This window comes from Streptomyces sp. NPDC002835, assembly GCF_053591995.1.
This window is the reverse complement of record NZ_JBSFUW010000031.1, coordinates 57,672-98,355: the sequence shown is the minus strand read 5'-3', so window position 1 is coordinate 98,355 and position 40,684 is coordinate 57,672. Positions and strand designations below refer to the sequence as shown.

Genomic DNA, 40,684 nt, shown 5'->3' with positions numbered 1-40,684 from the left:
ACTGGCTGTACCTCTTCGGCTCGCTGATCGCGGTGGCCGGCTTCCTCACCCCGCAGGGCGCCGCCGACTTCGGCTGGTTCGCCTACTCCCCGCTGAACGACGCCGCCCACTCACCGGGTGTCGGCGCCGACATGTGGATCATGGGGCTGGCCTTCTCCGGCTTCGGCACGATCCTCGGCTCGGTCAACTTCATCACCACGATCATCTGCATGCGCGCTCCCGGCATGACGATGTTCCGGATGCCGATCTTCACCTGGAACGTCCTGCTGACCGGTGTGCTGGTCCTGCTGGCCTTCCCGGTCCTGGCCGCCGCATTGCTCGCCCTGGAGGCGGACCGCAAGTTCGGCGCCCACGTCTTCGACCCTGCAAACGGCGGGCCGATCCTGTGGCAGCACCTCTTCTGGTTCTTCGGCCACCCGGAGGTCTACATCATCGCCCTGCCGTTCTTCGGCATCGTCACCGAGATCCTGCCGGTCTTCTCCCGCAAGCCCATCTTCGGTTACATCGGTCTGGTCGGTGCGACGATCGCGATCGCCGGTCTGTCCGTGACGGTGTGGGCGCACCACATGTTCGTCACGGGAGCGGTGCTGCTGCCGTTCTTCTCCTTCATGACGTTCCTCATCGCCGTGCCGACCGGCGTGAAGTTCTTCAACTGGATCGGCACGATGTGGAAGGGCTCCTTGTCCTTCGAGACGCCGATGCTCTGGTCCATCGGCTTCCTGGTGACGTTCCTGTTCGGCGGTCTGACCGGCATCATCCTGGCGTCGCCGCCGCTGGACTTCCACGTCTCGGACTCGTACTTCGTCGTCGCGCACTTCCACTACGTCGTCTTCGGCACCGTGGTGTTCGCGATGTTCGCCGGATTCCACTTCTGGTGGCCGAAGTTCACCGGCAAGATGCTGGACGAGCGGCTGGGCAAGATCACCTTCTGGACGCTGTTCGTCGGTTTCCACGGCACGTTCCTGGTGCAGCACTGGCTCGGTGCGGAAGGCATGCCGCGGCGGTACGCGGACTACCTCGCCGCCGACGGCTTCACCGCGCTGAACACCATCTCGACCATCAGCTCCTTCGTGCTGGGTCTGTCGATGCTGCCGTTCGTCTACAACGTGTGGAAGACGGCGAAGTACGGCAGGAAGCTCCTGACCGACGACCCGTGGGGCTACGGCCGTTCGCTCGAGTGGGCCACCTCCTGCCCGCCGCCGCGGCACAACTTCACGACACTGCCGCGCATCCGCAGCGAGTCGCCGTCGTTCGACCTGCACCACCCGGCCATCGCCACCCTGGACGAGGTCACGGACGCGGGACGGCGCGACGTCTACGAGCCGGGGCAGGGAGTCGCCCCGCCGCTCGGCGAGGACAGGGACGGCAGGTGAGGGGCCGGGTGCGGCAGCCGGAGGCGGAGGTCGCGGCGGGGATCGCCAAGCTGGAGGGCTACCTCCTCGCGCAGAGCCGGGTGCGGGAGGCGGCGCGGGAGGCCGAGGAGTTCGCCGCCCGGATGCCGTGGCTGACGGGCGCGCAGCGCGAGGAGGTCGTCCGCATCTACACCGAGGACCGCATCGCCCTGTCACGGCGTGTGCTGAAGGCCCTGGTCTCCCGGGCCAACGAGCTGCGGGCCGAGTACACCGCGCGCTACGAGGAGCTCCGGCGCCGGCTGCTGTGTGCGAGCGTCGCGGCGCTGCTCGGCGCGACGGCCCTGTGCGTGCTCGCGGGGCTGCTGGCCACCCACCGCTGACGCCGGGACCGGGACCTGGGCCGGGACCGGCGGGGTTCGCCGCGACGGGCGCGATACTTGAGGAATGAACAGCTCGGCGCACTCGATCCCCAGTGTGCGACGGCAGCTGGGCAGCAGGCTCTTCACCCGTGTCGCAGGCCCCTCGGGACCGGAGAACCGTGCCCGTATCCATGGCACCCCGGGCCCGCGCTGGTTCGGGCCCGACCGGCCGATCCGCACCGTGCACGGCGACGCCTCCATGTTCATCGGCGGGCTGAGCGCCCTGCTGCTGCAGTCGCTCCATCCGCTGGCCATGGCCGCCGTCGCCGCGCACTCCGGCTACCGGGGCGACCCGTGGGGGCGGCTCCAGCGCACCAGCACGTTCCTCGCGGTGACGACGTACGGGACGGCGGACGACGCCCGGGACGCGGTGGAGACGGTGCGCGCCGTGCACGCGCGCGTGACGGGCACGACGGAGTCGGGAGAGCCGTACCGCGCCTCTGACCCGCATCTGCTGGGCTGGGTGCACGTCGCGGAGGTCCACAGCTTCCTGTGCGCGCATCAGCGCTACGGGAAGCATCCGCTGGACGCGGCGGGCTGCGACGGGTACGTCGCCGACACGGCACGGGTCGCCGAGGCCCTCGGGGTGGCCGATCCGCCGCGCGACCGGGCCGGGCTGGCGGAGCGGCTGGACGCCTACCGTCCCGAGCTCCGCGCCTCGCGGGAGGCCCGGGAGGCCGCCCGCTTCATGCTCCGCCACCCGCCTCTGCCGTGGGCGGCCAGAGCGCCGTACGCGGTCCTGGCCGCGAACGCCGTCGCTCTGCTGCCGCCGTGGGCCAGGAAGCCGCTCGGACTGCCGTACGCGCCGGGGGTCGAGCGGCGCTGCGTGCAGCCGACCGGGACGGCGCTGACCGGTGCGATCCGGTGGGCGATGGTTCCCCCTCCCCCGCCCTCCGGGCAGTGCTGACGGCGGCCCGCGGTCACCTCGGGCAGCCCTCGTCCGGCGGAAATAGAATGGACGCGGGCTGCAGGGCCCAGCCGGGCCGGTCCGCCGTACGCCGCACGGGCACCGGGCCGGTCGACCTTCGGACGCGGTGCGGAGACGTCCATGAGCCGGCATCGCCCCGCCCGATCGGCGACCGCGGAGGAGATGCTGGCCACGCTCGGACGGCTCACCGACCGGGCGCGGCAGGGCGCCGAGCAGCACAAGGCCCGGGTCGAGCTGGCCGAGGCGCTGCAGCGTTCGATGCTGCCGGCGGAGCTGCCCACCGTGCCGGGCCTGCGGGTCGCCGCACGGTACGCCCCCGCCCGGAACGGTCTTGACATAGGCGGCGACTGGTACGACGCCTTCTTCCTCCCCGACGGCTCGCTGGCCCTGTCCATCGGTGACGTGCAGGGCCACGACGTGGAGGCCGCCGCCTTCATGGGGCAGGTCCGCATCGGGCTGCGCGCCGTCGCGATGGCCACCACCGACCCGGGCGAGGTGCTGCGCCGCGCCAACGAGCTGCTGCTCTCCGTCGACCACGGGCTCTTCGCGACATGCAGCTTCCTGCGCTACGACCCGGCGCTGCGCGAGCTGCGGAGCGCCCGCGCCGGTCATGTGCCGGCCGTGTGGGCGACGCCCGGCGGGGAGGGCGGGGTCGTCGAGGACGAGGCGGGCGTACCGCTCGGCATCCTGCCCGGCGAGGTGTATCCGGTGGCGACCCGGCGCCTGTCCGCGGGCGGCGCGTTCGTCCTGTTGACGGACGGCGTCGTGGAGGGGCCGTCGTATCCGATCGAGGCGGGGCTGGCTGCGGTGACCGGCATGGTCCGGTGCGCGGCCCGTGACGGCACGGCGGCACAGGAGCTGGCGGCGCGGGTGATGGGCACGGCGGCGCTGACCGATCACACCGATGACGCGGCGGTTCTCGTCCTGCTCCAGGACGCCGCGTAGCCGCCGGGGAAGTTCGCGGCCACCGGCCGCGCGTGTCACACGGGCGGGGCGGCGGGAACGCTGTGTGATGACATGCGTGGTCCGCAGCGAACGAGTCCGACGCCCCGCCGCAGCGCTGCTGCGTGTCCTCGCCGTCGCAGGCGCCTACTGGGTGGGCGGCCGGATCGGCCTCCTCCAGCAGGTGGTCGTGGACGGGGCGGTCGTCACACCGCTGTGGCCGCCCACGGGCATCTCCCTGGCCTGTCTGCTGTGGGCCGGGGCCGGGGTGTGGCCCGGGATCTCCCTGGGCGCGCTCCTCACCATGGCCACGATCGACACCCTCGACGCGGGCGCGCTCGGCATCCTGGCCGGCAACACGCTCGCCCCGCTGTCCGCGTATCTGCTGCTGCGGCGGATCGGCTTCCACACCGGTCTCGACCGGCTCAGGGACGGGCTGGCGCTGGTGTTCCTCGGCGCGCTGGCCGGGATGCTCGTGAGCGCGACGTTCGGCGCGGGGACCCTGGTGCTGAGCGGGTCGCTGCCGCCCGGCGAGTTCTGGGCGGTGTGGTCCGCGTGGTGGACCGGTGACGCGATGGGCGTTCTGGTGATCACGCCGCTGCTGCTGGTGCTGCGCCGCGCCCGGCTGCCGCGCGACACCCGGGCGTGGTGGTGGACGGAGGCGGTGGCGCTCTGCGTGGCCTCGGTGGCCGTGACGCTGGTGGCCACGCGGGCCGACCTGTCACTGCTCTTCCTGGTGTTCCCGGTGCTGATCTGGGCGGCTCTGCGGTTCCAGCTGCCCGGCACCGCGCCGTGCGCGCTGCTGATCTCGGTGATGGCGATCTCGGCGGCGACCGGCGGCTCCGGCGTGTTCGGCGACCGGACCATGCTGGAGGTCATGGTGATCCTCCAGGCGCTCAACGGGTGTGCGGCGCTGACCGGGCTGCTGCTGGCGGCGATCGTCGCGGAGCAGATCGCCGTCCGCCGCAAGATCGAGCTGGCCTGCTCGGCGCTCGCCGAGGTCGTGGACCAGCTCGCGCCGGGCGAGACGGCGCACCTGTGGCCGCCGGCGAGGGATCAGTAGGCGGAGTCGACGTTGTCGATGGAGCCGTACTTGTCGGCGGCGTAGTTCGCGGCCGCGGTGATGTTGGCGACCGGGTCGGTCAGGTCACGCGGGGTGCCCTCGACGTGGTAGGCGTCGAAGGTCGGCTGGATGACCTGGAGCAGCCCCTTGGACGGGGTGCCGTTCTGCGCGTTGACGTCCCAGTTGTTCTGGGCGTTCGGGTTGCCGCTGGACTCGCGCATGATGTTGCGGTGCAGGCCCTCGTAGCTGCCGGGGATGCCCTCGTCCTTCATGATCGCGAGTGCTTCCTTGATCCAGCCGTCGAGGTTGTCGGCGTAGACCTTCTTGCCCTTCTTCGGCTTGTCGGCCTTCTTCTCCGCCGCCACCTCGACCGCCGCGGCGGGGGCGGCGTGGGCGGGAGAGGGAGCGAGGGTCAGCGCCACTGCCGCGGCGCCCGCGGTGGCCAGGCCGGTGAGGGAGAGCTTGCGGAGGCGAGCGGTGCGGGCGGTGCGGGCGGTGCGAGTGAAGGCGGTCATACGGGGGAACTCCCAGGGGACGTCGGGGGCCGACCGGATGAGGTGCGGCGGCGGAGGGGGATGCCCCTCCTGACGTCAGCCATGGTTAAAGGCGGCGGGAGCACGGCGCAAGAATGTGACCTACTACCCGAATACCAAGAAATGCTCGAATGACTCCTCGATGGGCCCATCGTTCCGGTTCAGCAGGGCGCCGGCGTCCACTACCGGGCTTAGGACGTGACGTGGCCCCTATGCCCGGTGTCACAGCGAAGGGCCCGCCGGGCGGCGTCGTCGCACCGGCGGGACCGGGCGGCTTCCCGGCCCGGACCCGCCGCCCGGCGCGCCGCTGTCACTCGAAGCGCGAGGGGTCGCCCGCTCCGCGGCGCACGATCTCCGGTTCGCCGCCGGAGAAGTCGATGACCGTGGTCGGCTCGGTGCCGCAGTCGCCGGAGTCGACCACCGCGTCCACCACGTGGTCGAGCCGTTCCTTGATCTCCCAGCCCTGGGTCATCGGCTCCTCCTCGTCCGGCAGGAGCAGCGTGCTGGAGAGCAGCGGCTCGCCGAGCTCGGCGACCAGGGCCTGGGCGACGACGTGGTCGGGGATCCGGACGCCGACGGTCTTCTTCTTCGGGTGCAGCAGCTGGCGCGGCACCTCCTTCGTCGCGGGAAGGATGAAGGTGTAGCTGCCGGGCGTCGTCGCCTTGATCGCCCGGAACACGTCGTTGTCGATCTGCACGAACTGGCCCAGCTGTGCGAAGTTCTGACACACCAGCGTGAAGTGGTGGCGTTCGTCGAGATTGCGGATCGACCGGATCCGGGTGATGCCGTCACGGCTGCCCAGCCGGCATCCCAGCGCGAAGCAGGAGTCCGTCGGATAGGCCACGAGCGCGCCGGCTCTGATGCTTTCGGCCACACTGCTGATGGTGCGTCGCTGGGGGTTCTCGGGGTGCACATCGAAGTACTTCGCCATCCGCAGAGTCTAGGGCGTACGGGGCGCGCCGGAGCCGCGTGGGACGGCCGCCGGGGCCGCGGGGGCCGGGTCAGGGGTGGCGACTGCTGACGGAGACGACCTCGCCGGTCATGTACGAGGCGTAGTCGCTGGCCAGGAAGACCATGACGTTGGCGACCTCCCAGGGCTGCGCGGCGCGGCCGAACGCCTCGCGGGAGCTGAGCTCGGACAGCAGCTCGTCGCTGGTGACCTTGGCCAGGTGCGGGTGCACCGCGATGCTCGGGGCGACGGCGTTGACGCGGATGCCGTGCCGGGCGACGTCCAGGGCGCTGCACCGGGTCAGCGCCATCACACCGGCCTTGGCGGCGGCGTAGTGGGCCTGGCCGCGCTGCGCGCGCCAGCCGATCACCGAGGCGTTGTTGACGATCGCGCCGCGCCCGGCGGGGATCATGTGGCGCAGGGCCGCGCGGGTGGCCTTGAAAGTGCTGGTGAGGGTGACGGCCAGGACGCTGTCCCACTGATGGTCCGTCATGTCGACGACGCTGGCCGTGCCGCCGAGGCCCGCGTTGTTCACCAGGACGTCGATGCCTCCGTACTCCGCGGCCGCCGCGTCCATCAGGCGGTCGATCTGCGCGCCGTCGGTGACGTCGCAGGGGACGGCCAGCGGGCGGTCTCCGGTCAGCTCCTCGAGCCGGTCGGCGGCTTCTTTCAGCCGCTGTTCGTGCCGGTCGCTGACGGTCACGCGGGCGCCCTCCTCGGCGCAGCGGCGGGCGGCGGCGAAGCCGATGCCTGTGCCGGCGGCGGCTGTGACGACGACCGTGCGGCCGGCGAGCAGCCCATGGCTTACCGGGTAAGCGGCGGGCGCGGTGGGGTCGGTCGGTGCGGACATCCGTACTCCTCAGCTCGCAGGGAGGCGGTCGTCCGGCGTACGGCCCAGCCGCGTCAGGATCTCGTCCGCCGATGTCATGATCCGGGTGATCAGCTCCGCACAGCTCGGCAGGTCGTCGATGAGGCCGACCACCTGGCCGGTGGCCATGACCCCGATGTCGGCGCGGCCTTCGAGCAGGGCGGTGCGGTAGAGCATCGGCGCGTTGGCCGCCATCACGACCTGGCTCCAGGTCAGTTCGTGTTCCCGCCGCATGGCCAGCCCCTCCCGCACCAGTTCGGACCACCGCGCCCCCGACATCCGGCGGAAGGCGACGGCGTTGCGCACGGCGCGCAGGGTGCGGACGGGGCCCGAGCTGCTTTCGAGCCGGTCGACCGGGCCGGCCCGCAGGACCCGTTGGGGTATGCCGTCGATCTGCCGGGTCAGCACGGTGTCGGTGACGGACTTGGCGAGATAGACCTCTTTGACCTGCCGTGCGACGGGCGAGTCGCTGGTCAGTAGGAAGCGGGTGCCCATGGCGATCCCGTCGGCGCCGTAGGCCAGGGCGGCGACCAGGCCGCGGCCGTCGAAGTAGCCGCCCGCGGCGATGACGGGGATGTCCACGGCGTCGCGGACCTGCGGCAGCAGCAGGCTGGTCGGCACCTGGCCGGTGTGGCCGCCGCCCTCCCCGCCCTGGACGACGACCGCGTCGACGCCCCAGCCGGCCACCTTCTCGGCGTGGCGCCGCGCGCCGACGGAGGGGACGACGATCAGGCCGCCCTCCTTGCAGCGGGCGATGAGCTCGGGCCGTGGGGCGAGGGCGAAGGAGACCACCCGTACGCCGCCGCGGATCAGCAGGTCGATGCGCCGGCCGATGTCGGGCTGGTCGGCGCGCACATTGACGCCGAACGGCCTGTCGGTCGCCGACCGGACTGCGGCGACGGCCCGTTCGAGCTCGGCGAGGCCGAGGAGGCCGGCGGAGAGGATGCCCAGGCCGCCCGCCTCGGCGGTCGCCGCGGTCAGCGCCGCGTCCGAGACGTGGCCCATGCCGGTCTGGACGATGGGGTGTTCGACGCCGAACAGCTCGCAGGCCCGGGTGCGCAGCGCCGGGTGCGGGGGTGGGCGGTTCATGCCGCGACCTCGGCGTCACGCAGCCGCCTCGGGTCGATGACCTCCCGTACGAGCCGGAGTTCGTCGTCCGTGGGCAGCCGGGTGCGCGCCGGTTCGCCGCCGTGGGTGAGCAGCGGGAAGCCGGTGCGTTCGCGGACCTCTTCGACGCCGACCCCGGGGTGCACGGACACCAGGCGCAGGGCGCCGGACCGTGACTCGAAGTCCAGTACGGCGAGTTCGGTGACGACTCTGCGCAGGTCGTGGTAGCGGCGGGCGGCGGGGCCCGCCGCGGCCGCCGAGTCGGTGCCGACGCCCGCCACCATGTCGACGCGGGGCACCAGGGCCCGGGTGGTGTGCCGGGGAATCCAGTAACTGACCGGGTGGCAGACGGTGTTGCCGGGGGCGCCCCGGACTCCGACCAGTTGGACCTCCGGCCGGGCGTGTGGGCCGATGGCGGAGATGTTGACGTTGCCGTGGGCGTCGATCTGGGTGGGGATCATCATGGCGTGCCGCTTGCCGCTCCAGACGAGGTCGAAGACGGTCCGGAACGGCGCCCAGCCCTCGATCACGCCGTCGGCCGGTGCGCCGACCGGCCAGGTGCCCTGCATCAGACGGGCCTCGCCGTCGGTGAGCAGCAGGTCGGGCGAGAAAGTGTGCCGGGCCAGCCGGACGCCGATCGCCGGGATCGTGCCGAAGGCGCTGGCGAGGATCTCGCCGTTGCCGCGGAAGGCCTCGGCGCAGGCGACCGCGCAGACCTCGGCCCTGGTCACGTCGCTCATACCGGCCTCCCCCCGGCGGCCGGGCGCCGTTCGCAGGGCTCCTCCCCGGCGAGGTAGCGCCGGTGGAAGCCGGCCCATGCCTCGGGGTCGCCGGCCGCGGTGACGTACGCGCGCTGGTACGCCTCGTCCCGCTCGTAGTCGGGGACGCACGAGGTGAAGTGCGCACCGCCCGGGGCCTCCACGACGCCTGTCACGGCGAGGCGCCGGACGACGACGGTCGACGGGTGGGCGGTGCGGGTGAGTTCGGCGGTCGGCACGATCCGTTCGCAGGAGACGAAGGCGTGTTCTGCGGCGCCGCAGAAGAGGTCGTCGAAGTACGGGTCGGGGCCCAGGCACTGGGCGTTGCCCGCGGCGTCGGCGCGGTTCAGGTGCACCAGGGCGGCGTCGAGCGGGAGGGCCGGCATGGCGACCAGTTCCTCGCCGCTGCCGTACGGGTCGGGCACGGTGCGCAGGCCCGGGTTCACCGTCATGACGTCAGAGCCGAGGCCCGCGCGGGTCGGCAGGAAGGGCAGCCGCAGGGCCGCCGCGTACAGGCCCCACTGGAGCATCCCCTCGTCGTACTCGGCGACCTCGAACCGGCCCGCCTGGCGGGCGGCGCGGAAGTGCGGGTCGAGCGCGACGGTGTCCAGCGAGACGAACCCGAAGACGAGCCTGCGGACCCTGCCCGCGGCGCAGAGCAGGCCGACGTCGGGGCCGCCGTAGGAGACGACGGTCAGATCCGTGACGTCGGAGCGCAGGATCTCGCGCACCAGCGCCATGGGTTTGCGCCGCGAGCCCCATCCGCCGATGCCGATGGTCATGCCGGAACGCAGCCGGCCGGCCACCTGCTCCCCGGTCATCCTCTTGTCGCGCATCCGCGGCTCCTGACGGCCCGTCATTCGAACCTAGCAAACGTTTGGTAGAAACATTAGGCTGGGCGTCCGGCCGCCCGTCAAGGGAACGGTCGCGCACCGAGCGATGTGGGGAGCCGATGGACTTCGCGGGCAGAGCGGTGATCGTCACCGGCGGCACCAGGGGCATCGGCCGGTCGATCGCGGAGGCGTTCCTGGCCGTCGGCGCCGACGTCGTCGTCTGCGGGCGCGGTGAACCGCCCTCGCTGCCCGAGACGGGCGGACGGAGCGCGCTGTTCCGCCGCACCGATGTACGCGACCCCGCGGCGGCGGAGGATCTCGTCGACCACGCCGTGAGCCGCTTCGGACGGCTGGACGTCCTCGTCAACAACGCCGGGGGCTCCCCTGACTGCGACGCGGCGACGGCCTCGCCACGGTTCGTCGAGAGGGTCGTGGCGCTCAATCTGCTGGCCCCGTTCCACATGGCCCAGGCCGCGAACCGGGTGATGCAGCGGCAGAACGGCGGCTGCGTCGTCAACATCGGCAGCGTCTCCGCGCACACCCCGCAGCCCGGCACGGCCGCGTACTCGGCCGCCAAGGCGGGGCTGCTCGCGCTGACCAGGGCGCTGGCCCTGGAGTGGGGGCCGCGGGTGCGCGTCAACCACATCACGGTCGGCCCGGTACGGACCGAGGACGCCACCGCCGGTGAAGGGGACGCTCTCGGCCGGGTCGTCCCCCTGCGGCGGACGGCCGTCCCCGAGGACGTCGCCGGGGCCTGTCTGTACCTGGCCGGGCCGTCGGCCGGCTACGTCAACGGCGCGGACCTGGCCGTCCACGGCGGCGGTGAGCTGCCCGCCCGGTATCTGGCCGCGCGGGGGCGACTGGGCTACCGCGCCCCGTAGACGGGCCCGGGAGGCTCGGCCGCCGCCAGCAGTTCGCGGGCCGCCGCGCCCGCCTCCTCGGGCGTCCGGCGCCCCGCCGCGTCGGCGGCCGGCCCCGGCCGCCAGCCCTCCATGACCGTGATCCGGCCGCCCTCGGCCTCGAAGACCCGGCCGGTCACCCCAGAGGAGGCGGCGGAGCCGAGCCACACCACCAGCGGGGACACGTTCGCCGGCGCCATCGCGTCGAACCGCCCCGCGGCCGGCGCCGCCATCGCGCCGGCGAACGTCCGCTCCGTCATCCGCGTACGGGCGGCCGGCGCGATCGCGTTGACCTGCACGCCGTAGCGGGCCAGCTCCGCGGCCGCGACGAGGGTCAGGCCCACGATGCCGGCCTTCGCGGCCGCGTAGTTGGCCTGCCCGACGCTGCCCAGCAGGCCCGCGCCCGACGTGGTGTTGACCACCCGGGCCCGCGGCACGCGGCCCGCCTTCGCCTCCGCGCGCCAGTGCGCGGCAGCGTGCTTGAGCGGCAGGAAGTGGCCCTTGAGATGGGCCCTCATGACGGCGTCCCAGTCGTCCTCGGTCAGGTTGACCAGCATCCGGTCGCGCAGAAAGCCCGCGTTGTTGACGAGGGTGTCGAGGCGGCCGAAGGCGTCGAGCGCGGCGGCGACGAGGGAGGCGGCGCCCTCGGTGGTCGCGATGTCGCCGTCGTGGGCCACCGCTCGGCCGCCGAGCGACCGGATCTCTTCGGCGACCTGGCGGGCGGGGCCGGTGCTTGCGTCTGCGCCCGTGCCGTCGAGTGCGACGCCGAGGTCGTTGACTACCACCCGCGCGCCCTCGGCGGCGAAGGCGAGCGCGTGCGCGCGCCCCAGGCCGCGCCCGGCTCCGGTGACGACGACGACACGTCCTGCGCAGAGTCCGGTCACGGTCCGCGTCCTTCCGGTGTACGGCAGCGTCCGGCGGTTGACCCCGGCCGGTGGTCCCGAGGCCTGCTAACGTCTACCTAACAAACGTTTGGTAAGGGCCACTTGAAGGGTAGCTGATCTGCTCATGGGTGTCTCCACCTCCACCGCGGAACCGGGCGTCGCCGTCGTCACCGTGGACTTCCCTCCGGTCAACGCCCTGCCGGTACAGGGCTGGTACGACCTGGCCGGCGCGGTGCGCGCCGCGGGCGCCGATCCCGGCGTGCGCTGTGTGGTGCTCACCGCCGAGGGCCGGGGCTTCAACGCGGGCGTCGACATCAAGGAGATCCAGCGCACGCCCGGCCACGACGCGCTCGTCGGCGCCAACCGCGGCTGCTACGAGGCGTTCGCCGCCGTCTACGACTGCGAGGTGCCCGTCGTCGCCGCCGTGCAGGGCTTCTGCCTCGGCGGCGGCATCGGGCTGGCCGGGAACGCCGACGCGATCGTCGCGAGCGACGACGCGACGTTCGGGCTCCCGGAGCTGGAGCGCGGGGCGCTCGGGGCCGCGACGCATCTGTCCCGGCTGGTGCCGCCGCATCTGATGCGCACCCTGTACTACACCTCACGGACCGTCACCGCCGCGGAGCTGCACGGGCACGGCTCCGTGTGGCGGATGGTGCCGCGCGGGGAACTGCGCGCGGCCGCGCTGGAACTGGCGCGGGAGATCGCGGCGAAGGACGGCGGCCTGCTGCGGCTGGCGAAGGCGGCGATCAACGGCATCGACCCGGTCGACGTCCACCGGAGCTACCGGTTCGAGCAGGGCTTCACCTTCGAGGCGAACCTCAGCGGAATCGCGGACCGGCACCGGGACGCGTTCGTGTCCGCGAAGCGCCCGGCACCCGGGGACGCCGGGCGTTGAGCCGGCGGCGACCGCGGGGCCCGGCGCGGGGTCAGAGCCGTTCGATGATCGTGACGTTGGCCTGGCCGCCGCCCTCGCACATGGTCTGGAGTCCGTAGCGGCCGCCGGTGCGCTCGAGTTCGTGCAGCAGCGTGGTCATCAGCCTGGTGCCGGTGGCGCCGAGGGGGTGGCCGAGCGCGATGCCGCCGCCGTTGACGTTGACCTTCGCCGGGTCCGCTCCGGTCTCCTTCAGCCACGCCAGGACGACGGAGGCGAACGCCTCGTTGATCTCGACCAGGTCGATGTCGTCCATCGACAGGCCGGTCCTCTTCAGCGCGTACGCGGTGGCCGGGATCGGCGCGGACAGCATCCGGACGGGGTCCTCGCCGCGGACGGAGAGGTGGTGGACGCGGGCGCGGGGCGTCAGGCCGTGTTCGCGTACGGCCCGTTCCGAGGCGATCAGCATCGCCGAGGCCCCGTCGGAGATCTGGGAGGAGACGGCGGCGGTCAGCCGACCGCCCTCGGTCAGGGGTGGCAGAGCGGCCATCTTCTCCGGGCCGGTGTCCCGGCGCGGCCCTTCGTCGGTGCGCACGTCCTCCCAGGGGACCGTCTCTCGTGCGAAGCGGCCCTCGTCGACGGCCCGTACGGCCCGCCGGTGTGACCGGAGCGCGTACTCCTCCATGGCCTCGCGGCTGATGCCCCACTTCTCCGCGATGAGCTCCGCGCCGTGGAACTGGTCGACCGGCCGGTCCCCGTAGCGGGCGCGCCAGCCCTTCGAGCCGGCGTAGGGGCCCTCGGTGAGACCGAGGGGTTCGGTCGCCCGGCGGCTCGCGTACGCGATGGGGATCTGCGACATGCTCTGCGTGCCGCCCGCGACAACGAGGTCCTGGGTGCCGGAGAGCACTCCCTGCGCGGCGAAGTGCACGGCCTGCTGGGAGGAGCCGCACTGGCGGTCGACGGTCACTCCCGGCACCTCCTCCGGCAGCCCGGCGGCGAGCCAGCAGGTGCGGGCGATGTCACCGGCCTGCGGGCCGACCGTGTCGACGCAGCCGAGGACGACGTCCTCCACGGCGGCCGGGTCGGCGCCGGAGCGCTCCATCAGGGCGCGCAGCACATGTGCGCCGAGGTCGGCCGGGTGGACGGCGGACAGGCCGCCGCCGCGCTTGCCGACCGGGGTGCGGACCGCTTCGACGATGTATGCCTCGGGCATGGCTTCGGCTCCTTCTCCGAGGGCTCCGGGCTCCGGGGCTTCCGGGGCTCGGGCTCCGGTGGCTGTTACGTGGGCGCGCTCCCGAGGGCGATGCCGTCGAGGACCATGGACAGGTACTGCCGGGCGATCTCGTCGGGGCTGTGCAGACCGCCCGGCCGGTACCAGGACGCGGCGACCCACACGGTGTCGCGCACGAAGCGATAGGTGAGCCGGACGTCCAGGTCGGCGCGGAAGACCCGGTCGGCGACCCCGCGCTCCAGGGTGCCCAGCCAGGCCTTCTCGAACTTCTGCTGCGAGTCCGTGAGGTACGCGAAGCGGGGCTGGGCCGCGAGGTACCGGGACTCCTTCTGGTAGATCGCCACGGCCGCGCGGTGGCGGTCGATCTCGCGGAAGGACTCCACGACGAGCGCCTCGATGGTCTCCCTCGGGCCGAGGTCGGCGGCCAGTACGGCGTCGTAGCCGGCCCACAGTTCGTCCAGGAAGGTGGAGAGGATCTCGTCGAGCATCGACTCCTTGGAGTCGAAGTGGTAATAGAGGCTCCCCGCCAGCATTCCGGCCGCGTCGGCGATCTTGCGGACGGTGGTGGCGTTGTAGCCCTGCTCGGCAAAGACCTCGGCGGCGGTGCCGAGCAGTTCACGGCGGCGTTCTGGCGGGGCGCTCACGGCCTTCCTCCGGCCGGCGGCCGGCGTCGCCTTCTTCTCTGCCGGCGCGTCGCTGACCGGCGCCTTCTTGTCGTCCGGCGCGTTGCCGCTGGGCGCGTTCATGCGGGGCACATTACTTTTCGGCACGCTGCCATTGTCGTCCCCCGCCCACCGGCGGATGCCCCGGGCCGTCGCCCGGCGCAGGAGTTCCCACGGCGTGGGCGCGGCAGCGTTCATCCACGCGCCTCCCTGGGCAGGCCGAGCACCCGCTCGGCGATGATGTCGCGCTGGATCTCGTTCGATCCGGCGTAGATCGTGTCGGCGCGGGAGAAGAGGAACAGCCGCTGCCACGCGTCGAGCTCGTACGGCTCCCCCGCGGCCAGCATGCCCCCGGCCCCGCGGACGTCCATGGCGAGTTCGCCGAGGCCGCGGTGCCAGGTGGCCCAGAAGATCTTGCCGATCGACGCCTCCGGGCCCGGCGCGCCGGCCGCGACCGCGTCGAGCATGCGCAGGGCGTTGCAGCGGACGGCTTCCAGACCGATCCAGGCGTGTGCGAGCCGGTCGCGGATCAGCGGGTCGCCGGCCGCGCCGTTGCGCCGGGCCAGGTCGATCAGCGCCTCCAGCTCCCGCCGGAAGCCGACCTGCTGGCCGAGGGTGGAGACGCCACGTTCGAAGCCGAGGGTGGCCATGGCCACCGTCCAGCCCTCCCCCGGCGCCCCGACGATGTTCGACGCCGGGGTGCGCGCACGGTCGAAGAACACCTCGTTGAACTCCGAGGTGCCGGTGAGCTGGGTGATCGGCCGGACCTCGACGGCGGGCTGGTCCATGGGCACCAGCAGATACGAGAGACCGTCGTGGCGCACGGAGCCCGGCTCGGTGCGGGCGAGGACGAAGCACCAGTGGGACGCGTGGGCGAGCGAGGTCCAGGTCTTCTGGCCGGTGACGACCCACGCGTCGCCGTCCCGTTCGGCCCTGGTGCGCACCGCGGCCAGGTCGGAGCCGGCGTCCGGCTCGCTGTAGCCCTGGCACCACAGCTCGTCGGCGGCGGCGATCGGCGGGAGGAAGCGGGCGCGCTGCTCCGGTGTGCCGAAGGCCATCAGCGTGGGGCCGACGAGCTGTTCGCCGATGTGGTTGACGCGAGCGGGCGCGCCGGACTCGGCGTACTCCTCGTGGAAGGCCACCTGCTGTTCGAGGGTGGCGCCGCGGCCCCCATACTCCTCGGGCCAGCCGACGCAGGTCCAGCCGGCGGCGGCCATGTGCCGCTCCCAGGCGAGGCGTTCGGCGAAGGCCTCGTGCTCCCGGCCCGGGCCGCCGCAACCGCGCAGGCCGGCGAAGTCGCCGGTGAGGTTGGCGGCCAGCCAGCTCCTCACCTCGGCCCTGAACTCCTCCACGGCGTCCATGCACCGGCTCCCTGCGGATCTCGACGGCCCACGGCCCGTACGTTAACCTACCAAACACTTGTTAGGGAAGGAGGGCGGATGTCCGCTGTCCCGACGGAACCGGTCCGCTACGAGGTACGGGGCCCGGTCGCCCTGGTCACCATGGACCGGCCCGAGTACCGCAACGCCCAGAACTCCGCGATGACCTACGCCCTGGACCGGGCCTTCTACCGCGCCGCCGACGACGACGCCGTGAAGGTCGTCGTGCTGGCCGGAGCGGGCGGGCACTTCTCCGCCGGCCACGACATCGGCACCCCGGAGCGCGACGCCCATCTGCCGTTCGACCGCACGGCCGGACTGTGGTGGGACCACTCGGACAAGCCGGGCGCCGAGAGCCGCTTCGCCCGCGAGTCCGAGGTGTATCTGGGGATGTGCCGGCGGTGGCGGGAGCTGCCCAAACCGGTGATCGCCTGTGTACAGGGCGCGTGTGTGGCGGGCGGGCTGATGCTCGCCTGGGTCTGCGACCTGATCGTCGCCTCCGAGGACGCGTTCTTCGCCGACCCGGTGGTCCGGATGGGCATCCCCGGTGTCGAGTACTTCGCCCATCCCTGGGTGATGCCGCCGCGGATCGCCAAGGAGTTCCTCTACACCGGCGACCGGATGAGCGCACGGCGCGCGTACGAGGTCGGGATGGTCAACCGTGTCGTGGCGCGCGGCGAACTCATGGACCACACCATGGAGTTGGCGGTGCGGATCGCCGAGATGCCGCGGATGGGGCTGGCACTGACCAAGCGCGCGGTCAACCAGGCCGAGGACCTCCAGGGCCTGCACACCGGGACGGACTCCGTCTTCGGGCTGCACCATCTCGCGCACGCGCACAACGCGGAGACCGCTCAGGACCCGCTCGGCGGCATGGACGTCCGCGCGATGAAGGAGGCCGGGTCCTGATGGACCTCGAACTGACGGCCGAGCAGCGGGCGTTCCGCGACGAGGCACGCGCCTGGCTCACCGCCCACGTCCCCGCCGTACCGCTGCCGTCGCTGGAGACCGCCGAGGGTTTCGCGGCCCACCGGGAGTGGGAGCGCACGCTGGGCCGGGACGGCTGGTCTGCCGTCGCGTGGCCGGAGCGGTACGGCGGACGCGGTGTCTCTGTCATGGAGTGGTTGATCTTCGAGGAGGAGTACTACGCGGCCGGGGCGCCGGGCCGGGTCGCCCAGAACGGCATCAGTCTGCTCGCCCCGACCCTCATGGAGCACGGCAGCGAAGCCCAACGGGCCCGGATCCTGCCGGACATGGCGAGCGGTGCGGTGATCTGGGCACAGGCCTGGTCGGAACCGGAGTCCGGCTCCGACCTCGCCTCCCTGCGCTCCACCGCCACCCGCACCGACGGCGGCTGGCTGCTCGACGGGCAGAAGACCTGGTCGTCGCGGGCCGCCTTCGCCGACCGCGCCTTCGGCCTGTTCCGCAGCGCGCCGGCCACGGATCGGCCGCACCGGGGTCTGACGTATCTGATGGTTCGGCTCGACGCCCCCGGTGTGACGGTCCGGCCGATCGGCCGGCTCGACGGGAAGCCCGCGTTCGCCGAACTCTTCCTCGACAGCGTCTTCGTGGCCGACGAGGACGTCATCGGCGAACCGGGCGACGGCTGGCGCGTGGCCATGAGCACCGCCGGGAACGAGCGCGGCCTGACGCTGCGCAGCCCGGGGCGCTTCACCGCCGCGGCCGGGCGGCTGAGGGAGCTGTGGCGGGAACGGGGGGAGGCGTCCGACACGGCGCTGCGCGACCGGGTGGCCGACGCGGTCATCGGCGCGGAGGCGTACCGGCTGTTCGCCCTCGCCACCGCCTCGCGTACCGCCGACGACGGCCCCGGCCCGGGCGGCTCGGCCGGAGGCGGCTCAAGAGCAGGCGGCTCGGACAGGGGCGGCCCGGCCGGAGGCGGCGCGGCCGGGGCGGAGGCCAGCCTCAACAAGGTGTTCTGGTCGGAGCTGGACATCGCGCTGCACGAGACCGCGCTCGACCTGCTCGGCCCGTACGGGGAGCTCGGCGACCTGGCCGAGGAGGCCCCGGACCACGGCAGTTGGGCAGAGGGGTACGTCTTCTCACTGGCCGGCCCCATCTATGCCGGCACCAACGAGATCCAGCGCGACATCATCGCGGAGCGGCTGCTCGGTCTGCCGAAGGGGCGTCGCTGATGCGGTTCCTCCTCGACGCCGCGCAACGGGACTTCGCCCGCTCCCTGAACGCCATGCTGTCGGCGGCGGACACCCCGGCCGCCGTACGGGCCTGGGCGGCGGGCGACAGCGCGCCCGGCCGCGCCCTGTGGGCCCGGCTCGCCGAGGCGGACGTCTTCGCCCTGGCCGTTCCGGAGCGCCACAAGGGACTCGGCCCGCTTCCCGTCGAACTCTCCGTGGCCTTCACGGAATTGGGCCGCCACGCGGTGCCCGGCCCGCTCGTCGAGACGGTCGCCGCGGCGGCCCTTCTGGACAGGCTGGGCGACGACGGCACAGCGGGAGACCTGCTGCCGGGCATCGCGTCCGGCGGGACGGTCACCTCCCTCTGTCTGCTGTCCGACGCCCAGCCCTTCGCCCTGGACGCCGCGGCGGCCGACACCGTCCTCGTCGTCGAGGGCGACGTCCTGCGGCTCGCGGAGTCCGCCGGGCCCGTCCAGCGGTCCGCCGACCCGGCGCGCCGGCTGGCCCGCCCCGGCCCCGGCCCGGTCCTGGCCCACGGCCCCCGGGTGCGCGCCGCGGCGGACCACGCGGCCGACGTGGCAGCGCTCGCCACCGCGGCGCAGTCCCTCGGTCTGGGCCGGGCGCTGCTGGACGCGACCGTGGCCCACGCCCGGCGGCGCGTCCAGTTCGGCGTCCCCGTCGGCTCCTTCCAGGCCGTCAAGCACCGGCTGGCCGACACCCTGATCGGGCTCGAGTTCGCCCGGCCGCTGCTGTACGCCGCCGCGCTCGCCCTCGCCAACGGCGAACCGGGGCAGGCGGCCGGGGTCTCGGCGGCCAAGGTCGCCGCCTGTGAGTCGGCCTGCACGGCTGCCCGTACGGCGCTGCAGATCCACGGAGCCGTCGGCTACACCGACGAGCTCGCCCTCTCGCTGTGGATCCGCAAGGCCCGCCCACTCCGCGACGCCTGGGGCACCACCGCCCGGCACCGCGCCCGCGTGCTGGCGCAGCAGGCGGGCGGCGGACGGTGAGGCCGACGAAGGAACACGAGGAGCTGCGGAGCGCCGTACGGTCGCTGCTCGCGCGCCACGAAGGGGCGTCCGCCTGGCGGCCGTTGACCGAGCAGATCGGCGTCGCGGGGCTCGCGGTCCCGGAGGCGTACGGCGGGTTCGGTGGCGGTGCCCGCGAAGTGCATGTGGTGATGGAGGAGTTGGGGCGCCGGCTGAGCCCGGTGCCCGCCCTCGGGTCGGCGGTGGTGACCGTGCAGGCACTGCTCGCCTCCGGGGACACGGCGGCCTGCGCGCGGCTGCTGCCGCGACTGGTGTCGGGCGGCGACGTCGGAGCGCTGGCCTGGGCGGAGCGGGGTTCCTGGGACCCGGCAGCGGTACGGGCCAAGGCCGTGGCCGGCCCGGCCGGACGGTGGCTGCTGACCGGGACGAAGGAGCATGTCCTGCACGGCGCGGAGGCGGACGTGCTGCTGGTGGCCGCGCGTACCGACGCCGGGGTCTCGCTCTTCCAGGTGGACGCCGGAAGCGCGCGGGTCCGCCGGGAGGCGCTGGTCACCCTGGACGGGACGCGCGCACAGGCACGGGTGGTGCTCGACGCGGCCGAGGGCCGGCTCGTCGGCGGGAACGGCGACGGGGGCCGGGTGCTGGCGCGGGTCCTCGACCTGGCCTGCACCGCGCTGGCGGCGGAGCAGGCCGGCGCGGCCGCGCGATGTCTGGAGATCACGGTCGCCCATGTGAAGGACCGGGTCCAGTTCGGCCGGCCCATCGGCTCGTTCCAGGCGGTGAAGCACCGCCTCGCCGACGCGTACGTCCAGGTGGAGGCGGCGCGCTCGGTCGCGCTGGGCGCGGCGGCCGGGGCGGACGCGGCGGCACCCGGGGCGAGCCGGCTTGCGGCCGCCGCCAAGTCCGCCTGCTCGGAGGCGTTCTCCGCGGTCGCGGGCGAGATGATCCAGCTCCACGGCGGCATCGGCATCACCTGGGAGCACGACGCCCACCGCTACTTCAAGCGCGCCCACGCCGCTGCCCAGTTGTTCGGACCGCCCGCCTGGCACCGGTCCCGCCTGGCCGCCGGCCTGGGGCTGCCGGCCGGGTGAACGAGGCCCCGGTGCGTACGGGCCCCCGGGCCCCTGCGGAGCCGGCTCAGCGGGCGGAGAGGCTGGAACGCCGGACGACCAGTTCGGGCTGGAGCACCACCCGGCGGTGCTCGTGCGCGCGCCCGCCGCCCTGCGCCTCGGTCTCCTCCAACAGCAGTTCCGCGGCCATCGTGCCCATGGTGACGGCCGGTTGCCGCACCGACGTGAGCGGGACGGCCGCGGCGGCCGCGAACTCGATGTCGTCGTAGCCGACGATGGCGAGGTCGTCGGGGACCGCGACACCGGCCGCGTACAGGGCCTGGAGAACACCGAGGGCGAGCAGGTCGTTGGCGCAGAAGACGGCGGTCGGGCGGTCGGCGAGGCCGAGGATCCGGGCGCCGGCGTCGCGTCCCGCGCCGACGTCGAGCCGCTCGGTCGGCAGCTCGCGCAGCGCTTCCGGCCCGAGGCCGGCCTCGGCGAGGGCGTTCAGTGCGCCGGTGCGGCGGTCCCTGACCTGGTTCAGGTTCGGCGGGCCGCTGACGTAGGCGATGGAGCGGTGCCCCGCGTCGAGCAGGTGCCGTACGGCCAGCGCGCCGCCCGTCACGTCGTCGACGGAGACCGAGCACTCGGTGAGGCCCTCGGCGACGCGGTCGACGAGGACGAAGGGGATGTTGTGGCGGCGGAAGGCGGCGACGGTCCTCCCGGTGGCGTCGGCCGGGGTCAACAGCACGCCCCGGACCCGCTGTTCGGCGAAGAGCGACAGATATTCGGCCTCCTCGCCGGGGCTCTGGTCGCTGTTGCAGACCATCACGCCGAGGCCGGCCTTCCGGGCGGCGCGCTCGGCCCCGCGTGCCACGTCGACGAAGAAGGGGTTGCCCATGTCAAGGACGAGCAGTCCCATGATCCTGCTGCGGCCGGCGCGCAACTGGCGTGCGGACTCGCTGCGGACGTAACCGAGCCGGTCGATGGCGGACAGCACCCGGGCCCGGGTCTCGGCGGCCACCGAGTCCGGCCGGTTGATGACGTTCGACACCGTGCCCACGGAGACGTTGGCGGCGCGAGCGACGTCCTTGATACCCACCGACTGGGACATCAGGCAGGAACCTCCGAGAGGACGAGTGGGCGAGGGGCGGGGAGCGAGGGGGCGCGAGACGAGTGCCGAGGGGCGGCCGGGGCGCATCACACTACCGTCACGCCGTCTCGGGAGCCGCCCCGGTCAGACGCCCGGCCCGGCACCGGCGGCCGGGTCCTCAGGCGAGATGGAACACCTCGGTGAGGGGCTTCATCGCCTCGTCGGGACGGGCGCCGTCGAGCGATTCGAAGAACGGCGCCATCTCGGCCTGCCAGCGGGCGTTCACCTCGGTGGCCTCCATCGCGGCCCGCGCCGCGGCGAAGTCCTCGGTCTCCAGACAGCCGACCAGCAGGCCGTCGTCGCGCAGGAAGAGCGAGTAGTTGTGCCAGCCGGTGGCCGAGAGCGCTTCGAGCATGTCCGGCCACACGGCCGTGTGCCGTTCGCGGTACTCGGCGATCCGGTCCTCGCGGACCTTGAGGACGAAGCAGACGCGCTGCACGGGTGCGCTCCTAGCTGTGAAGGGTTGATGAAAGGTTTCAACACACCCTTGGGACGTTAAGCAGGGACAGCCCGTCCGGTCAAGGAAAACGCCGGCGCACCGCGCCTGACCGGACCGACGCGCGACCGGCCGACAGGGTTGACACCTCCACCCGAGCGCCCTTAGCTTCGCTTTTGAATCGTTTCATAAAGACCTTCGACCAGCCCCTTCCGACCGATGTCACAGGAGCCCTGCAGTGACCGATCTCGCCGCGGTGAAGGCCGCACTCAAGACCCAGGCCATCGAGACGCCGTCCTGGGCGTACGGGAACTCGGGGACCCGCTTCAAGGTGTTCGCCCAGCCGGGAGTGCCGCGCACCCCGTGGGAGAAGCTGGACGACGCCGCGCGGGTGCACGCGCACACCGGCGCCGCCCCGTCCGTCGCACTGCACATCCCGTGGGACAGGGTCGACGACTACGCCGCCCTCGCCGCGCACGCCGAGAAGCTGGGCCTGCGGATCGGGGCGATCAACTCCAACGTCTTCCAGGACGACGACTACAGGCTGGGCTCGGTGACGAACCCCGACCCGCAGGTGCGCCGCAAGGCGATCGCCCATCTCCTGGACTGCGTCGACATCATGGACGCCACCGGGTCCAGGGACCTGAAGCTGTGGTTCTCCGACGGCACCAACTACCCCGGCCAGGGCGACATCCGCTCCCGCCAGGACCGGCTCGCGGAGGCGCTCGCGGCCGTCCACGACCGGCTCGGCGACGACCAGCGGATGCTCCTGGAGTACAAGCTCTTCGAGCCGGCCTTCTACACGACGGACGTGCCGGACTGGGGCACGGCGTACGCGCACTGCCTCAAGCTGGGCGACAAGGCGCAGGTCGTCGTGGACACCGGACACCACGCGCCGGGCACCAACATCGAGTTCATCGTCGCGGTGCTGCTGCGTGAGGGGAAGCTCGGCGGATTCGACTTCAACTCGCGCTTCTACGCCGACGACGACCTGATGGTGGGCGCCGCCGACCCGTTCCAGCTGTTCCGGATCATGTACGAGGTGGTGCGCGGCGGCGGCTTCACGCCCGACGTCGCCTTCATGCTCGACCAGTGCCACAACATCGAGGCGAAGATCCCGGCGATCATCCGCTCGGTGATGAACGTGCAGGAGGCCACCGCGAAGGCGATGCTCGTGGACCACGACGCGCTGACCGCGGCGCAGGCGGTGGGGGACGTGCTGGCGGCCAACGCCGTGTTCATGGACGCGTACAACACGGATGTGCGGCCGCTGCTGGCGCAGGTCCGCGAGGAGCAGGGGCTCGACCCGGACCCGGTGGCCGCGTACCGGGCGTCCGGCTGGCAGGAGCGGATCGCCGCCGAGCGGGTCGGTGGGCAGCAGGCGGGCTGGGGGGCCTGACCCCGCTACGCCTGCCGGAGCTCCCGTACGTCATCTTCCCGAAGGACTGATCTCATCATGGCCGTTCATCCCGAAGCCGCCGCGCTGCTCGCCCGTTCGCACCGGCTCGGCGCCGATCCCCGTAACACCAACTACGCCGGCGGCAACACCTCCGCCAAGGGCGCCGCGACCGACCCCGTCACCGGCGGCGACGTCGAGCTGATGTGGGTGAAGGGCTCGGGCGGCGACCTGGGCACGCTCACCGAGGGCGGGCTCGCCGCCCTGCGGCTGGACCGGCTGCGCGCCCTCACCCATGTCTATCCGGGTGTGGAGCGCGAGGACGAGATGGTCGCCGCGTTCGACTACTGCCTGCACGGCAAGGGAGGCGCCGCGCCCTCCATCGACACGGCCATGCACGGCCTGGTGGACGCCGCCCATGTCGACCACCTGCATCCCGACTCCGGTATCGCGCTGGCCTGCGCGGCCGACGGCGAGAAGCTGACCGCCGAGTGCTTCGGCGACACGGTGGTGTGGGTGTCGTGGCGGCGGCCCGGGTTCCAGCTCGGTCTGGACATCGCGGCGGTCAAGGCGGCCAACCCGCAGGCCGTCGGCTGCGTCCTCGGCGGCCACGGCATCACCGCCTGGGGCGACACCTCCGAGGAGTGCGAGCGCAATTCGCTGCACATCATCCGCACCGCGGAGGCGTTCCTCGCCGAGCGCGGGAAGCCGGAGCCCTTCGGTCCGGTGATCGAGGGGTACGAGCCGCTGCCCGAGGCCGAGCGGCGGGAGCGGGCCGCGGCCCTGGCGCCGCACGTCCGTGCCGTCGCGTCCAAGGACCGGCCGCAGGTCGGCCACTTCGACGACTCCGCGGCCGTCCTCGACTTCCTGGCCCGGGCCGAGCACCCCAGGCTGGCGGCCCTGGGCACGTCCTGCCCGGACCACTTCCTGCGGACCAAGGTCAGGCCGCTGGTCCTGGACCTGCCGCCGACGGCCGCGGCGGACGAGATGGTCGCCCGGCTCGGTGAGCTGCACGCCGCGTACCGCGAGGAGTACGCCGCCTACTACCGGCGGCACGCGCTGCCCGACTCCCCCGCGATGCGCGGCGCCGACCCGGCGATCGTCCTGGTGCCGGGCGTGGGCATGTTCAGCTTCGGCAAGGACAAGCAGACCGCCCGGGTCGCGAGCGAGTTCTACCTCAACGCGGTCAATGTGATGCGCGGTTCAGAGGCGGTCTCCGCCTACCGGCCCATCGACGAGGCGGAGAAGTTCCGCATCGAGTACTGGGAGCTGGAGGAGGCGAAGCTGCGGCGGATGCCCGCGCCCAAGCCGCTGGCCACGCGTGTCGCCCTGGTCACCGGCGCCGGTTCCGGCATCGGCCGGGCGATCGCGCACCGGCTGGCCGCCGAGGGCGCGTGCGTCGTGGTCGCGGACCTGGACGCCGCGAACGCGGCCGCCGTCGCCGAGGAACTCGGCGGGCCGGACAAGGCGGTCGCCGTGACCGTCGACGTGACGTCCGAGGAGCAGATCGCCGACGCGTTCAAGGCGGCGGTCCTCGCCTTCGGCGGGGTGGACCTGGTGGTCAACAACGCCGGTATCTCCGTCTCCAAGCCGCTGCTCGAGACGACGGTGAAGGACTGGGACCTCCAGCACGACATCATGGCCCGCGGTTCGTTCCTCGTCTCCCGCGAGGCGGCCCGGGTCATGACCGCGCAGCGACTGGGCGGCGACATCGTCTACATCGCCTCGAAGAACGCCGTCTTCGCCGGCCCGAACAACATCGCCTACTCGGCCACCAAGGCCGACCAGGCCCATCAGGTGCGGCTGCTCGCCGCCGAACTCGGCGAGCACGGCATCCGCGTCAACGGCGTCAACCCGGACGGCGTCGTCCGCGGCTCCGGCATCTTCGCCGGCGGCTGGGGCGCGCAGCGGGCCGCCGTGTACGGGGTGCCGGAGGACAAGCTCGGCGAGTTCTACGCCGGGCGGACGCTCCTCAAGCGGGAGGTGCTGCCCGAGCACGTGGCGAACGCCGTCTTCGCGCTCACCGGCGGCGACCTCACCCACACCACCGGACTGCACATCCCGGTCGACGCCGGTGTCGCCGCGGCCTTCCTGCGATGAGCGGGGCCGTGAAGTCGTACGCCGCGGTCGACCTCGGCGCGTCCAACGGGCGGGTCATGACCGGCCGCGTCGGCCCCGGCACCCTGGAGCTGACCGAGGCGCACCGCTTCCCCAACCGGCCGGTCCGGCTGCCCGAGGGGCTGCGCTGGGACATCCTCGGGCTCTACGCCTGCGTCCTCGACGGGCTGCGGGCGGCCGGGCGGGTCGACTCGGTCGGCATCGACGGCTGGGCCGTCGACTACGGGCTGCTCGACGCGGACGGCGCCCTGCTCGGCAACCCCGTCCACTACCGCGACCCGGGCACCGAGGGGATCGCGGAAGCGGTGCGGGCGGCGGTGCCCGCCGGCGAGCTGTACGCGGCGACCGGGCTCCAGGACGCGCCCTTCAACACGCTGTACCGGCTCGTGGCCGCCCGTTCCTCCGGCCGGACGTCGCTCGCGAAGCGCCTGCTGCTCGTCCCCGACCTGATCGCGTACTGGCTCACCGGTGAGCCGGGCACCGAGCTGACCAACGCCTCGACCACCCAGCTCATCGACCCCGTGACCCGCGACTGGGCGCACGGGATCGCCCGCCGGCTGGACGTCGACCTGGGCCTGTTCGCGCCGCTGAGGCAACCCGGCGACCCGGCCGGTGTGCTCCGTCCGGAGGTGCTCGAGCAGATCGGGGCGACCGGTCCGGTGCCGGTGACGGCCGTCGCCTCGCACGACACCGCGTCCGCGGTGGCCGCCGTACCCGCCACGGGCGAGCGGTTCGCGTACATCTGCACCGGCACCTGGTCGCTCGCGGGCCTGGAGCTGGACGCTCCCGTGCTCACCGAGGCGAGCCGCGCCGCCAACTTCACCAACGAGCTGGGGCTGGACGGCACGGTCCGCCATCTGCGGAACATCATGGGCCTGTGGCTCCTCCAGGAGTGCCTGCGGGCCTGGGGCGACCCCGGTCTGGGCGAGTTGCTGCTGGCCGCGGAGAGCGTGCCGGCGCTGCGGTCGGTGGTGGACGCGGGCGACCCGGCGTTTCTCGCGCCGGGGCGGATGCCGGAGCGGATCGCGGAGGCGTGCCGGGCGTCGGGGCAGCCGGTGCCCGGCTCCCCCGCCGAGATCACCCGCTGCGTCCTCGACTCGCTGGCCCTCGCCCACCGGCGGGCCGTCGAGGACGCCCAGCGGCTGGCGGACCGCCCGGTCGACGTCGTGCACGTCGTCGGCGGCGGCGCCCGCAACGCGCTGCTGTGCCGGCTGACGGCCGACGCCTGCGGGCTGCCGGTGGTGGCGGGGCCGGCGGAGGCGGCCGCGTTCGGTAACGTCCTGGTGCAGGCACGGGCCCAGGGGGTCGTCGGCGACCGGTGGCACATGCGGGAACTGCTCGCCCGTACGCAGCCATTGACGCGGTACGAGCCACAGGGCGGCACGGCCCCGTGGCGCGCGGCGCAGGCCCGGCTCGCCGGGGGCTGAGCGGCCCGCCCCGGCAGCCGTGCGGCGTACCGGCGCCGCACCCGTCCGACGATCGACGACAAGGAGTCCGCGATGCGTGTCGCCCTGTTCCTGACCTGCGTCAACGACACGCTCTACCCGGACACCGGGCGGGCCGTGGTGAAACTGCTGACCAGGCTGGGTGTGGAGGTCGACTTCCCGATGGGCCAGACCTGTTGCGGCCAGGCCCACTACAACACCGGTTATCGGCACGAGGCCGAGCCGCTCGCCCGCCGCTTCGCGGACGTGTTCCGCGACTACGACGCGATCGTCACGCCCTCCGGGTCGTGCGGGGCGATGGTGCGGGAGCTGTACCCGCGCATGGGCGAGCGTGCCCGGGCCGAAGGGCGCGGCGACTCGCTGGCCGCCGCCCTGGCGCCGGTGGTGCCGAAGACGTACGAGCTGACCGAGTTCCTGGTGGACGTGCTGGGCGTGACCGATGTCGGGGCGCACTATCCGCACCGGGTGACGTACCACCCGACCTGTCACGGTCTGCGCGGCCTCGGACTCGGCGACCGTCCCCGGCGGCTGCTGGCGGCCGTCAAGGGGCTGGAGCTGGTGGAGCTCCCGGGCGCGGAGGAGTGCTGCGGCTTCGGCGGCACGTTCGCCGTGAAGAACCCCGACGTCTCGGCGGCGATGGGCGCCGACAAGGTGCGCAGCGCCGAGTCGACCGGCGCCGACGTGCTGTGCGCGGCCGACAATTCCTGTCTGATGCACATCGGCGGGACGATGGCCCGGCTGAGGACGCCCATGCGGCCCGTCCACCTCGCGGAGATCCTGGCGAGCACGGAAGACGACGCAGAAGAGGAGACCGGGGCATGAGCGGAACCTTCGTCGGTATGCCGGCCTTCCCCGAGGCCGCGCGGCAGGCCGTCCACGACCCCACGCTGCGCGGCAATCTCCGGCACGCCACCCGTACGATCCGCGCCAAGCGGGAGAAGGCCGTGGCGGAGCTGTCGGACTGGGCCGAGCTGCGGGAGGCGGGCCGGCGGATCAAGGATCACACGCTGCGCCATCTCGACCGTTATCTCGTGCAGTTGGAGAAGTCCGTCACCGCCGCCGGCGGCACCGTCCACTGGGCCGCCGACGCCGAAGAGGCGAACCGGATCGTGACCGGGCTGGTCCGGGCGACCGGCGAGAGCGAGGTCGTCAAGGTCAAGTCGATGGCCACGCAGGAGATCGGCCTCAACGAGGCGCTGGAGGCCGCGGGCATCCACGCCTACGAGACCGATCTCGCCGAGCTGATCGTGCAGTTGGGCAAGGACCGGCCCTCGCACATCCTGGTCCCGGCGATCCACCGCAACCGTGGTGAGATCCGGGACATCTTCCGCTCCGAGATGGGCGAGTGGGGCCGTCCGGCGCCCGAGGGGCTGACCGACACGCCCGCGGAGCTCGCGGAGGCCGCGCGGCTGCATCTGCGGGAGAAGTTCCTGCGCGCCAAGGTCGGCGTCTCCGGCGCCAACTTCATGGTCGCCGAGACGGGCACGCTGGTGGTGGTCGAGTCCGAGGGCAACGGGCGGATGTGCCTCACCCTCCCCGAGACGCTGATCTCGGTCGTCGGCATCGAGAAGACCGTGCCGACCTGGCGGGACCTGGAGGTGTTCCTGCAGACGCTCCCCCGCTCCTCGACGGCGGAGCGGATGAACCCGTACACCTCGATGTGGACGGGCACCTCCGACGGGGACGGTCCGACGGCGTTCCATCTGGTGCTGCTGGACAACGGCCGCAGCGACACCCTCGCCGACGAGGTCGGCCGGCAGGCGCTGCGCTGCATCCGCTGCTCGGCGTGCCTCAACGTCTGCCCGGTGTACGAGCGGGCCGGCGGTCACGCGTACGGCTCGGTCTATCCGGGGCCGATCGGCGCCATCCTCAGCCCCCAACTGCGGGGCACGGGAAGCGAGATCGACGCCTCGCTGCCGTACGCCTCGAGTCTGTGCGGGGCCTGCTACGAGGTGTGCCCGGTCGCCATCGACATCCCCGAGGTCCTGGTGCATCTGCGCGAACGGGTCGTGGAGGGCGGCCCGGTGACTCGGCGCGGCGAGAAGGTGGTGCTGAAGCCCGCGAAGGGGCACGCCGCCGAGCGGGCGGCCATGCGGGCCGCCCGGTGGGCCCTCAGCAGGCCCGGAGCGTTGCGCGCCGGACAGCGGCTCGCCTCGCGCACCCGCCGCCTCCATCCGCGGACGCTGCCCGGGCCCGGCCGGGCGTGGAGCGGCACCCGGGACCTTCCGGCGGTGCCGGCGGAGCCGTTCCGGGACTGGTGGCAGCGGACCGGCGGCGGGAAGGACACGAAATGAGCAGCAGGGAACGCGTCCTGGGCCGGGTCCGGCGCGCGCTGGCCGACGTGCCCGCCGACGACACCCCGTACGAGCAGGCGGTCGAGCGCGCCTATCTGCGTGAGCACGTGTCCGGGGACACCGGCCGGACGGTGGCGCTGCTCGCCGAGAACCTCGCGGACTACCGGGCGGTCGTGCACCACTGCGACGCGGCCGGGCTGGCGGAGACGATCGCCGGGCTGCTCGACGCCCGCGGCGCGTCGTCCGTGCTCGTACCGCCCGGGGTGGACGAGCGCTGGCTGTCGGCCACCTCCGCCGTGCGGGTGGCCGACCGGCCGGAGAGCACGCCGGAGGATCTGGACCGGGTGGACAGCGTGGTCACCGGCTGCGCCGTCGCGATCGCGGAGACGGGGACGATCGTGCTCGACGCCTCGCCCGACCAGGGCCGGCGCCGCGTCACTCTCGTTCCCGACCACCACATCTGCGTGGTGCGCGTCCCCGGCCAGGTCGTGTCGTCCGTGCCGCTGGCACTGGAACGGCTCGACCCGGTACGCCCGCTGACGTGGATCTCCGGCCCGTCGGCCACCAGCGACATCGAACTCGACCGGGTCGAGGGGGTGCACGGTCCGCGCACCCTGGAGGTGGTGCTGGTGACGGACTGAGCCCGGGCGCACTGTTCTGGGCGCGGGACCGGGGGTTGCGACGGGGCCGGCCACTGTCCTCGGCGGACGGCCCCGGCGTTCAGGCGCCGGCCGTGGCGCAGGCGGGGTGGACCCAGCCGTCGTCGTTCTTCGTGATGGTCTCGCCCTTGTCGTAGGGCCGGCCGCAGCGGCACCGGCCGGGGAACTTGGCCTTCACCGAACCGCGCCCGGCGCCCGACGGTGCGCGCCGCGCCGCAGCGGCGGGCCGGCGGGACCGCGCCCCGGCGCCGGTCCGGACCGGCGCCTCGGGCGGCGGCAGGGCGGACCCGGCGGCCGAGCCCGCGCCCTCCTGCGTGACGGCGGTGCGGCTGGCCGCCCCGTCGGCGGCGGCGTTCAGCGGATCGCCGTCGACCTGGTGCGCGGGGGTGTGGACGAACGTGACGTCCCGGCCGGTCAGCAGGGTGTCGATGGCCATCACGAGCTCCTGGTTGGCCACCGGGCCGCCGGAGGCCGTCCGCCAGCCCTTGCGGCGCCAGCCCGGCAGCCAGGTGGTCACCGCCTTCATGGCGTACTGCGAGTCCATCCGCACTTCGAGCGGCGTCATCGGGTCGGTCGACCGCAGGAGTTCCAGCAGGGCGGTCAGCTCCGCCACGTTGTTCGTGGCCCGGCCGAGCGGCCCCGCCTCCCAGGAGACGACACTCCCGTCCGCGTCTCCGACGACCCACGCCCAGGCCGCAGGCCCGGGATTCCCCTTCGACGCCCCGTCGCACGCGGCAATGATCCGTTCCACCATTCCCCCGATGCTGCCACGTGCGCCGCGCGGGCCCGCGTCGGGGGCGTCGCTCACGCGCCGCCGGTCCCGGGAGCCAGATGCGGGAACCGGAACTCGGTGCGGCTGCGGAACACCGCACCGGGGCGCAGCACCGTGCTCGGGTACTCCGGGCGGTTGGGGGCGTCGGGGAAGTGCTGGGTCTCCAGGCAGACGGCCAAGTGGCGCTCGAGACACCGGCCGTCGCCGTCCTTGAGTGTGCCGTCGAGCTGGTTGGCGGTGTAGATCTGCACGCCCGGTTCGGTCGTCCACACATCCATGACGCGGGTCGCGGCGGGAGCGGTGAGCCGCCCGGCGCAGCGCAGCGTGCCGTCGCCGTCGCCGGTCAGGACCCAGCAGTGGCCGTAGCCGCCGGCCCGGCGGATCTGCTCGTCCGCCGCCGTGACGCGCTCCGCGAGGACGTGCGGCGTGCGCAGGTCGAAGGCCGTGCCGGTGACGTCGGCGGCCGGGCCGTACGGGATGCCGTCCGGGGCGACCGGCAGATAGGCGGGGGCGTCGACCTGGAGGGTGTGGTCCAGCACGTCGCCGTCACCCGCGAGGTTGAAGTAGGCGTGGTTGCTGATGTTGACGACGGTCGGGCGGTCGGTGACCGCCGTGTAGTCGAGGGCGAGGGTGCCCGAGGTGTCGAGGCGGTAGGTGGCGGAGATGTCGAGCGCGCCGGGAAAGCCCATGTCGCCGTCCGGGCTGTGCAGCGCGAGCCGTACGGACGCGCCGTTCTCGTCGGTGTGCGAGGTCGCCTGCCAGACCTTGGTGTCGAAGCCTCCCGGGCCGCCGTGCAGGGCGTGCCCGCGGTCGTTGGCGGGCACCTGGTACGTCGTGCCGTCAAGGGTGAAGCGGCCCCGGGCGATGCGGTTGGCGTAGCGGCCGACGAGGGCGCCGGCGAGGAGCGCGACGATCCCCGGCGAGCAGCCCACCGGCCTGCTCGCCGGGGACCGGCCGTGTGCCCGGCCCGGAGCGCCGTTGTGGCCGGCGTCCGCGCTACGTCAGGTCAGGTCGGGAGCGGCGCTCATGCCGTCGCCGTACGGGGCAGGTCGAAGCGCTCCCGGTCGTCCTCGGGCACGAGGTCCAGATAGGCCGGAAGGTCCTCGGCGATGATCTTGCGGACGTAGGGGCAGAACGGCAGCACGGCCAGTCCCCGGCTGCGGGCGTCGTCCAGCTCGCCGGTGACCAGCTGCCGGGCCATGCCGCGGCCGGAGAACTCCGGGAGGGTCTCGGTGTGGGTGAAGGCGATGCTCCGGCCGGTGAGTTCGTAGTCGGAGAAGCCCGCCAGGGCCTCGCCGTCGTGGATCTCGTAGCGGCGCTGCTCGGCGTTGTCACGGACGGTGATGGTCATACGGGGGTCCTCCTGCGGGCTTCTCCGGGCGGAACGCGGCCGGACCGTCGACCGCCCGGCCAGGGACGGGGTGACGGCTGACGATCGGCACGCGGTTGAAGGCACCGATGGTAGTGACGACCGGGGGCCAGGGCGGAGATCCACGACCCGCACCGCCTCCAGTCCCTGGTCGCCACCCTCAATGCCGCGGCACACGCCCTGGAGGAGGGCCTGACCGAGCAGAAGGGAGCCCTCGCTCACCCCTGTGTCACACGTTGGACGTTCTCCTTACGACTTCCTGCTCCTCCAGGGGCCCGCCCTTCTGCTCATCCCGGTCGTCTCGCGGCTCCTCCACCGGATCGCCGTCCGAGTCCTCCTTCGCCGTCGCCAAGCGTGACGTCGCGCCGGAACCCGCCGCGACGTAAAGCCAGCGGCGCAACTGACGGTCGCCCGACCCGCCTCGACGCGCGGCCTGTCCGCCCGGCGTCATCGAGGGACGCCGGGCGGACAGGGGTTGCTCGCTGCGGAAGGGGAACCGGCCGCGTCACCCGTCAGGCCGGCGGCGTGCCCCAGGCGAGGCTCGTGCCCGTGTAGGCGGGGATCTTCGGAGCGTCCGCATACACCGTGGCCGTCGACCGGCTGTAGTCGTCGGCCTCGCTGAAGTTCGACCAGTCGGACTTGCTCATCCGCAACTGGATGTCGCCGGTGTCCCTGCCCGCCGCAAGGGAGTCCCTGGCGAACGTCACCTCCAGGTAGGCGTCCGCGCCCGCGACCGGCGTGGTCAGCGGGACGACCTTCAGCTTCACCTGCGCGCACCCGACCACCGCGTGGTCGCACCACGCGCTGACCGACGACGCCCCGCCGTCACGGCTGAAGTAGTAGCGCGCCGACACCGTGCTCAGGTCCAGGGAGGCGGATCCGGTGTTGGCGATCTGAACGGTCGGGCGGATGGCGTTGTCGGTGGCGGAGGTGTCGGTGTTCTTGTAGCGGACCTTCACCGCGCCCGACGGATCGCCGCCACCGCCTCCGTCGTCGGTCGTCACGCTCAACGCCGCCGACGGAGCGGATACGTTGCCCGCCGCGTCCCGCGCCCGCACCGTGTAGCGGTACGCGGTCGAGGGCGACAGGCCGGTGTCGGTGAACGACGTACCGGTCACCGGCGCGGCGTTCACCTTCGTCGTGCCCCGGTAGACGTCGTAGCCGGTCACACGCACGTTGTCGGTGGAGGCCGACCACGACAGGGACACACTGCCCGCCGTCTTCGCGGTGGCGTTGAGGCCGGCCGGCACGGTGGGCGCGGTGGTGTCGTCCGGGTCGGGCTCGCCGCCGCCGTCGCCGTACACGTCGGTCAGGCTGATGCCCGTGGTGCTCCCGGCGCCGCCGAGCGGCACCTCGTGGTCGAGGCTGACGAACTTGCCGCCGCGCTGCCACAGGGCGGGCTTCAGCAGGGCGTACTTCTCCTCGTCCCACGACTTCCAGTCGCCGAGCAACAGACCGCCCGTGTCACCGGAGTTGGGGTTGACGCACCAGAAGGTCTGGTGGATGCGGCAAGGACTGCAGGGGGAGCTCCGCGGCCTTGGCAAGACACACCGCGGAAGTAGCCATCCTTGTCCTGCATCTTGACGCCGCACGCCTCGCCCTCGACATTGGGAGCGCTCCCACACCCATGCGTGCGCTCCCGTGTCTCAGGCCACCGCGCACCTTCCCTACTCTCCAAGAGGACCTTTGGCGTGTCGCATCATCAGTTCCTCCTTCCCCCTACGGCCCGTACGCCCCGCCGCCAGGGCCGGCGCAGACGCCTGGCGCTGAGCGTCGCCGCCCTGGCCGGCCTGCTCGCCGGGGCGGTCGCCGTCGCACCCGCCACCGCCACCGCCGCGGAGCCGGCCGACGAAGCGCCCGAACTCATCGTCAACGGCGACTTCGCCGGCGGAACCGCCCCCTGGTGGTGGACCGACAACAGCCCCGGCGCCGTCGTGGACGGGCGTCTGTGCGCCGAGGTCCCCGCCGGCACGGCCAACCCGTGGGACGCCATCGTCGGACAGAACGGGCTCGCTCTCGCGGCCGGTGAGGGCTACACGCTCAGCTACTCGGCGACATCGACCGTGCCGGTCACCATCCGTACCAACGTGCAACTGGCCGTCGACCCCTGGACCCAGGAGCTCGCCGCGACCCAGCAGGTGGGCGAGAGCGCCGAACGCGTCAGCCACACCTTCACGGCGTCCGCCGACCACGACGCCGCACAGCTCGTCTTCCAGGTCGGCGGCAGCGAGCAGGCGTTCACGTTCTGCATCGACGACGTCTCCCTGCGCGGCGGCACCGCACCGCCCCCGTACGAGCCGGACACAGGCTCCCCCGTCCGCGTCAACCAGGTCGGCTACCTCCCGAACGGCCCGAAGAGCGGCACCTTCGTCACCGAGGCCACCGAGCCGCTGACCTGGACGGTCAACGACGCCGACGGGACGCGGCGGGCCAGTGGCGCCACCACCCCGGCCGGTGTGGACCCCACCTCGCGCCAGAACGTCCACACCTTCGACTTCAGCGCGGTGACCAGCGCCGGGGACGGCTACACCGTCACGGTCGGGGACGAGAAGAGCGAGCCGTTCGCGATCGGGGACGACCTCTACGACTCGCTGCGCACCGACGCGCTCGCGTACTTCTACCACAACCGCAGCGGCATCGAGATCGACGGCGACATCGTCGGCGACGAGTACGCCCGCCCGGCCGGGCACGTGGGCGTGAGTCCCAACCAGGGTGACAACGACGTGCCCTGCCAGCCGGGCGTGTGCGACTACCGGCTGGACGCGGCGGGCGGCTGGTACGACGCCGGCGACCACGGCAAGTACGTCGTCAACGGCGGCATTTCCGTGGCCCAGTTGATGGCCACCTTCGAGCGGACGCTGACGGAGGAGCACGCCGACGCCGCCCCGCTCGGCGACGGCGAACTGCGCCTGCCGGAGCACGGCAACGCCACGCCCGACATCCTCGACGAGGTCCGCTGGGAGATGGACTTCCTGATGCGGATGATGGTGCCGGCGGGCGAGCCGCTGGCCGGCATGGCGCACCACAAGCTCCACGACAAGGCCTGGACCGGCCTGCCGACACTCCCCCACCAGGACCCGCAGCCCCGCGAGCTGCACCCGCCGACCACCGCGGCGACCCTCAACGTGGCCGCCACCGCGGCGCAGTGCGCCCGCCTCTTCGCGCCGTACGACGCGGGGTTCGCAGCCAAGTGCCGTACGGCTGCGGTCACCGCGTGGAACGCGGCCAAGGCCCACCCGGACATCCTGGCCGACCCGAACGACGGGACGGGCGGCGGCGCGTACCCCGACGACGACGTGCGCGACGAGTTCTACTGGGCGGCGGCCGAGCTGTTCCTCACCACCGGGCAGGACGCCTACCGCCAGGAAGTGCTGCGCTCACCGCTGCACGGCGACACCGACCTGGTCTTCCCGCGCGGCGGCATGTCGTGGGGCTCGGTCGCCGGCCTGGGCGCGCTGAACCTGGCGACCGTGCCGAGCAGACTGACGGCCGATCAGCTCCGGTCTGTGCGGTCCATGGTGACGCAGGCGGCCGACGGGTACGCGGACGACTCGGCCGAGGCCGCGTACGGCCTGCCCTACGCGCCTGTCGACGGCCGCTACGTGTGGGGCTCGAACAGCCAGGTCGCCAACAACATGGTGGTCCTCGGCACGGCCCACGACCTGACCGGCAAGGCCGTGTACCGCGACGGTGTGCTCCGCGGGCTCGACTACCTGCTCGGCCGCAACCCGCTCAACCAGTCGTACGTCACCGGCTACGGCGAGCGGGACTCGCGCAACCAGCACCACCGCTTCTGGGCGAACCAGCTCGACCCGTCCCTGCCGAACCCGGCGCCGGGCTCGCTGGCCGGCGGCCCCAACGACGCCATCCAGGACCCGGTCGCGCAGAGCAAGCTGAAGGGCTGCGCGCCCGCGATGTGCTACATCGACGACATCGAGTCGTGGGCGACGAACGAGATCACCGTCAACTGGAACGCCCCGCTCGCCTGGGTGGCCTCCTACGTGGACGACCTCGGCGACGGCGGCGCCCGTAAGCAGGGCTGTGAGGTCACCTACATGTCGACCCGGTGGGGCGGCGGCTTCACCACCCAGGTCGTGGTGAAGAACACCGGCGCCGAGACGATCAGCCCCTGGCAGCTGTCGTGGACGTACTCCGACACGCAGCGCCTGACCGACCCGTGGGGCGCCACCGTTACCCAGACCGGCCCGAACGTCGTGGCCAGGTCGCTGAGCTGGAATTCCACGCTGGCTCCCGGCGGAACCGCACGGTTCGGCTTCAACGGCACGTCGAGCGGACAGGTCCACGACCCGCGGGTCTTCCGGCTGAACGGCACGCCCTGCGGGGTGACGCCGGCCCGCTAGAAGGCCACGGTCACGACCGTGCGTCGCCCATGGCAGCAGGTCCCGTGGGCGACGCGCCGCGCCGGACGCGGCTTTGCGGCTACAGCCGCTCGAAGTCGCCCGCGAGCGCCGAGGCGATCCGCAGATGCGGCTTCGCCTCCTCGTCACGGCCCTGCCGCTCCAGCGTCCGCCCGAGCAGCAACCGGGCGTACTCCCCCACGGGGTCGCGCTCCACGAGGGCGCGGCACTCGGCCTCGGCGCGCCGCAGCTGGGCAGAGTGGTAGTAGGCACGCGCCAGCAGCAGCCGCGGTCCGGCCTGCTCCGGCACCTCGTCCACCAGCTTGTCCAGGACACGGGCGGCCCGGGCGTAGTCCTTGGCCTCGAAGAACTTCCGCGCACGCTCCCAGCGCTCCGCCGGCGTGCCGTAGTCGTAGTACATCGTCTCCACTGCGCCCTCCTTCGAGCACGCAAACCGAGGACGACAGTCAAAAATTCCACTATTTCCGCGGCCCGCGCTGCCCACTCGTAGGTAGCGCTGAAGGCCGCGAGGGCCAGGAAACCCGCCGCCGGGCCGCACGAGATCCAGATCTTCTGCCCTTGGTTCACCAGCCCCGTCTGTCCGGAAAGCCGCCGGGCGTGCCGGGATCGCCCCCCGTGCGTACGCTCAGGGCAGGGCACAGCGGGCTCCGAGAGGGGAAACGGCATGTCCACTCGGATCGCCGACTACGGGATGCTCGCCGACGGCAGTTCCGCCGCCCTCCTCGACCGTCGCGGGTCCATCGACTGGATGTGCGTGCCGCGGTTCGACAGCCCGGCGTTGTTCGCGCGGCTGCTCGATCCCGAGGCCGGGCACTGGTCGATCACACCGGCGGGCCGGTTCGAGGCGCCGCGGCGTTATCTGCCGGGCACGCTGGTCGTCGAGACGACGTTCACCACCGCGTCCGGCGTGGCGCGGCTGCGGGACGCGCTCGCCGTTCCCGAGGGGCAGCGCGGCCACGAGCTGGGCATGTCGGCGCCGCACGAGCTGCTGCGCGAGATCGAGGGGGTGAGCGGCGGGGTCACGTTCGACGTGGAGCTGGTGCCCCGCCCCGAATACGGGCTGGTGCGGCCGCTGTTGCGGCTCACGGACGGTGGGATGCGCACGTTCGGCGGCCCGAATCAGATCGCCGTGCGTTCCCCCGTTCCGCTGGAGGGCGGTGAGTCGCGCGTCCGGGCGAGGCTGCGCGTGGCGGCCGGGCAGCGGCTCGGGTTCTCGCTCGTGTGGGCGCCCCCGGAGGTGGCGCCGCCGGAGCCGACCGCTCCCGAGCGGGTGACGGGGCGGATCGACGACACCGTCGAGGCGTGGCGGTCGTGGGAGGCGGAGCACGACAACTACCGGGGCCCGCACCGCGAGCTGGTCCTGCTGTCGTCCCGGGTGCTCAAAGGGCTCACGTACCGTCCGACCGGCGCCATCGTCGCCGCTCCGACGACCTCCCTGCCGGAGACCGTGGGAGGGGTGCGCAACTGGGACTACCGCTACGCCTGGATCCGTGACGCCAGTCTGACCCTGGAAGCCCTCTACCAGGGCTCGTGCCCCGAAGAGGCGGTCGACTTCGTGTCCTTCATGACCAGCTCCGCCGGCGGAGACGCCGGTGCGGACTCGTCGCTGCAGATCATGTACGGGGTCGGCGGCGAGCACGACCTCACCGAGCGTCTGCTGCCGCATCTGCGCGGATGGCGGGACTCCCGCCCGGTCCGGGCCGGCAACGCGGCATGGGCGCAGACCCAGCTCGACGTCTACGGGGAGCTGCTGAACGCGCTGCACCTGTACCGGGAGCGGCTCGGGGAGCTGCATCCGGAGATCCAGCGGTTCGCCGCCGGACTGGCGGACACGGCGGCGCGCCGCTGGCGGGAACCCGACGCGGGTATGTGGGAGATGCGCGGCGAACCGCGCCATCACCTGTCCTCGAAGGTGCTGTGCTGGGTCGCACTCGACCGGGCGGTGAAACTCGCCCCGCGCCTGGGCCGGCACGCGCGCGCCGCGGCCTGGGCGGCCGAGCGGGACCGCATCCGGGCGGCCGTTCTCGAACACGGCTGGAGCGAACGGCGGGGCGCCTACGCCCAGGCGTTCGACTCCGACGAACTCGACGCCGCCGCCCTGCTCATGCCGCTCTACGGCTTCCTGCCCGCCACCGACGCACGTATGAACGCGACCGTCGAGGCGATCGCCCGCGAGCTCACCGAGGACGGGCTGGTGCTGCGCTACCGGCTGGCCGGCGAGGGGAACGTCGACGGACTCGCGGGAAGCGAGGGTACGTTCGTGCTCTGCTCGTTCTGGCTCGCCTCCGCGCTCGCCCGGGCCGGGCGGCCGGACCGCGCGCAGGCCCTCTTCGACCGCGTCGCCGGCTTCGCCAACGACCTGGGGCTCCTCGCCGAGGAGGTCGACCCGCGCACCGGTGAGCTGCTCGGCAACTTCCCGCAGGCGTTCAGCCACATCGGGCTGATCAACGCGGCCGCCGCCGTCGACGAGGCCGCGGGCGCACTGTCCGGCCAGGGCGTCGGCCTGTCGGGCTGAACGGGCGAAGGCCGGTCCGTCACACTCCACCGCTGGACGCGCGGACGCGGAGTTCGGGGAGGATGGACACCTGGCGTCGGGGGCGGTCCGGTTCGGCGACCCGGGCGGCGAGGAGTTCGACGGCGGAGACGCCCACCTCGTGTTTCGAGGGGGCGACGGCGCTGAGGGGGAGGTCGCCGAGGCCGGCGACCTCGTCGTCGTACGACACGACGGCCAAGTCGCCGGGGACGGTGAGCGAGCGGGCACTCAGCCGCTGCAGGAGTACGAGCGCGTCGCCGTCCGGGTGGACCACGGCCGCGTCGACGCGGCCGGCCGTCACCGCGTCCAGGAACCGGGCCATGGCCCGGTCGTACTCCGGGTTGCCGGGGCGGTGCGTCCCGAGGTCGACATGGCCGGCGTCCTCGGGCGCGTCGAGTCCCGCCAGGTCGAGTCCCGCGCGGAAGCCCTCCTCGAGCAGCGGGGCGGTGGGGGTGCCCCCGCGGGTCAGCAGCGCGATGCGGCGGCGGCCCCGCGTGACGAGGTGGTGGACGGCGAGGCGGGCGCCGTAGGCGTGGTCGGTGACGACGTGCTCGACGGCCGGGCCGACCGCCCGGGGGCGCCGCTCCACCAGGACGAGGGGGATGCCGAGCTCCTCGTACCACGCGCAGTCGGTGGGAGCCGCGGCCGTGGTGGTGGGCGCCAGCAGCAGGCCGTCCACGCCCGCCGCGACCATCGCGTGGGCCTGCGCGCGCTCTCCGTCGACGTCGTACTCGGAGATGCGCAGCACGAGCCGGGCGCCCCGTGCCGTCGCGGCCTCCCGCACGGCCCTGATCACCTCCGGGTAGTAGTACGTGGCGGACGGCACGACCATGCCGAAGGTGAGCTCGCGCGGGGCCTGTCGGGGTGCGCCGCCGGTGGCGCCGACGGCGGACGGCGCCCGGTCCTCGGGGAGCCTGGCGCCGCCGTGGACCCGTACCACGAGCCCGCGTTCGGCCAGGGCCTCGACGTCCTTGCGGACGGTGACGGGTGAGACCCGCAGCTCCGCCGCGGCCTCGGTGACCCGCACCGAGCCGTGTCGGCGCACCTTGAGCAGGATCGCCTGAAGCCTGTCCTCGGCGTGCACGTGAACTCCCCCTCGTCGTCGCTCATCACAGGCCGCGCACTCTACGGGCGCGACTGTCTTTTCCGCACGCTCACTTTCGAAAAACGAAGAATTGAGCGAACGAGCGACGAAAGCGTTGCTTGTCGGGGAAAGCGCGTGCTACAAACCGCGCACCGCACCACTCCCCACGCTGCCGGACACCGTCGTGCTCCCACTTCCGGAGGTTTCCCCGTGCCCTCAAACTGGTCCCGCCGTGCCGTCGTACAGGCCGCCGCGGCGGCATCCGTCGCCGCAGCCGTCGGTGGCGCCACCGTCCGTCCCGCCTTCGCGGCCGAACCCGCCACCGGCGGTGCGGAGTTCGCGGCCCTGCGCGCCAAGTGGCGCGACCTGATGCTGGGGACGGCGTTCAACCCGGCCGCGGAGCCCTTCCGGCGGCTGCTCGCCGACCTCGGCGGCAAGGCGCGGGCGTACCTCGACAGCATGGCTCCCGCGGCCGGTTCGCTCTGGCCCGACCTGGACTGGGCCGATCCGGACCCCGACACCGACTCGGAGTCCTACGCCCATTCGGCGCGGATCGTCACCAGTTACAACCGGCTGAACACCATGGCCCAGGCGTACTGCCAGCCCGGCACGGGCGTGACCGGCAGCGCCGTACTGCGGGACGCCGTCCTCGCCGGTCTCGACCACGTCAACTCCGAGGTGTACAACGACCGCACCACGCGGTACGGCAACTGGTGGAGCTGGCAAATCGGCGCTCCGCAGGCGCTCATGGACACCTGTGTGCTGCTCCACGAGCATCTGACGCCGGTCCAGACCGACAACTTCTGCCGGGCGGTCGACCACTTCGTACCGGACTCGGTCTTCGACAGCTACAGCGGCACCAGTACCGGCGCCAACCGCGTCGACCTGTGCCGCACCGTCGTCCTGCGCGGCATCGTCGGCGCGAACTTGGACAAGGTCGCCCTGGCCACGCGTGCGCTCGGCCCGGTGTTCCCGTACGTCACCTCGGGTGACGGGTTCTACGCCGACGGCTCGTTCATCCAGCACCGCAACGTCCCCTACATAGGCGGCTACGGGGCCGTGCTCCATGACGGCGTGGGCCGTCTCATGGCGCTGCTGCGCGGGTCGTCCTGGGAGGTGGGCGGCCAGGACGCCCAGTTGTTCCTCGACACGATCGACCGCGCCATCGCCCCGTTCATCT

General features: G+C 72.9%; 38 protein-coding genes (1 of these 38 running past the window's edge). 20 read left to right on the top strand and 18 right to left on the bottom strand.

The genetic code is table 11. From position 1 onward, the window contains the following. From ACWD01_RS27725 to ACWD01_RS27705, 5 genes are all read left to right on the top strand, one after another. The coding region (locus ACWD01_RS27725; protein ID WP_451165524.1) for a cytochrome c oxidase subunit I at window positions 1-1,373 on the top strand (1,373 nt) is incomplete at its 5' end. Window positions 1,374-1,381: 8 nt separating this feature from the next. Further along, the gene (locus tag ACWD01_RS27720; protein ID WP_451165523.1) at window positions 1,382-1,732 is read left to right on the top strand and encodes a hypothetical protein; all 351 of its coding nucleotides are present in this window, start codon (window positions 1,382-1,384) and stop codon (window positions 1,730-1,732) included. 64 nt (window positions 1,733-1,796) lie between these two features. Then, window positions 1,797-2,678 carry an oxygenase MpaB family protein gene (locus ACWD01_RS27715; RefSeq protein WP_451165522.1) on the top strand — a complete coding sequence of 294 codons (882 nt, stop codon included), beginning with the start codon at window positions 1,797-1,799 and terminating at the stop codon, window positions 2,676-2,678. 141 nt (window positions 2,679-2,819) lie between these two features. After that, entirely contained in the window at window positions 2,820-3,644 is an 825-nt protein-coding gene (locus ACWD01_RS27710) for a PP2C family protein-serine/threonine phosphatase (protein ID WP_451165521.1), read from the top strand. Window positions 3,645-3,720: 76 nt separating this feature from the next. Next, window positions 3,721-4,704 carry an MASE1 domain-containing protein gene (locus ACWD01_RS27705; protein ID WP_451165520.1) on the top strand — a complete coding sequence of 328 codons (984 nt, stop codon included), beginning with the start codon at window positions 3,721-3,723 and terminating at the stop codon, window positions 4,702-4,704. On the opposite strand, the gene ACWD01_RS27700 is transcribed toward ACWD01_RS27705, so the two are convergent. From ACWD01_RS27700 to ACWD01_RS27675, 6 genes are all read right to left on the bottom strand, one after another. Continuing rightward, window positions 4,698-5,219 carry a transglycosylase SLT domain-containing protein gene (locus ACWD01_RS27700; RefSeq protein ID WP_451165519.1) on the bottom strand — a complete coding sequence of 174 codons (522 nt, stop codon included), beginning with the start codon at window positions 5,217-5,219 and terminating at the stop codon, window positions 4,698-4,700. The two genes, ACWD01_RS27705 and ACWD01_RS27700, sit on opposite strands and share 7 nt — an antisense overlap. 328 nt (window positions 5,220-5,547) lie before the next feature. Then, on the bottom strand, window positions 5,548-6,168 hold the full coding sequence (locus ACWD01_RS27695; RefSeq protein ID WP_451165518.1) for an L-threonylcarbamoyladenylate synthase: 621 nt from the start codon (window positions 6,166-6,168) through the stop codon (window positions 5,548-5,550). Between the two features lie 70 nt (window positions 6,169-6,238). Next, window positions 6,239-7,036: an SDR family oxidoreductase gene (locus ACWD01_RS27690; protein WP_451165517.1), complete on the bottom strand. Its 798-nt coding sequence runs from the start codon at window positions 7,034-7,036 to the stop codon at window positions 6,239-6,241. 9 nt (window positions 7,037-7,045) lie between these two features. Next, window positions 7,046-8,143 (bottom strand): NAD(P)H-dependent flavin oxidoreductase, encoded by a 1,098-nt coding sequence (locus tag ACWD01_RS27685; RefSeq protein ID WP_451165516.1) that lies wholly within the window; start codon window positions 8,141-8,143, stop codon window positions 7,046-7,048. After that, the gene (locus tag ACWD01_RS27680) at window positions 8,140-8,901 is read right to left on the bottom strand and encodes a CoA-transferase subunit beta (protein WP_451165515.1); all 762 of its coding nucleotides are present in this window, start codon (window positions 8,899-8,901) and stop codon (window positions 8,140-8,142) included. The genes ACWD01_RS27685 and ACWD01_RS27680 overlap by 4 nt, the downstream gene beginning before the upstream one ends. Continuing rightward, window positions 8,898-9,755, bottom strand: coding sequence for a CoA transferase subunit A (locus ACWD01_RS27675; RefSeq protein ID WP_451165514.1), 858 nt, complete (start codon window positions 9,753-9,755; stop codon window positions 8,898-8,900). Before ACWD01_RS27675 ends, ACWD01_RS27680 begins: the two co-directional genes overlap by 4 nt. Before the next feature lie 116 nt (window positions 9,756-9,871). Here ACWD01_RS27675 and ACWD01_RS27670 point away from each other — a divergent pair, with 116 nt between their 5' ends. Beyond that, window positions 9,872-10,633, top strand: a complete 762-nt coding sequence (locus tag ACWD01_RS27670; RefSeq protein ID WP_451165513.1) for an SDR family oxidoreductase — start codon at window positions 9,872-9,874, stop codon at window positions 10,631-10,633. Here the strand turns inward: ACWD01_RS27670 and ACWD01_RS27665 are convergent. Then, window positions 10,618-11,535: an SDR family oxidoreductase gene (locus ACWD01_RS27665; protein WP_451165512.1), complete on the bottom strand. Its 918-nt coding sequence runs from the start codon at window positions 11,533-11,535 to the stop codon at window positions 10,618-10,620. The genes ACWD01_RS27670 and ACWD01_RS27665 overlap by 16 nt on opposite strands. A gap of 124 nt (window positions 11,536-11,659) precedes the next feature. On the opposite strand from ACWD01_RS27665, the gene ACWD01_RS27660 reads away from it, so the two are divergent. Next, complete coding sequence (locus tag ACWD01_RS27660; protein ID WP_451165511.1) at window positions 11,660-12,430, top strand: enoyl-CoA hydratase family protein; 771 nt, start codon at window positions 11,660-11,662, stop codon at window positions 12,428-12,430. Window positions 12,431-12,461: 31 nt separating this feature from the next. Here ACWD01_RS27660 and ACWD01_RS27655 read toward each other — a convergent pair whose 3' ends face one another. The 3 genes from ACWD01_RS27655 to ACWD01_RS27645 all read right to left on the bottom strand — a co-directional run bounded on the left by ACWD01_RS27655 (window position 12,462) and on the right by ACWD01_RS27645 (window position 15,660). Further along, a complete protein-coding gene (locus ACWD01_RS27655) occupies window positions 12,462-13,619 on the bottom strand; it encodes an acetyl-CoA C-acetyltransferase (protein ID WP_451165510.1) in 1,158 nt (385 codons plus the stop codon). A 65-nt stretch (window positions 13,620-13,684) separates the two neighbouring features. After that, complete coding sequence (locus tag ACWD01_RS27650; protein WP_451165509.1) at window positions 13,685-14,383, bottom strand: TetR/AcrR family transcriptional regulator; 699 nt, start codon at window positions 14,381-14,383, stop codon at window positions 13,685-13,687. 110 nt (window positions 14,384-14,493) lie between these two features. Continuing rightward, window positions 14,494-15,660, bottom strand: a complete 1,167-nt coding sequence (locus ACWD01_RS27645) for an acyl-CoA dehydrogenase family protein (RefSeq protein WP_451165508.1) — start codon at window positions 15,658-15,660, stop codon at window positions 14,494-14,496. A 78-nt stretch (window positions 15,661-15,738) separates the two neighbouring features. Here ACWD01_RS27645 and ACWD01_RS27640 point away from each other — a divergent pair, with 78 nt between their 5' ends. Genes ACWD01_RS27640 through ACWD01_RS27625 form a run of 4 tightly spaced genes read left to right on the top strand, consistent with a single transcriptional unit; the run spans window position 15,739 to window position 19,908 of the window. Next, a complete protein-coding gene (locus ACWD01_RS27640) occupies window positions 15,739-16,587 on the top strand; it encodes an enoyl-CoA hydratase (protein WP_451165507.1) in 849 nt (282 codons plus the stop codon). Continuing rightward, window positions 16,587-17,831, top strand: coding sequence for an acyl-CoA dehydrogenase family protein (locus tag ACWD01_RS27635; RefSeq protein WP_451165506.1), 1,245 nt, complete (start codon window positions 16,587-16,589; stop codon window positions 17,829-17,831). The genes ACWD01_RS27640 and ACWD01_RS27635 overlap by 1 nt, the downstream gene beginning before the upstream one ends. Continuing rightward, entirely contained in the window at window positions 17,831-18,838 is a 1,008-nt protein-coding gene (locus tag ACWD01_RS27630; protein WP_451165505.1) for an acyl-CoA dehydrogenase family protein, read from the top strand. The genes ACWD01_RS27635 and ACWD01_RS27630 overlap by 1 nt, the downstream gene beginning before the upstream one ends. Continuing rightward, window positions 18,835-19,908 carry an acyl-CoA dehydrogenase family protein gene (locus tag ACWD01_RS27625; protein ID WP_451165504.1) on the top strand — a complete coding sequence of 358 codons (1,074 nt, stop codon included), beginning with the start codon at window positions 18,835-18,837 and terminating at the stop codon, window positions 19,906-19,908. Before ACWD01_RS27630 ends, ACWD01_RS27625 begins: the two co-directional genes overlap by 4 nt. A 46-nt stretch (window positions 19,909-19,954) precedes the next feature. On the opposite strand, the gene ACWD01_RS27620 is transcribed toward ACWD01_RS27625, so the two are convergent. Beyond that, window positions 19,955-20,980 (bottom strand): LacI family DNA-binding transcriptional regulator, encoded by a 1,026-nt coding sequence (locus ACWD01_RS27620; RefSeq protein ID WP_451165503.1) that lies wholly within the window; start codon window positions 20,978-20,980, stop codon window positions 19,955-19,957. A 157-nt stretch (window positions 20,981-21,137) separates the two neighbouring features. After that, on the bottom strand, window positions 21,138-21,458 hold the full coding sequence (locus tag ACWD01_RS27615; protein ID WP_451165502.1) for an L-rhamnose mutarotase: 321 nt from the start codon (window positions 21,456-21,458) through the stop codon (window positions 21,138-21,140). 235 nt (window positions 21,459-21,693) lie between these two features. On the opposite strand from ACWD01_RS27615, the gene rhaI reads away from it, so the two are divergent. The 6 genes from rhaI (at window position 21,694) to ACWD01_RS27585 (ending at window position 29,349) form a co-directional block, all read left to right on the top strand. Then, window positions 21,694-22,854, top strand: coding sequence for an L-rhamnose isomerase (gene rhaI, locus ACWD01_RS27610; RefSeq protein WP_451165501.1), 1,161 nt, complete (start codon window positions 21,694-21,696; stop codon window positions 22,852-22,854). A 57-nt stretch (window positions 22,855-22,911) separates the two neighbouring features. Next, window positions 22,912-24,951 (top strand): bifunctional aldolase/short-chain dehydrogenase, encoded by a 2,040-nt coding sequence (locus ACWD01_RS27605; RefSeq protein WP_451165500.1) that lies wholly within the window; start codon window positions 22,912-22,914, stop codon window positions 24,949-24,951. Beyond that, window positions 24,948-26,396: a rhamnulokinase gene (locus tag ACWD01_RS27600; protein WP_451165499.1), complete on the top strand. Its 1,449-nt coding sequence runs from the start codon at window positions 24,948-24,950 to the stop codon at window positions 26,394-26,396. Before ACWD01_RS27605 ends, ACWD01_RS27600 begins: the two co-directional genes overlap by 4 nt. Window positions 26,397-26,468: 72 nt before the next feature. Further along, on the top strand, window positions 26,469-27,236 hold the full coding sequence (locus ACWD01_RS27595; protein WP_451165498.1) for a (Fe-S)-binding protein: 768 nt from the start codon (window positions 26,469-26,471) through the stop codon (window positions 27,234-27,236). Beyond that, window positions 27,233-28,708: a LutB/LldF family L-lactate oxidation iron-sulfur protein gene (locus tag ACWD01_RS27590; RefSeq protein WP_451165497.1), complete on the top strand. Its 1,476-nt coding sequence runs from the start codon at window positions 27,233-27,235 to the stop codon at window positions 28,706-28,708. Before ACWD01_RS27595 ends, ACWD01_RS27590 begins: the two co-directional genes overlap by 4 nt. After that, the gene (locus ACWD01_RS27585; protein WP_451165496.1) at window positions 28,705-29,349 is read left to right on the top strand and encodes a LutC/YkgG family protein; all 645 of its coding nucleotides are present in this window, start codon (window positions 28,705-28,707) and stop codon (window positions 29,347-29,349) included. Before ACWD01_RS27590 ends, ACWD01_RS27585 begins: the two co-directional genes overlap by 4 nt. A 79-nt stretch (window positions 29,350-29,428) precedes the next feature. Here the strand turns inward: ACWD01_RS27585 and ACWD01_RS27580 are convergent, their stop codons facing one another. From ACWD01_RS27580 to ACWD01_RS27565, 4 genes are all read right to left on the bottom strand, one after another. Continuing rightward, window positions 29,429-30,121, bottom strand: a complete 693-nt coding sequence (locus ACWD01_RS27580; protein ID WP_451165527.1) for a ribonuclease H family protein — start codon at window positions 30,119-30,121, stop codon at window positions 29,429-29,431. A 50-nt stretch (window positions 30,122-30,171) separates the two neighbouring features. Continuing rightward, window positions 30,172-31,071 carry an aldose epimerase family protein gene (locus tag ACWD01_RS27575; RefSeq protein ID WP_451165495.1) on the bottom strand — a complete coding sequence of 300 codons (900 nt, stop codon included), beginning with the start codon at window positions 31,069-31,071 and terminating at the stop codon, window positions 30,172-30,174. A gap of 92 nt (window positions 31,072-31,163) precedes the next feature. Further along, complete coding sequence (locus tag ACWD01_RS27570; RefSeq protein ID WP_451165494.1) at window positions 31,164-31,490, bottom strand: GNAT family N-acetyltransferase; 327 nt, start codon at window positions 31,488-31,490, stop codon at window positions 31,164-31,166. Window positions 31,491-32,020: 530 nt separating this feature from the next. Then, window positions 32,021-32,959 carry a cellulose binding domain-containing protein gene (locus ACWD01_RS27565; RefSeq protein ID WP_451165493.1) on the bottom strand — a complete coding sequence of 313 codons (939 nt, stop codon included), beginning with the start codon at window positions 32,957-32,959 and terminating at the stop codon, window positions 32,021-32,023. Between the two features lie 309 nt (window positions 32,960-33,268). Between ACWD01_RS27565 and ACWD01_RS27560 the strand changes: the two genes are divergently transcribed. Further along, on the top strand, window positions 33,269-35,869 hold the full coding sequence (locus ACWD01_RS27560; RefSeq protein WP_451165526.1) for a glycoside hydrolase family 9 protein: 2,601 nt from the start codon (window positions 33,269-33,271) through the stop codon (window positions 35,867-35,869). A 79-nt stretch (window positions 35,870-35,948) separates the two neighbouring features. Here the strand turns inward: ACWD01_RS27560 and ACWD01_RS27555 are convergent, their stop codons facing one another. Beyond that, complete coding sequence (locus tag ACWD01_RS27555; RefSeq protein ID WP_451165492.1) at window positions 35,949-36,296, bottom strand: tetratricopeptide repeat protein; 348 nt, start codon at window positions 36,294-36,296, stop codon at window positions 35,949-35,951. Between the two features lie 255 nt (window positions 36,297-36,551). Here ACWD01_RS27555 and ACWD01_RS27550 point away from each other — a divergent pair, with 255 nt between their 5' ends. Further along, window positions 36,552-38,402, top strand: a complete 1,851-nt coding sequence (locus ACWD01_RS27550) for a glycoside hydrolase family 15 protein (protein WP_451165491.1) — start codon at window positions 36,552-36,554, stop codon at window positions 38,400-38,402. 19 nt (window positions 38,403-38,421) lie between these two features. Here the strand turns inward: ACWD01_RS27550 and ACWD01_RS27545 are convergent, their stop codons facing one another. Beyond that, entirely contained in the window at window positions 38,422-39,504 is a 1,083-nt protein-coding gene (locus tag ACWD01_RS27545) for a substrate-binding domain-containing protein (RefSeq protein ID WP_451165490.1), read from the bottom strand. Between the two features lie 210 nt (window positions 39,505-39,714). On the opposite strand from ACWD01_RS27545, the gene ACWD01_RS27540 reads away from it, so the two are divergent. Continuing rightward, window positions 39,715-40,684, top strand: the start of a protein-coding gene (locus ACWD01_RS27540) for a polysaccharide lyase 8 family protein (RefSeq protein ID WP_451165489.1). 1,448 nt of this gene lie beyond the right edge of the window; only the first 970 of its 2,418 coding nucleotides appear in the window; it begins with the start codon at window positions 39,715-39,717; the stop codon falls past the right edge of the window.

What these genes read in the sequence shown, in the direction of transcription:
- ACWD01_RS27670 (WP_451165513.1), top strand. Translation starts at nt 9,872, where the DNA reads ATGGACTTCGCGGGCAGAGCGGTGATCGTCACCGGCGGCACCAGGGGC.
- ACWD01_RS27675 (WP_451165514.1), bottom strand. Translation starts at nt 9,755, where the DNA reads ATGCGCGACAAGAGGATGACCGGGGAGCAGGTGGCCGGCCGGCTGCGT.
- ACWD01_RS27590 (WP_451165497.1), top strand. Translation starts at nt 27,233, where the DNA reads ATGAGCGGAACCTTCGTCGGTATGCCGGCCTTCCCCGAGGCCGCGCGG.
- ACWD01_RS27685 (WP_451165516.1), bottom strand. Translation starts at nt 8,143, where the DNA reads ATGAACCGCCCACCCCCGCACCCGGCGCTGCGCACCCGGGCCTGCGAG.
- ACWD01_RS27695 (WP_451165518.1), bottom strand. Translation starts at nt 6,168, where the DNA reads ATGGCGAAGTACTTCGATGTGCACCCCGAGAACCCCCAGCGACGCACC.
- ACWD01_RS27550 (WP_451165491.1), top strand. Translation starts at nt 36,552, where the DNA reads ATGTCCACTCGGATCGCCGACTACGGGATGCTCGCCGACGGCAGTTCC.
- ACWD01_RS27690 (WP_451165517.1), bottom strand. Translation starts at nt 7,036, where the DNA reads ATGTCCGCACCGACCGACCCCACCGCGCCCGCCGCTTACCCGGTAAGC.
- ACWD01_RS27635 (WP_451165506.1), top strand. Translation starts at nt 16,587, where the DNA reads ATGGACCTCGAACTGACGGCCGAGCAGCGGGCGTTCCGCGACGAGGCA.
- ACWD01_RS27650 (WP_451165509.1), bottom strand. Translation starts at nt 14,383, where the DNA reads ATGAACGCGCCCAGCGGCAACGCGCCGGACGACAAGAAGGCGCCGGTC.
- ACWD01_RS27700 (WP_451165519.1), bottom strand. Translation starts at nt 5,219, where the DNA reads ATGACCGCCTTCACTCGCACCGCCCGCACCGCCCGCACCGCTCGCCTC.
- ACWD01_RS27605 (WP_451165500.1), top strand. Translation starts at nt 22,912, where the DNA reads ATGGCCGTTCATCCCGAAGCCGCCGCGCTGCTCGCCCGTTCGCACCGG.
- ACWD01_RS27710 (WP_451165521.1), top strand. Translation starts at nt 2,820, where the DNA reads ATGAGCCGGCATCGCCCCGCCCGATCGGCGACCGCGGAGGAGATGCTG.
- ACWD01_RS27570 (WP_451165494.1), bottom strand. Translation starts at nt 31,490, where the DNA reads ATGACCATCACCGTCCGTGACAACGCCGAGCAGCGCCGCTACGAGATC.
- ACWD01_RS27655 (WP_451165510.1), bottom strand. Translation starts at nt 13,619, where the DNA reads ATGCCCGAGGCATACATCGTCGAAGCGGTCCGCACCCCGGTCGGCAAG.
- ACWD01_RS27640 (WP_451165507.1), top strand. Translation starts at nt 15,739, where the DNA reads ATGTCCGCTGTCCCGACGGAACCGGTCCGCTACGAGGTACGGGGCCCG.
- ACWD01_RS27595 (WP_451165498.1), top strand. Translation starts at nt 26,469, where the DNA reads ATGCGTGTCGCCCTGTTCCTGACCTGCGTCAACGACACGCTCTACCCG.
- ACWD01_RS27645 (WP_451165508.1), bottom strand. Translation starts at nt 15,660, where the DNA reads ATGGACGCCGTGGAGGAGTTCAGGGCCGAGGTGAGGAGCTGGCTGGCC.
- ACWD01_RS27580 (WP_451165527.1), bottom strand. Translation starts at nt 30,121, where the DNA reads ATGGTGGAACGGATCATTGCCGCGTGCGACGGGGCGTCGAAGGGGAAT.
- ACWD01_RS27660 (WP_451165511.1), top strand. Translation starts at nt 11,660, where the DNA reads ATGGGTGTCTCCACCTCCACCGCGGAACCGGGCGTCGCCGTCGTCACC.
- ACWD01_RS27630 (WP_451165505.1), top strand. Translation starts at nt 17,831, where the DNA reads ATGCGGTTCCTCCTCGACGCCGCGCAACGGGACTTCGCCCGCTCCCTG.
- ACWD01_RS27585 (WP_451165496.1), top strand. Translation starts at nt 28,705, where the DNA reads ATGAGCAGCAGGGAACGCGTCCTGGGCCGGGTCCGGCGCGCGCTGGCC.
- ACWD01_RS27600 (WP_451165499.1), top strand. Translation starts at nt 24,948, where the DNA reads ATGAGCGGGGCCGTGAAGTCGTACGCCGCGGTCGACCTCGGCGCGTCC.
- ACWD01_RS27680 (WP_451165515.1), bottom strand. Translation starts at nt 8,901, where the DNA reads ATGAGCGACGTGACCAGGGCCGAGGTCTGCGCGGTCGCCTGCGCCGAG.
- ACWD01_RS27715 (WP_451165522.1), top strand. Translation starts at nt 1,797, where the DNA reads ATGAACAGCTCGGCGCACTCGATCCCCAGTGTGCGACGGCAGCTGGGC.
- ACWD01_RS27620 (WP_451165503.1), bottom strand. Translation starts at nt 20,980, where the DNA reads ATGTCCCAGTCGGTGGGTATCAAGGACGTCGCTCGCGCCGCCAACGTC.